Genomic DNA, 55,954 nt, shown 5'->3' with positions numbered 1-55,954 from the left:
GGCCCGGAACGCGTCGACGACTTCCTGCCGACGCAGACGCGCCTGCTTGGGCATGTTCCAGCCGAGAACACCGGTGACCCGGCCTTCGCTGCGGTACCGGGCGACGAAGCGACGGGCCGCCAAGTCGCCCTCGACGACGTCCACTTCGGCGTCGGCAGGCAGGAAGCCGTGGACCTGGAGCTTGGCGTCGTACTGGTCGGTCCAGAAGTACGGAACGGGCGCGTACGGCCGGTCCTCCCCGAGGATCGCCCCGGCGACCGCCATGGCCTGCTCCGTGGCGTTGGTCCGGTTCTCCAGGCGGATCAGCCGGCCGAGAACCTCGTGCTGCCAGCGGGCGACGTCACCGACGGCGTAGATCCCGTCGGCGGCCCGGCACCGGGAGTCGCACACCACGCCGTTGCCGAGGCCGAGGCCGCTGTCCTCCAGCCACTCCGTCGCCGGGACGGCGCCGATCGCGACGACCACGACATCGGCCGGCAGTACCTCGCCGGTGGCCAGCCGCACCCCGGCGACCCGACCGCCCTCGCCGGTGAGCCCGACGACACCCTCACCGAGCCGCAGCCGCACCCCGCGCTCGGTGTGCAGCTCCGCCAGGACGCCCGACACCAAGGGACCCACCTGCATCGCCATCGGCGCCGCCAACGGCCCCGCCAGCGTCACATCGAGCCCCAGGGTGCGCGCGGTGGCCGCGGTCTCCGACCCCAGCACGCCCTCCCCGACGACCACCAGCCGAGAACCGGCCAGCAGGTCCTTCCGCAACGCCAGCGAGTCGTCGAGGGTGCGCAGCACATGCACACCGCTCAGCCCGTCCTGCCCGGGCAGGCGCCGGGCGCGCACGCCCGTGGCGATCACGATCGCGTCGGCGGACAGTTCCCGCCCGGACTCCGTACGGACCGTCCGTGATGCCGGGTCGAGACCGACCGCCGGATCACCCAGCACGAACTCGGCGTCCAGCCCCGACAGCACGTCCCGCGTGCGCAGCGCGGCCCGTTCCGGCTCCCATGCGCCGGACAGCACCTGCTTCGACAGCGGCGGCCGGTCGTACGGAGCGTGCGCCTCGTCACCGAGCACGGTGATCCCACCGGCGTACCCCTTGCGCCGAAGCGCCTCCACCGTGGACAGGCCGGACGCGGAGGCGCCCACCACCAGGACACGGGCCGTCATGCGGTCACCCCAGGGGTGCCGTTCCTGACGCGGTCGTCGTTCCTCATGCGTGCTCCGTTGCAGCTGCGGGCCGATGCCTTTATATAAATTATACCGTGCGGTCGGTACAAACAATGCCCGAAACGAGGGCCCCGTGGAGGAGTCTCCCGGGGGCACCGCTCAGGCCAGGTAGCGGCCACCGTTCGTACTGAGCGTCTGACCGGTCACGTAGCTCGCCTCTTCGGAGGCCAGATAGGCCACCGCGTAGGCGACGTCCTCCGGGGTGCCGGCCCGCTTCATCGGCATCATGGCGGCGACCTGGTCCACGTCGACGGGACCCTGACGCACCAGCGGGGTGTCGATGAACCCGGGCGGGACGTGGTTGACGGTGATCCCCTTGTCGATGTATTCGACCGCCAGCGCCCTGGTGAGGCCGATGACACCGCCCTTGGACGAGGCGTAGTGCGCCATGGAGGGCGCGCCCGTCTGCGCGGACGACGAGGAGATGTTGACGATCCGGCCCCAGCCCGCCGCCAGCATGTCGGGCACCAGTTCCTTGGTGACCAGGAACGGGCCCTTGAGGTTGATCCCGATCATCCGGTCCCAGGCGGCCTCGCTGATGCTGGTGAAGGGCTCGTAGGCGGTCGTTCCGGCGTTGTTGACCAGGATCGTGACCGGCCCGAGCTCGTCCCGGGTGCGGGCGGCCGAGGCCGCCACACCGGCGGCGTCAGCCGCGTCACCGCCCACCGCGATCGCCGTACCGCCCTCCTTGACGATCATGGCGACAGTTTCCTCGGCGCCCTCGATGTTCAGATCCCAGACCGCGACCGCGGCCCCCCGGGCCGCGAGTACGGTCGCGATCCCGCGGCCGATGCCACGGGCGCCGCCGGTGACGACCGCGACCTTTCCCTGAAGTGTCATGCGTGCTCCTCGTGTGATGTGGGGTGCCGGCGGTTCACGCCCGGCCGGCGGCGGACTGGGGGACTTCTGATGGATCTCCACGGAGGAAGGAGCGGCGTCTGGTGCGTGCGATCGCAAGGCGCCCGGCGCCGCGGAGATCCATCAGAAGCCCCCTCGGGGCCTGTCAGCCCTCAAGGGCCGCGCGGGCCGCGGTACGGGCGGCGACGGCCCGGGGGAAGCCGGTGTAGCCGCTGGAGTGGTAGATGACCTCGGCGATCTCGTCCTCGGTCAGTCCGTTCGTCAGGGCGATACGGACATGGGTCTTCAGCTCGGTCTCGGCACCGAGGGCGATGAGGATCCCCAGCGTCACCAGGCTGCGGTCGCGCGGAGCCAGGCCCTCACGGCCCCACAGTCCACCCCAGACGCTGACGAGACCGATGTCCACGAGATCCTCGCCGAGGCGGCCGTCCTTCAGATCGATGTCGCCCTCGGGGAACACACCCGGCAGGGCGGCACGCATGGCCTTCCAGCCCGCGGCCCGCAGATCGGCGGTCTCTTCGACACCCTTGTCGCTCATGCCTGACTCCTGTGGTGCGGTTTCACGTCCTTGAGCGAAAGTTAGATCAGACGGTCGGTACAATCAATGACCCGAACGAGATTCACCTCCATTGCCCGGACCCGCCCCCTCATCTACTCTCACTCAATATTCGACCGAGCGGTCGACAAATGAATCAGCTCACGCGGGAGAGCACATGAGCGACACGACGAAGACGAGCCCGGACCAGGTCGCCACGGTCGGCGAGAGCAGCCCGGTCGATGTGCTGGTGATCGGCGCCGGCGTCACCGGCATCTACCAGCTGCACCGGGCCCGGGAGGCCGGGTTCACGGCCAGGCTGCTGGAGGCGGGCACCGGAGTCGGCGGCACCTGGTACTGGAACCGCTACCCCGAGGCCCGCTTCGACTCCGAGAGCTACACCTACGGCTACCTCTTCTCCAAGGAGCTGTGGGAGGAGTGGGAGTGGTCGGAGAAGTTCGCCGGCCAGCCGGAGATCGAGCGGTACTTCAACTACGTCGTCGACCGCTTCGACCTGCGGCGCGACATCCGGCTCGGCGTCAAGGTGACCGCGGCCGTCTTCGACGAGCCGTCCGGGACGTGGACCGTGCGGGGCAGTGACGGCACCGAGGTCCGGGCCCGCTTCGTCGTCGCGGCGACCGGCAACCTCTCGGTGCCGTTCATCCCCGCCGTCCCGGGGCGCGAGGACTTCCGCGGCGAGCAGCACCACACGAGCCGCTGGCCGAAGACCCCGATCGACTTCACCGGCAAGCGGGTGGCCCAGATCGGCACCGGCTCCAGCGGGGTGCAGATCATCTCCGCGATCGCGGACGACGTGGCGCAGTTGACGGTCTTCCAGAAGGACGCCGACTGGCTCACGCCGCTCAACAACGGGCCGATCACGCCCGAGGAGCAGGCGGAGCTCAAGGCGAACTTCGAGTCCATCCGCGACACGCTGAACACCTCACCGAGCGGCTTCCTCCACCAGATCGTGATGCGTTCCGGCCTCGACGACAGCCCGGAGCAACGGCAGGCGTTCTACGAGGAGCGGTGGAACGGCCCCGGCTTCACCAAGCTCACCGAGCACTACATGGACATGCTCTCGAACGAGACCGTGAACGCGGAGTGGTGCGCGTTCATGGCCGACAAGATCCGCGGCATCGTCAAGGATCCGGCGACGGCGGAGAAGCTGATCCCCAAGGCCCATGGCTACGGCGGCCGGCGGCCCCCGTTCGGGACCGGCTACTACGAGACGTACAACAAGCCGAACGTCACCCTCGTCGACATCAACGAGACGCCGATCACCCGCATCACCGAGGACGGGATCGAGACCGCCGCCGGTGCCGAGGAGTTCGACATCATCATCTGGGCGACCGGATACGACTTCGGCACCGGCGCCCTCAACCGGCTCGGCGTGCGGGGCCGTCAGGGCCTCCCGCTGAAGGAGTACTGGTCGGACGGCCCGCGCACCTACCTCGGGATCGCCACCGCCGGCTTCCCGAACTTCTTCTTCCCCGGCGGTCCGCACGGCGCGACGGGCAACAACCCGCGGTACGCGGGCGACCAGGTGGAGATCGTCACCGACGCGATCATCCACGCGCGCGACTACGGCCACGACGTCATCGAGGTGACCGAGGCAGCCGAGGAGGAGTGGACGGACAGCGTGAACAACAGCACGCAGTCCTCCTTCCTGGAGAGCAGCTACTTCTACGGGGGCAACATCCCCGGCAAGCCGGTCAAGCAGCTGCTGAACCCGTCCGGACGCTGGATGCTCCAGGAGCTGATCCGCGAGTCGGTCGCGAACGACTTCCCGGCCTTCGTCTTCTCCAAGGCGACCGAGGAGCCTCAGAGCAAGGCCTGAGCACGCAAAATGCCGACGCTCGTGCCGCCCGATCCGCCGGGTGGCACGAGCGTCGGCATTGCGTGGCCTGCTACGGCAGGAAGGTGGTGACCCTCCGCTGGAACCTCCACGCGCCGTCGTGGTGGCGCAGCGTGTCGTCGTAGCGGCCGACCATCTGCACCGCCCAGCCCGACTCGCCGCGCTGGAAGAACGCCAGGTTGCTGACCGCCGTGGCCTCCTCGCCGGTGGACGACGTGACCACCGTGTTGGCCACCAGGTGGAGTTGCGGCTGGGTCGGCGCGAAGGCCGCGAAGCCCTCGCGGATGGCGTCCCGGCCTTCGAAGGTGGCGATGCCGGCGATCTCGGCGACACCGTCGGGCACGAAGAGCTCGGCGACGTCGTCGTTGCGGCCCGCGTCCAGCGCCTGCGCGTAGGCGGCGATGGCGGCCTGTACGCCGGCTGCGACCGACGCCTCGGCGTCGGCGGAAGTTGTGCTCATGTCTCTCCAGGATTTAAGGGGTCGAGGGATCAAGGGGCGACGGGGTGCAGCGCTGTCAGATCTGGTACGTCGTCTTTCTGTGCCCGAACAGCCAGGTGCCGTCGATCCGGCGCAGCGTGTCCTCGTAGTGGCCGACGACCTGGACCGCCCAGCCCGACTCGCCGCGCTGGAGGAAGACCACGTCGCTCGATGCTTTCGCCTCGTCGTCGGTGGAGGAGGTGACGACCGTGTTGGTCACCAGGTGCAGTTGCGGAAGCTCCGGGGCCCAGCCCTTGAAGGCCTCGCGGAGCGCGTCGTGCCCCTGGAGGGGGTCCGTGCCCGGCAGTTCGAGTACCCCGTCGGGTGTGTACAGCGCGACGATCTCGTCGGTGCGGCCGGCGTCCTGGGCCTGGGTGTGCGCTCCGATCACGGCACGCACGCCCGCCGCGACCCACGCCTGTGTGGATTCGCTCATCATCTCCCCAACAGTCGATGTTTCGACCACTGAGTCTATTGCTCAAAGCAAGGCAATATAAAGACCTGAACCCAAACAGTTCGGTTTGTTGACCGATCGGTATAATCTAAATAGCATGACGGCGACCGCCGACGAGGACGGTCGCACGAGGAGGCTTTTGTCATGACGAAGCGTTGGAAGCAGCGTCCGCCGGGTTCGACGTGGGGCGACTGGGGCGAGGACGACGAGCTGGGCCGAATCAACCTGCTCACCAAGGAGAAGGTCCTCCAGGGTGTGCGGGAGGTCGAGCACGGCATCGCCTTCAGCCTCAGCCTGCCGCTCGACTATCCGGGCGGTTCGGCCATGAACCAGCGCCGTTACCCGCCGATCCTGCGGCCCACCGAGGACCTCGCGCACAACCAGGACGTCTTCTACAACATCAAGGCCAGCGAGCACTTCTCGCCCGACCTGATCGACGTCTGGTCCGACGACGTGGTCACCCTCTGGCTCCAGTACTCGACGCAGTGGGACGCCCTCGCCCACCAGGGCGCCGAGTTCGACGCGGACTCCGACGGGGTCGCCGAGGCCGTCTACTACAACGGCTACCGCGCGGGCACCGACCTGGTCGGACCGCAGGAGGACGCCAAGGGTGACGGCAGCGGAAGTCTCGGCTTCGCGCGCCACCTCGGTCTGGAGCACATGGCGGAGCACGGCGTCCAGGGCCGGGGTGTCCTCATCGACATCGCCCACCACCTCGGCACCGGCTACCAGGCCGTCAACTACCGCCAGCTGCGGGAGATCATGGACGCCGACAACGTCGTCGTGGAGCCCGGCGACATCGTCCTGCTGCACACCGGCTTCGCCACCCAGATCCTGTCCTGGGCGAAGAACCCGGACCCGGTGGCGATCCACCAGACGGCCGCCTACCTCGACGCCCACGACCCGGAGATCCTCCAGTGGATCACCGAGTCACAGCTCGCGGGCCTGGTGGCGGACAACTACGCGGTCGAGGGGGTGGGCGTCGGCAACGAGACGGGCCCGCACTCGCTCCTGCCGATCCACCACCTGTGCCTGTTCAAGCTGGGCGTTCCGCTCGGCGAGCTGTGGAACCTCGGCCCTCTCGCCGCCTGGCTGCGGGAGCACAACCGCAGCCGCTTCCTGCTCACCGCTCCCCCGCTGAACCTCCCGGGCACGCAGGGCAGCCCCCTGACACCGGTGGCCACCGTCTGACAACGGACTCCCCGAGGGAGAGGCCCCAGGACCTGACTGACTGGTCCTGGGGCCTCTCCCTTGTGCCTTGTTCTGATATTACGATGCGCCGGTCAGACCGCCGCGATCCGCCGTACCGTCTCCGCGATCGTGTCCCGCGACGGCAGCCACACCCGCTCCAGCGAGGGCGCGTACGGCGCCGGCACATGCGGCGGGGCCACGCGTGTCACCGGAGCGTCCAGGTGCCAGAACCCCTCGTCGACGGCGAGGGCCGACAGTTCGGCGCCGACGCCGAAGTCCCGTACCGCCTCATGGGCGATGACCAGGCGGTTGGTCTTGGCGAGGGAGGCCAGGACGGTCTCCCGGTCCAGCGGGGCGATGGTGCGCAGGTCGATCACCTCCACGCTCACCCCCTCGGCGGCCAGCAGCTCGGCGGCGGCGAGGCAGTCCTGGACCATCCGCGACCAGGAGACCAGGGTGATGTCGGTGCCCTCACGGACCACCTTGGCCTTGCCCAGCGGGATCAGGTGGTCGGCCGGCGGGCGCGGGCCCTTGAAGCCGTACTGGAGCCGGTTCTCCACGAAGACCACCGGGTTCGGGTCCTGGATGGCGGCGCGCAGGAGGCCGTACGTGTCGGCCGGGTTGGACGGCATCACCACGGTCAGGCCCGGGATGTGGGCGAGCAGCGCCTCCAGGCTCTGCGAGTGCTGGCTGCCCGAGGAGCGGCCCGCGCCGAACTGGGTGCGGACGACGAGGGGCATCGAGGCCCGGCCGCCGGTCATGAAACGCAGCTTGGCGGCCTGGTTGAGCAGCATGTCGAGGCAGACGCCGATGAAGTCCATGTACATGACCTCGACCACCGGCTTCATACCGGCCATGGCCGCCCCGACCGCCGCACCGAGGATGGCGCTCTCACTGATCGGCGTGTCGCGGACCCGGCCCGGGAATGCCTCCGCCAGCCCCCGGGTGAGACCGAAGACGTTGCCGCCCGCCCCGACGTCGATGCCGGCGAGGAACACGGCGGGATCCGCGGTGAGTTCGTGCTCCAGCGCGAGGCGTACGGCGTCCATGGTGCGGAAGATCTCGCCCTGCGCGGGGGCCGGTTCGGGTACGGCGGCCCGGGGAGCGGAGACGAAGTCGTGCAGCGTCTCGGGGGCCGGCTCGGGCAGGCTCCTGGCCCACTCCACCGCCGCCTCGATCTCCTTGTCGATCTCCTCGTCGACCGCGTCGGCCAGCACGGCCGGGACGCCGGCCGCCGCCAGGTGCTTGCGGGCCACCAGCAGGGGATCGCGCTTCTTGGCGGCGGCGACCTCCTCGGCGGGGCGGTAGCGCTCGGGGTCACCCTCGTAGTGGCCGTGCCAGCGGTAGGTCTCGGCCTCCAGGAGGACGGGCCCGCCGCCGGCCCGCAGCCGTTCCACCACGTCGTTCATCAGGCCTGCCACCGCGAGGACGTCGTTGCCGTCGACGTGCGCGTAGTCGATGCCGTATCCCGCGGCGCGGGCGGAGAGCGGGGCGCGGTGCTGGTCGGCCTCGGGCGAGAACTCGGAGTAGTGGTTGTTCTCGCACAGGAAGACGACGGGCAGGTCCCATACGGCGGCCAGGTTGACGGCCTCGTGGAACATGCCCTGGGCGACCGCGCCGTCCCCGAAGAACGCCACGACCACGTCACCGGCGGCGCGCAGCTTGGCCGCGGTCGCCACACCGGCGGCGATCGGCAGGCCGGCGCCGACGATGCCGTTGGCGCCGTAGATGCCCAGGCCCGGGTCGGCGATGTGCATCGAGCCGCCGCGACCGTGGCAGGTGCCGGCCTCCTTGCCCATCAGTTCGGCCATCATGGACGCCGTGTCCAGGCCCTTGGCCAGGACGTGGCCGTGGCCCCGGTGGGTGGAGGTGATCCCGTCGCGGGGGCCCAGCGGCCAGCAGGCACCCACGGCACTGGCCTCCTGGCCTATCGACAGGTGCAGGAAGCCAGGGATCTCCGTCGCCTTGTACAGCTCGGAGGCCCGCTCCTCGAAGCGCCGGATGCGTCGCATTCGGCGGTACATTTCCAGGAGTTGTTCCGCGTGCGCGGAACCGCCGGAACCGGTCGTCGTCTGCTGGGGTGCCTCGGTCGTCATGCGCGTCCTCGCAATGCTCGCGCGGGCGGTACAAGGCCGCTCCGCCGGGGTCCATCTTTTAATGTACCGTCTGGTCTAGCAAACTGGTCAAGCACAATAGAACGAGGTCCCGGACCCGCTTCCCCCCGGATGCGCCCCAGGCCGTCCGGATGCGGACCGAGGCCATGTCTCATCAGCGCGTCGAATTTGTCGACACATCAGGCGGGGAGAACCACATGCCACGACCACCGGGCCACGGGCCGGACTACGAGGTCCGACGTCAGAAGATCATCGACACCGCGGCCACCCTGTTCGCCCGTCACGGCTACGCGGCGACGTCCATCAACGAACTGGGCCGTGCGGTCGGGCTCGCCAAGGGCGCCCTGTACTACTACATCGGGTCCAAGGAGAACCTGCTGATCGAGATCCAGTCGCGGGTGATGGACCCGCTGCTGTCCCGCGCCCAGCAGATCGCCGGCCTCGACGCGGATCCCCTGGTGCGGCTGCGCCTGCTGTCGGAGTCGCTGCTGACGATCATCTTCCGCCGGCTCGACCACATCTGGGTCTACGAGCACGACTACCGCAGCCTCACCGGCGACTACCTCAAGACGCTGCTCGGCCAGCGCGCGGAGTTCGAGCAACTGGTCCGGGGACTGCTCACGGAGGCCATCGAGCAGGGCACCTTCCGTGCGGTCGAACCGCACCTGGCCACCCTGCAGTTCCTGAATCTGCACAACCACACCTACCAGTGGGTGAAGCCGGACGGCAGCTGGGACGCCTCGTACCTGTCCGGCGAGTACTGCGACACCCTGCTGCGGGGATTCGGCGCGCCCGGCGCCACCCTGCCGGACGTGGAGACGGCGGCCGCGGCGTTCAAGCGTGACCGGCCCGACCTGCCGCTCGACCCCGAGGCCGTGTGGCAGCCCGCCGCCCTGGCGAGCTGACCCGGCCGGCGCAGGGGCCCGCGGCACGCGCCGCGGGCCTCTTCGCGTCCCACGCCCGCTTGCTCGTGTCACGCCTGCTTCAGCAACGCCCGTGCGATGACGTCACGTTGGATCTCGTTCGTACCCTCGCCGATCTCCAGGATCTTGGCGTCGGCGTAGAACCGCGAGATCTCCGACTCCCGCACGTAGCCGTATCCGCCGTGGATCTGCAAGGCCTGGGAGGCGGCGCGGTTGGCCACCTCGGAGGCGTACAACTTGGCCATGGCGGCCTCCGTGCCGTACGGCCGGCCCTGGTCGGCGAGCCAGGCGGCCCGGTAGACCATCCAGCGGGCGGCCTGCAACTCCGTACCGATGTCGGCGATCTTGTGGGCGACCGCCTGGAAGGCCGACAGCGGGCGGCCGAACTGGTGCCGTTCCGTGGCGTGTTTGACGGCGAGCGCGAGCGCCGCCCTCGCCAGCGACAGGCCCAGCGCGGCGACGCTGATCCGGCCCTTGTCGAGGACGGAGAGGAACTGGCGCAGCCCGTTGCCCTCTTCGCCGATCAGATGATCGTCGGCAATCCAGCAGTCCTCGAAGACCAGTTCGCGGGTGTCCATGGCGTGCCAGCCGAGCTTCTTCAGTTTGGCGCCGCAGCTGTAGCCGGGAGTCCCGGTCGGCACGTAGAACGTGGCGAACCGTTTCCGCCCGTCGTCGTTCCTACCGGTCGTGGCCAGCAGGGTGACGCCCTGGCTGATGTCGGTCCCGGCGTTGGTGATGAACATCTTGGTGCCGCTGATCACCCAACCCCCGTCCGCACGACGGGCCGTGGTGGTGATGCCGGCCGCGTCGGAGCCGGCGCCGGGCTCGGTCAGGCCGAACGCCCCGATGGCCTCGCCCCTGGCCAGCGGGGCCAGCCAGCGCTGCTTCTGCGTCTCGGTGCCGTACGTCAGGAGCGGCAGCGTGGCGATGGTGGAGTGCGCGTTCCAGGAGGAGGCGACGGACTGGTCGGCCGCGCCGAGTTCCTCCATGACCGCCACATAGGAGACGGTGTCGGAGCCGGCGCCGCCGTACTCCTCGGGCACGAGCATGCCCATCAGGCCGAGTTCGCCGAGCTTGGTGAAGATCTTGGTCGGGAACGTCTCGGTCTCGGACCACTCCGCGGCGTACGGGCTGATCTCCCTCGCCGCGAACTCGCGGACCATGTCCTGGAGATCCCGGGTCTCCTCCGGCAGGTCGAAATCCATGTCACAGTCCCTTCGGAGTCAGCAGCACCTTGAGGTGCTTGGCCCGGTCGGCGGCCAGGTCCTCGAAGACCCCGGCTCCTTCCGTGAGCGGGAAACGTCCGGTGACCAGAGCGGAGGCGTCCAGGCGCCCGGTGCTCATCAGGTCGATCACGCGGGGTATGTCGAAGTTGTAGCCGAGTGTGCCGACGACGGAACGCTCGTAGAAGACGAGTTGCCCCATGTCGAACTCGACGCTGCCGTGCCCGACACCGGCCAGCACGACCCGTCCGCCGCGGCGGACCGTGGCGACGGCCTGTCCGGCGAGCGCGGGCACGCCGGTCGCGTCGATGACGACGTCCGGCCCGATGCGTCCGGTGCGCACGAACACCTCACGGCGTACGTCCGTCTCGCGCGGGTCGAACGCCTCGGTGACGCCGAGGCCGAGCAGCAACTCCCGGCGCCCTGCCAGGGGTTCGCTCACATAGAGCCCGGCGGCGCCGGCGATGCGGGCCGCGAGGACCACGGCGACGCCGATGGGGCCGCCACCGACGACCAGGACGTTGTCGCCCGGCCGTACTCCGGCCCGGGTGACGGCGTGCAGGCCCACGGCGAGCGGTTCGGCCACGGCCGCCATCTCGTCGCTGACGTTGTCGGGCAGCTTGGTCAGCCCGGCGAGCGGCACGGTGACGCGGTCGGCGAAGGAGCCGGGTGAGGCGAGGCCCACGGAGCCGCTCTTGGGGCAGATGTGGTACTCGCCGCGGGCGCACCAGAAGCAGACGCCGCAGCGCCAGACGGGGTCGGCGGTGACGCGGTCGCCGACGGTGATGCCGGATATCTCCGTGCCCAACGCGAGGACGGTGCCGCTGAGTTCGTGGCCCAGGGCGAGGGGTGGGGCTTTGCCGGTGAGGGGGTGGGGGCTGTCCCGGATCATGTGGGGGCCCTCCAGGAACTCGTGCAGGTCGGTGCCGCAGATTCCGGACCAGGTCACCTCCACGACGGCCTCGTGGGGTGCCGGGTCGGGCGGGTCCGGGACCTCTTCCAGGCGTAGGTCGCGGGCGCCGTGCCAGCGCAGTGCTTTCATGCTCTGCCGTCCTCGCGGGTTGTTGGTGACCGACTTGTGCGTGGTGCCCTGGGGTGGCGCTTCGTTGGGGGTTCGTTGTGAGGCTGCGGGTCCGGTGGGGGCTGGTCGCGCAGTTCCCCGCGCCCCTGGGCAAGGCGGCCCCTACGGGGCGCCTTGCCCAGGGGTGTCGAAGCGGGCCTTGCCCGGGCCCTCGGTCAGGAAGGACTGGAGGCCTGTGGCTGCGTCCTTTGTGCCGAACACGCCTGTGAAGAGGGAGCGTTCGAGGGCCAGGCCGGTGGAGAGGCTGGTGTCGGTGCCGTGGTTCACGGCTTCCTTGATGGCCTCCAGGGCTGCCGCCGGGCCCTCGGCGAGGCGGCGGGCGTAGTGGAGGGCGGCGGTGTGTACCTCGGTGGCGGGGACGACCTCGTCCACGAGTCCGAGGCGCAGGGCCTCGGCGGCGTCCACCCGGCGGCCGGTCATCAACAGGTTCTTGGCGCGGGACGGGCCGATCAGGCGGGTCAGGCGTTGGGTGCCGCCCGAGCCCGGGATGATCCCGAGCTGTATCTCCGGCTGGCCCAGGAGCGCGTCGTCGGCCGCGATGCGGTAGTCGGCGGCGAGCGCCAGTTCGAGGCCGCCGCCGAGCGCGTACCCGGTGATCGCCGCGACAACCGGCATGGGCAGCCTGGCCACCTCGTCGAAGGTGCGCTGCAGGGCCCGGTTCCAGCCCCGCACCTCGTCGATGTCCATCGCGGCGAGCGCCGTGACGTCCGCCCCGGCGGCGAACAGCCGCTCGCCCCCGTACAGCACGACGGCGCGCACCTGGCGCGCGTCGGCCAGTTCGCGTACGCGGGCGGCCAGTTCGTCGCGCTGGACGGTGTCGAAGGCGTTCATCGGCGGGTGATCGAGGCGGACCGTGACAACGGGTCCGTCGGTGTCGAGACGGATGCGCGGCACAGGAGCCTCCTCATCGGCGGAAGCGACGCGGACTCACCGGCGCCCAGATGGTTGTCGAGGCGTTCACGTCGTCGTACAGTTCGGCAACAAGTTTTATAGACCAAGAGGTACACTAAATCATGGGAGCGGGCAACCAACCGGCCGGAACCCGCCTTTCCGTATGAGTGGTGGCAAGAAACATTCACCGCCCAGACACAGAGCGAGAGAGACCCGTGCACAATTTCGCGAGCATCCTCGATTACCACCTGACCCAGCGGCCCGAAGCCGTGGCCGTCACCCAGGAGGACCGCCGCCTGACGGTGCGCGGACTCCATGAGCGGGTCAACCGGCTGGCCGCGGGCCTGACGGAACTGGGCATCCGGCGCGGCGACGTCGTCGGGCTGCTGCTCTACAACCGGCCGGAGTTCCTCGAACTGGTCTATGCGACCAATCGCATCGGAGCGGTCTTCCTGCCGTTGAACTACCGCCTGTCCGAGGAGGAATGGGCGTACATCCTGGAGCACTCCCGGGCGAAGGCGATCGTCACCGAGCCGGAGTTCCTGAGGCAGACGGAACGGATCTCCGGGAAGCTGGCCGACCTCGAACACCTGGTCCTGGTGGACGGCGAGCCCGCCCCCGACCGGTGGACCGGATACGAGGACCTGCTCGGCCGGCACGAGGGCGCCCGGGTGGACCCGGTGGACGTCGCGCCCGACGATCTCCAGCGGCTCATGTACACCTCCGGCACCACCTCACGCCCCAAGGGCGTGCGCATCACGTACGGCAACCTGCACGCCAAGAACGTGTCCCAGATCGTCCACTTCGGCCTCACCGCGGCGGACACCACGCTCGTGGCCGGGCCGCTCTACCACGTGGGCGGCCTGGACATGCCCGCCCTCGCGGTGCTGTACGCGGGCGGCGGCGTGGTCCTCCAGCGCAAGTTCGACGCGCCGGGCGTCCTGCGGGCCATCGAGGAGCACAAGGTCACCAACGCGTGGCTGGCACCGGTGATGGTCAACGCCGTCCTGGAGGTCCCGGACCGGGAGTCGTACGACACCACGTCGATGCGGTTCATCGTGGGCGGTGGCGAGAAGACGCCCGAGCCGGTGCTGCGGCGCATCATGACCGCGTTCCCGAACGCCTGGTTCGCCGACGCCTACGGCCTGACCGAGACGGTCTCGGGCGACACCTTCCTCGACCGCGAGCACGCCCTGTCCAAACTGGGCTCGGTCGGACGACCCGTGCCGCACACCCGGATCCGGATCGTCGACGACACCGGCAAGGAGGCCCCGGCGGGCGAGCTCGGCGAGATCACGCTGCGCGGCCCGAAGGTCTTCGCGGGCTACTGGCGCGACGAGAAGGCCACCGCCGCGGCCCTTCAGGACGGCTGGTTCCACACCGGCGACATCGGACACGTCGACGAGGAGGGCTTCCTCTACGTCGACGACCGCAAGAAGGACATGATCGTCTCGGGCGGCGAGAACATCGCCACCCCCGAGGTCGAACGGGTCCTGTACGAACATCCGGCCGTCCTGGAGGCCGCCGTCGTCGGCCTGACCCACCCCCGCTGGGGCGAAGTCCCCCGCGCCTTCGTGGTGTTCCGGCCCGAAGCGAGCGCCGGGGCGGACGAACTGCGGGAGTTCTGCCAGGAGCGCCTGGCGAAGTTCAAGGTGCCCGCCCGCTTCGACATCGTCGACGAACTCCCCCGTACGCCCTCGGGCAAGGTCCTCAAGCGGACACTGCGCGACATCCCCGCGGAGAGCTGAACCATGGCCGATGTGAACACCGACCTGCGGCTCGACGGCAGAACCGCCTGGGTGACAGGAGCCGGGAAGGGCCTCGGCCGTGCCATCGCGGTCGCCCTCGCCCAGGCCGGCGCGAACGTGGCGGTGACCGCCCGTACGGCCGCCGACCTGGACAGCCTCGAAGCCGAACTGGCCGAGTACGGCGGCAAAACGCTGGTACTGCCCGGCTCGGTCGCCGACTCCGCCGCCGTACGGACCATGGTGGAGGGCATCACCGGATGGTCGGGCCGGCTGGACGCGGTCATCAACTGTGCCGGCGTCAGTCCGCACTTCACGCGGAGCGAGTTCGTCACCGACGAGGACTGGCAGCGCGTGCTGGCCATCAACCTCCAGGGCACCTTCTACGTCTGCCGCGAGGCCGGCCGGGTCATGCTGGAGCAGGGCTCCGGCTCGATCGTCAACATCTCCTCGGTGCACGCGAGCACCGGCTTCGAGCGGATCGCCGCGTACGCCGCCAGCAAGGGCGGGGTCGAGGCGCTCACCAAGTCGCTCGCCGTCGAGTGGGCGGACCGGGGCGTACGCGTCAACGCCCTCGCCCCCGGCTACTTCCGCACAGACCTCAGCTCCGGCCTGCTGGACAGCCGCTGGGGCGAACGAATCGTACGGGGCACTCCGTTGGGGCGGGTGGGTGCCGTGGAGGAACTCGGCGGCGCGGCGGTGTTCTTGTCATCGGACGCGTCCAGGTTCGTCACGGGGACGACCATCACGGTGGACGGAGGCTGGACGGCCTGGTGAAGCCGGGTGCGCACCCGCGCCCCGCAAGGGGCGCGGGGAACTGCGCGACAAGCCCCCACCGGGCCCGCAGCCAACAAACCGCTCAGCAGACCAGGTTCGGCATCTCGCGACGCTCCTGCCGCGGCGTGCCGAACAGTTCCTCCGTCACCGACTTCACCGCGCTGACCACCAGCGGAGCGACAAGTTCCAGTGAGGAACGGCCGTCTCCGACCACCGAGATCGCGCCGACCGGGCCTTCGGGGCCGCGCAGGGCGAGGCCGACGCAGCCGAGGTCGGGGAAGCACTCGCCGCGGTCGATCGCCAGGCCGTTGCGGCGGCGTACCGTGCGGAGTTCGCGGTGCAGGTGGTCGAGGCGGCCGATGCTGTGGTCGGTGCGGCGCTCGATCAGCTGCGCGTACCGCGCGTCGATCTCCTCGGGGCTCAGCCAGGCGAGCATCGCCTTGCCGAGCCCCGTACAGTGCGCGACCGCACGGCCCCCGACCTTCGACGGGATCTCCACCGCCGCCCGGCCTCCCACCTTGTCCAGGTAGTAGATCTCCGGCCCGTCGAGCACGGCCAGGTGTACGACCATCCTGGTACGGACGGCCAGGTCGAGCAGGTGGGGCGCGGCGGCGGACCGCAGCGCGCTGTGGCCGATCTCCCGCCCGCCCAGGCCGAGCGCCCGCCGTCCCAGCGTGTACCCGGCGACCGTGTGGCGCAGCCAGTCCAGGCGGACCAGTTGGTCGAGAATCCGGTGGGTCGTCGAGCGCGGAAGGTGGGTCCGGCGCGAGACCGTTTCCAGTGTCAGGTGAGTCTGCGGGCGTTCGAAGAGGTCCATGATCAGGGTTACGCGCTCCATCATCGATGGAGGCAGGCTTTGCTCGTCGGCCTCGGAGGATCGCGAGCTCAGGCGAAGGGCAGACGTCATCGTCCGGGCCTCTCTGCTCAAACTGAAATCAATTCTAGTTCGGCTTCGGCGTCAAGCTATCAACGTCAAGGGCCGCAGAGAAAGAGCCGTGCACCGATTAATTCGGACGGTCGGTCCATTCTTCATGGGACGCAAAAACGTACCGCTCCCCGGAAGGGTTCTTCCGGGGAGCGGTACGTCCGTCGGGGGTCAGCCCCGGGTGAGGTCGAGGGCGATGTCCACGATCATGTCCTCCTGGCCGCCGACCAGCCCGCGCCTGCCGACCTCCTGGAGGATCGTGCGGGCGTCGAGGCCGTACTGCTCCGCCGCGGTCTCGGCATGGCGCAGGAAGCTGGAGTAGGCGCCGGCGTAGCCGAGGGTGAGGGTCTCCCGGTCGACGCGCACCGGTCGGTCCTGGAGGGGACGGACCAGGTCCTCGGCGGCGTCCTGGAGGGCGAACAGGTCGCAGTCGTGCTTCCAGCCCTGGAGGTTGGCCACGGCGACGAACGGCTCGATCGGGCAGTTCCCCGCGCCGGCGCCCTGCCCCGCGAGGGACGCGTCGACCCGGGTCACCCCCTCCTCCACCGCCACCACCGAGTTCGCCACCGAGAGGGAGAGGTTCTCGTGCGCGTGGATGCCGATCTGGGTCCCCGGGTCGAGCACGTCCCGGTAGGCGCGGATGCGGTCGCGGACCCCGTCCATGGTGAGCCGGCCGCCGGAGTCGGTGACGTACACGCAGTGCGCGCCGTAGGACTCCATCAGCTTCGCCTGGCCGGCGAGGGTCTCGGGGGACGCCATGTGGGCCATCATCAGGAAGCCCGAGACGTCCATGCCGAGTTCACGGGCGACGGAGATGTGCTGGGCCGCGACGTCCGCCTCCGTGCAGTGGGTGGCGATGCGCACCGAACGGACCCCGAGGGCGTAGGCCCGCTTGAGTTCGACGATGGTGCCGATGCCGGGCAGGAGGAGCGTGGTGAGGACCGCGCGGTCGATGACGTCCGCCGCCGCCTCGATCCACTCCCAGTCGGTGTTGCTGCCCGGCCCGTAGTTGAGGCTGCCGCCGGCCAGACCGTCACCGTGGGCGACCTCGATCGCGTCCACGCCCGCCCGGTCGAGGGCCTTGGAGATCTTCGCCACGAACTCGGGCGTGATCCGGTGCCGGATGGCGTGCATCCCGTCCCGGAGGGTGACGTCCTGCACGTAGAGCCTGCGGGTCGCGGTCACTTGGTCACCTCGGTGGGGAATCGCTGGGCGATGCGCTCGGCGACGCGCAGGGCGGCCGAGGTCATGATGTCGAGATTGCCGGCGTAGGCGGGCAGGTAGTGGGCGGCGCCCTCGACTTCGAGGAAGACGGAGACCTTGGTGGTCGCCTGGGAGGTGTCGCCGTCGGCCAGCAGCGTGTGCACCGGGTCGCCGGCCGGGACCGGCGTGAACTGGACCTGCTGCTTGAGCCGGTAGCCGGGCACGTACTCGGCGACCGCCGCGACCATCTCCTCGACGGAGGCACGGATCGCGTCGTGGTCCGCCTCCCCGATCAGGCAGTACACCGTGTCCCGCATGATCAGCGGCGGTTCGGCCGGGTTCAGGACGATGATCGCCTTGCCCCGCCGGGCGCCGCCCACCTTCTCGATGGCGCCGGACGTGGTCTCGGTGAACTCGTCGATGTTGGCCCGGGTGCCCGGACCGGCCGACTTCGAGGAGATCGAGGCGACGATCTCGGCGTAGGGCACGGGGGTGACACGGCTGACGGCGTGGACGATCGGGATGGTCGCCTGGCCGCCGCAGGTGACCATGTTGACGTTGTCGACACCGTTGTCGGCGTTCAGGTGCTCGTCCAGGTTCACCGGCGGCACCACGAACGGGCCGATGGCCGCCGGGGTCAGGTCGACGAGGCGTTTGCCGTACGGGGCAAGCTTCTTGGCGTTCTCGACGTGGGCCTTGGCGGATGTGGCGTCGAAGACGATGTCGATCTCGTCGAAGCCGTCCATGGCGATCAGGCCGTCCACACCCTCGTGGGTGGCGGGGACCTTCAGACGGGCGGCGCGCGCCAGGCCGTCCGAGTCCGGGTCGATGCCCACCATCGCGGCCATCTCCAGAGTGTCGGACAGCCGCAGCACCTTGATCATCAGGTCGGTGCCGATGTTGCCGGAGCCGATAACGGCCACCTTGGTCTTCGTCATCCTTGTTCCTTGGGTGAGAAGTGGTGAGAGAAGGTCGCCGTCACCGATCCCAGGCCCGACATCTCGGCCCGTACGGTGATGCCTGGCGGGGTCGGGACGAGCGGGCCCAGGGCGCCCGAGAGCACGACCTGTCCGGCGCGCAGCGGGTCGCCGAACTCCCGGGCGGTGCGCGCCAGCCACAGCAGCGCGGCGAGCGGGTCGCCCAGACAGGCGGCGCCGCTGCCCTCGGAGGCGAGCGCGCCGTCGGCGTACAACCGCATGGTCACGTCCCGGGGTTCGAACTCCTTCAGGTCGACCCGCTCGCGGCCGAGGACGAACAGGCCGCTGGAGGCGTTGTCGGCGACCGTGTCCGTGATCGCGATGTCCCAGTCGGCCACCCGGCTGTCGACGATCTCCAGGGCGGCCACGGCGTGTCCGACCGCCGCCCGGACCCGCTCGATGTCGAGGTCGTCGTCGTCCAGGTCGGCGGCGAGCACGAACGCGATCTCCGCCTCGACCCTGGGTTGCAGCAGCCGGTCGCTGGGGACGGCCGGCAGCCCGGAGACGTCCATGTCGTCCAGCAGGACACCGAAGTCGGGCCGGTCGACGCCTACTTGGCGCTGCACCGCCTCGGACGTGCACCCGATCTTGCGGCCGACGACGCGTGCTCCGGCGGCGATCCGGTCGCCGATGACGCGTTGCTGGACGGCGTACGCGAGGCTGATGTCGGCCCTGCCGAGCAGGTCCCGCACGGGTGCGCATGGCGTGTGGTCCTGGGCTGCGCGGGTGAGTCGTGCGACCGCCTCGGCCACGGCCGCTTCACGGTTCGCGACGGCCGCCGGTTCCCAAACGTCTGTCATTGCCATCCTCAGCTCGTGCCGGCCTCCAGCGTGAGCCGCGGTGCGCGGCGGCACCCCTGAGCGTTCCGCTCAGCGGGACTCGGGGGCCGGGAGGCGAGCGGGTCTCGCTGAGCGAGATGGCTCAAGGGCGGGCCCGCGCTGTCTCGTTACCGTCGCCGGGGCCGCACGGCGATGCTCCCTGTCCCGTCCCCCTTGCACGCGGTCCCCCACTCCCCCCACTCCCCACCAAGAACGTCGGCAGTCATGAGGAGGTTCGGATGAGCATCAACGAGGATGCCTACGACGTGATCGTCGTAGGGTCCGGCGGAGGTCTGATCGGGGCGTACGTGGCCGCGTCCCGCGGCCTGCGCACGCTTGTCATCGAGAAGACCGGTCTGGTGGGCGGCACGACCTCCTACTCCGGTGCGGGTCTCTGGTTCCCGGGCTCCGCGCCCGTCGGCCGGGCGGGCATCGAGGACGCCGAGGACGCCCGGACGTATCTGCGGAGCGTCGTCGACGACAGCTCGCGGGAGCCGCTCCAGGACGCCTATCTGCGGGCCGGCGTCCAGGTGATCGACGAACTCGAGAAGAACCAGTGGTTCCAGTCGTTCGTGTACGGTCCCGTGCCCGAGTACTACCCGTCGGCCCCCGGCGCGTCCGCCGCGGGGCACACCATCTTCCCGCCGCCGGTCGCGGTCGCCGACCTCGGGGAGAACGCCCGGCTGGTCCGCACCTCCATCCCCGCCGAGCGGTGGGGCATCGACGAGGGCCCGGTCCTCAGCGGTGGCCGCGCGCTGATCGGCAGGGCACTGTCGGCGTTCCTGGAGACCGGCAACGGCACGCTCCGCGTCAACACCGCGCTGGAGAGCCTCGTCGTCGAGGACGGCAGGGTCGTCGGCGTGGTGGCGGTGAGCGACGGTGAACGGGTCACGTTCCGCGCCGGGCGCGGCGTGATCCTCGCCGCCGGCGGCTTCGAGAAGAACCCCGAGTTCCGTGAGAAGTACCAGCCGATCCCCCGCAGCAGCGAGTGGTCCCACGGCTCCCCGGGCAACACGGGCGACGCGCTCCAGGCCGGGATCGCGATCGGTGCCGCCACCGACCTGCTCGACGAGGCCTGGTATCTGCCGGGCCTCGTACAGCCGGACGGCCGTCCGACCTTCCACTCGGGCACGCGGGGCGGGATCTGGGTCAACGCCGCCGGCGAACGGTTCGTCAACGAGACACGCCCCTACGACCAGGCCGGGCACGAGATCGTCCGGCTGCACACCACCACGGACGTCTCGCACATCCCCGCCCACTGGGTGTTCGACCAGCGGCAGCTCGACCGGGACAGCTTCGGCGGCCCGGCCGACCAGCCGGTCCGCTCCGAGTGGTTCGAGTCGGGCGCGCTGAAGAAGGCCGACACCCTGGAGGAACTGGCGAAGCTGATCGACGTACCGCTGGAGGCGCTGCGCAGGACCATCGAGGAGTTCAACGGCTACGCGCAGTCCGGGGTCGACGAGAGGTTCCATCGTGGTGAGACACCCTGGGACCAGATGTTCCATCACGTGCTCTTCTTCGCCCATCTGCCCGAGATGAACTTCCCGGCGCCGCCCACGCCCGACTGGCCGAACCCGTTGCTGCTTCCGCTCGACACCCCGCCGTACTACGTCGCGACCATCGTCCCGACCGACCTCGGCACCAAGGGCGGCCTGAAGATCGACGACCACGCGCGGGTGCTGCGCCCGGACGGCCGGCCGATCGAGGGGCTCTACGCGGCCGGGAACACCGCGGCCGCGATGTCGGGGCGCGTCTACCCGGGCGCCGGGACCCCGATCGGTTCCAGTGTCGCGTTCTCGTACCTGGCGGTGCTGGACATGGCCGGTGTGACGGACTGACCTCATGACTGTGCCCGGGACACGACAGGTGTCCCGGGCACAGCGGCGCGCGTTCAGGGGGCGGCGATCAGCCGTACAGCCAGGCGCAGGTTCGCCTCCGCCTGCGCGGTGGTGATCTCCTCGGTCAGCATGGCCACGAACAGACCCCACCAGCCGTAGACGAGCAGCCGCACCCTGCCGCGCTGGCTCTCCGTGTCCCCGCGGCCTCCGAGGAGGCGCAGGAGCCGCTGTGCCAGGGCCCCTTCGGCGATGTCGAAGCGGGTCGGGACGACGCTCGCGTACTCCGTGAACGAGGAGAGCGCCACCGCCGAGGCCAGCAGGGGGCTGTCCAGCAGCTTCCCGCTCAGCGCGATGAGCGTCTCCGCCGCCTCCGCGGCCGGGTCGTTCCCCTCGTCGGCGGAGGTGCCACCGTCCCGGCCCCCGAGGAACTGCTCGATGTGCCATTCGAGGACGGACAGGAACAGACAGGGCTTGGACGGGAAGTAGCGGTACAGGGTGGCGATCGCGACGCCGGCCTCCTTGGCCACCTCGTGCATCTGGACGCCGGCGAGCCCCTCGCGCGCCCCGAGTTCGGAGGCGGCGCGCAGGATACGGACCCGGCGGGCGGCCTGACGGCTCGACATCGGAGCGGCGGGTCGTCGTACCTCCGCGGTTCTCGCCACGTCGTCGTCCCTCATGTCGTCCAGGGGGCTTCTGATGGATCTCCGCGGCGTCGCTCAGGAGGCCTCCGGGCGGGTCAGGAAGGCCAGGACCGTGCTCTCCCAGGCCGCCTTCTGCTCGATCATCGCCCAGTGCCCGCAGTCCGGGAGGACGTGCAGTTCGGCCCTGGGGATGGTGCGCATCGGCAGCAGCGCGTTGTCCAGCGGCGTGACCCTGTCGTCCCGGCCCCAGGTCAGCAGCGTGGGTGCGGTGACCTTGTGGAGCGCGGCCCAGACGGGCTGGTCGGACTGGGCCTGGGCGGCCAGGATCGCGGCCATCGCCTGCCGGCCGTAGATCCGGCGGGACGCCTCCAGGGTCGCCGGGTCGGTGGCGCTCACCCAGCGCTCCTCGATCAGCTCCTCGGTGAGCAGGGCCGGGTCGTGGACCATCGACCTCAGCCACTGCACGAGGTTCTCCCGGGTGGGGTTCTCGGTGAACTCCACCAGCAGGTTGAGGCCTTCGCTGGGTGCCGGGGACAGGATGTTGCGGCCGACCCCGCCGATGGTCACGATCCTGCGGAACAGGTCCTTGTGGGCGGTCGCGAGCCCCACGGCGACGAATCCGCCCATGGAGTTCCCGACCACGTCGACCTGGTCGAGGCCGAGGCCTTCCAGGAAGCGCAGTACGGCCCTGGGGGCCGCCGCCATCGGGTTCTCGTCGGTCGGGTCGCTCACGCCGAAGCCGGGGAACTCCAGAGCAAGGGTGCGGAAGTGCTGCGCGAACACGGGCAGGTTGCCCCGGTAGTTGCGCCAGCCGGTCACACCGGGCCCCGACCCGTGCAGCAGAAGCAGCGGCGGTCCGTCGCCCGCCTCGTGGTAGCGCAACACGCCCTCGTCCGTGGGGAGTTCGCGCAGGGTGTCCTCGTACGTCAGGGAGGTGAGTGTCATGGCAGCACCGTGCCACCGGGCGGGCGGCGCTCGTCGGGGGTCTCCCGATCAGTGGGACGGTCCCGGCGGGGGGCGCCGCGGGCTGTCTAGCGTCGGGGACGTAACCGTGCCGGGAGCCCTCGGGCCGCCCGGACCTGACCGATGCGAAGCAATGTGAGGGGAGGACCTGATGGGTGTTCGCTCACTCGGGTACCTGCGTCTTGAGTCCAACGACCTCGACAAGTGGAAGGCGTTCGGAGGTGACTTCCTCGGTCTGATGCCCGTCGAGGGCGCTGATCCCGAGTCGCTCCACTTCCGGATGGACGACTATCCGGCCCGCATCGTGGTCTCCCCGGGCGCCCAGCCCGGGATGACGGCGCTGGGCTTCGAGGTTCTCGACGAGCGCGAGCTGGCGAAGCTCGTCGCGGACGTCGAGAAGGCGGGGATCAAGGTGACCGCCGGCACCGAGGCCGACGCCGCCCAACGGCGCGTCACGGGCTTCGTCAAGTTCAACGACCCGGGCGGGAACCCGGTCGAGCTGTTCTACGGCACGACCCTCGACCATGTGCCGGTGCAGACCCCGCTGGTGTCGAGGTTCGTCACCGACGACATGGGCTTCGGGCACGCCATCATCTCCGCCGAGGACGCGCGGACGACGTTCGAGTTCTATGTCGACGTCCTGGGCTTCATCGAGCGGAACACGATGCGCTCGCCGGGCGGCACGACCTGGTTCATGGGCTGCAACGACCGGCACCACACCCTCGGGGTGACGCCGATGCCGGGTCCGGGGCGCCTGCTGCACTTCATGGTGGAGGGGGCGGCGCTGGACGACGTGGGGCGCGCACTCGACCGGGCCGCGAAGTTCGAGGTCCCGATGATGCACTCGCTCGGCAAGCACACCAACGACCACATGGTGTCGTTCTACGTCTGGTCGCCGGAGAACTACGCCGTCGAGTTCGGCTGGAACGGCCTGAAGGTGCCCTCGCCGGTGCCCGTCTACGAGATCACCGACGGCGCGTTCTGGGGCCACCACTTCACTCCGCCGCCGATGCCGGCCGGCTGAGCGAGCGATACGGAAGAGCCCCACGGCGTGCGGCCGTGGGGCTCTTTTGTCGTCCGGGTTCTCACTCGACGGTGATCGCCCGTTCCGGGCAGGCCCGTTCACCGTCGCGGGCCGCCTCCTCGAGGCCTTCCGGGACCTCTCCGTCGAAGGGCAGCGCGTAACCGTCGTCGTCGAGGCGGAACAGTCCGGGTGCCGCCACCGCGCACCGGGCGTGGCCGGAGCACGACGACTTGTCGATGGTGATCTTCACTGAACGGCTCCGATCTGTGAACTGCGGTCTGCGTACTACGAATTGCGGGGTGCGTATGCGGGCTGCGTTTCTACGGCTTGTTGGTCGATCCGGCGTCGACGGTGAACTGGAGGCCGGTGACGTATCTCGCCTCGTCCGACGCGAGGAACAGGACCGCGTTCGACACGTCCCGCGGCTCGACGTACGGGGCATGGGTGTTCATCGCGGCGAGGGCGAACATCGGTTCCCGCTCGGCGAGTTCGTCGAGCGGTACGCCGACGGTGATGCCCGTGTCGCTGACGCCGGTGGGGTGGACGGTGTTCACCCGGATGTGGTGCGTGCCGAGTTCGTTGGAGAGGGCCTTCATCAGGCCGACCACGCCGTGTTTGGCGGCCACGTAGTGGGCGTACGGCACATGACCGCGGATTCCGGCGGCCGAGCTGATCATGATGATCGAGCCGCCCGCGCCGGCCTCGATCATCCTCGGGAGCGCCGCCCGTGCCGTGTTCCAGGCGCCCTTGAGGTTGACGTCGACGACGACGTCCCACGCCTCCTCGGTCAGCTGCCAGGCGGAACCCGAACTCATGACACCCGCGTTGGCGACGACCACGTCGAGCCGGCCGAACTCCTCGTGGGCCGCGTCGACGGCGGCCCGCATCTCGGTGATCGAGCGGACGTCGGCCTGTACGGGGACGCACCGCCGGCCGGTCGCCCGTACCAACTCGGCGGTCTCCTCCAGCTGTTCCTTCGCCGCGAGCGAGTAGGGCAGCGCGTCGCTGATGTCCCGGCAGACGTCGGTGACGACGATGTCCGCGCCCTCCTCGGCCAGCCGCACGGCATGGGAGCGTCCCTGACCGCGCGCCGCTCCGGTGATGAGAGCGACCTTGTTCTCCACTCGCCCCATGGCAACCTCAGCTCTTCGTGTGGTCGGTCAGGTCGGTCAGATCCTCGGCGGCCTCACGCAACGCGCGCAGCCGCCTCTGGAGGAGTTCACGCTCGGCGTCGTCGGCGGGGCCGGCCCCGAGTCCGGCGAGGCGTACGTCCGTGTCGGCGATCTCCGTCAGGAGCCTGCCGTGGGCCTCCTCGATGGTGAGCAGGTCCAGGTCGGTCCAGTCGGAGCGCTCGGACTCCGGTCGCCGGCTCATGCGGGGAGGTTGTAGAGGCGGCGGGCGTTCAGTTCCACCATCTTGTGCACCTCGTCGTCCGGTACGTCGGCGAGGACCTCGGCGGCGTAGGCACGGCTCTTGGGCCAGTACGAGTCGGAGTGCGGGTAGTCGCACTCCCAGGTGATCTTGTCGACGCCCACGTGGTGCCGTACCTCCACGCCGAACCGGTCGTCGATGAAGCAGCCGTGGAAGTGCTGGTGGAACAGCTCCGAGGGCCGCACGCGCTGGTCGACGTTCTGGTAGAAGCGGTGCCGTTCCCAGGTGCCGTCGATCCGCTCCAGGAGGTACGGGATCCAGCCGATCCCGCCCTCGGACAGACCGATCTTCAGCTTGGGGTGCTTGTGGAGCACCGGGGAGAACAGGATGTCGGCGGTGGCGAACATGGCGTTGCAGCCGAACAGGGCGATCGTCACGGCGAACGGGGCGTCCTCCGCCGTCTTCGGCGGCTTGCCCGAGGTGCCGAAGTGCAGGCACAGGGGCAGTCCGGTCTCCTCGGCCGCCGAGAACACGGGGTCCCAGTGGTCGGTGTGGAAGGAGGGCAGGCCCCGGGGGGCCGGGTTCTCCGGGAAGGAGATCGCCTTGGCCCCCTTGGCCGCGGTCCGGTGGATCTCGGCGACGCAGGCCTGGACGTCCCACAGCGGCAGGACGACCAGGGGGATGAGCCGGCCGGGCGCGGCGGCGCACCACTCGTCCAGCACGAAGTCGTTCCACGCCTGGATGCACAGCAGGGCCAGCTCACGGTCCTTGCCGTCCAGGAAGACGGTGCCCGCGAACCCCGGGAAGGAGGGGAAGCACAGGGCGCCCCACACTCCGTCGAGGTCCATGTCGCGCAGTCGGGCCTTCGGGTCGTAGCAGCCCGGGATCATCTCGTCGTAGCGCGTCGGTTCGAGGCCGAACTCCTCCGGGTTCTTTCCCGCGACCGCGTTGAGGCCGATGTAGGGGTAGATCCGGTCCTCGTAGACCCACACCTCGGCGGGCGCCTGGCCCTCCCCTCGCGGCTGCTCGACGATCCGCGGTCCCGCGTTCCGGTACCTCGCCGGCAGACGGTCGGACCACAGTCGTGGGGGCTCGATCAGATGATCGTCGGTCGACAGCAACTTCATCCATGGCTGCAGCGGCATCCTTGCGCTCCCTCGGTCTCGGAGACTCAACAGCATCAGCACATTGCGTGCACTGATCGGGTCCCACTCAGTGGAAGAACATCCTTAAACCCGTTACTTCTCACAGATCATGGGAAGTGAGCCAGATCCATCCATCGGGATTCAGGCTACTCTTTTATCCGACGGAAGGAGACCCCATGGGTCGAGTGCAGGACAAGGTCGTCTTCATCACCGGGGCGGCGCGCGGCCAGGGCCGGGCTCAGGCGATCCGGCTCGCCGCGGAGGGTGCCGACATCATCGCCGTGGACCTCTGCGAGGACGTCGCCACCAACGGCTACCCGCTGGCCACCGAGGCCGACCTGGACGAGACGGTGCGTCAGGTCGAGAAGCTCGGCCGGCGCATCGTCGCCCGCAAGGCCGACGTACGCGATCCGGCGGCGCTCAAGGCGGCCGTGGCCGAGGGGGTCGCCGAACTCGGGCGGCTCGACGCGGTCGTCGCCCAGGCCGGGATCTGCCCGCTGGGCCCCGGGCAGAGCGCCCAGGCCTTCCTGGACGCCATCACCGTCGACTTCAACGGGGTGGTCCACGCCGTCGACGCGGCACTGCCCCATCTGCCCGACGGCGCCTCGATCGTGGCGACAGGGTCCATCGCCGGGCTGATCCCGGCGACCACCGACAACCCGGCCAACGGACCGGGCGGCCTCGGCTACTCCTTCGCCAAGCGCCAAGTGGCCGCGTTCGTGCACGACTTGGCGACAGTGCTGGCGGCCCGGCAGATCCGGGTCAACGCGCTGCACCCGACGAACGTCAACACGGACATGCTCAACAGCGACCTCATGTACCGCTCGTTCCGGCCCGACCTGGAGAACCCGACCCGCGAGGACGCGCTGCCCGGCTTCCCCGCGACGACCGGCTTCGGCATCCCCTACGTCGAGCCGGAGGACATCGCCGACATGGTGCTCTTCCTCATCTCCGAGGAGTCCCGCTACGTCACCGGTATGCAGATGCGCGTCGACGCGGGCGGGTACGTCAAGCGGCGCCCCCAACTGCCGACCTTCTGACCGGCGTTCAGGCCCCGCCCGTCATGTCGATGACCACCTTCCCGGTGGTCCGGCGCTCCGCCACGTCGGTCAGGGCGGTCGCCACGTCGGCGAGGGGGTGGACGCGGGAGACGAGCGGGCGCATGCCGTCGCGGACCATCCGGGCGAGCGCCCGGTCGCCGGCGGCCACCGCGTCGGGGGCGTACTGGCGCAGCATGCGGATCTCGAAGCCCCGTACGACCGCGTCCTTGAGCAGGACGAGGTTCAGCGGGATCCGCGGGATCTTCCCGTCGGCGTAGCCCACCGTGACGAACCGGCCGCCCCGCCGCAGTGCGCGCAGGGCGGCCTCCGCGTGGTCGCCGCCGACCGGGTCGACCACCAAGTGGACGCCACCGTCGGTCAGTTCACGCAGCCGCGTCTTCAGGTCCTCGCCGACATAGTCGACGCCGGCCGTCGCCCCGAGTTTGCGGGCGACCGTCAGCCGCTCCTGGCTCGACGCGGCCGCGACCACGCGCATCCCGAGCCGGGTCGCGACGTCGACAGCCGCCGAGCCGACGCCTCCTGCCGCACCGAGCACCGCCACCCACTCCCCCGCCGCGCCCTGCCCGACGGTGGCCAGGGCGTGGTAGGCGGTCGCGTAGGTCACGTGGAACGCGGCGGCGTGCACCATGTCGAGCCCGTCGGGGACGGGACGCAGCCCGGACACGGGCACCACGACCTGCTCGGCGAAGGCCCCGGTCATGACCGCCCCGGCGACGGGTGAGCCCACCGGCGGGCCGGACACCCCGGGTCCGAGCGCGGTCACGACCCCGGCGAACTCGCTGCCCGGCGTGAACGGCAGGGGCGCGGGGACCTGGTAGCGGTCCGCCACGAGCAGCACGTCGGGGAAGTTGACCGCGGCGGCGTGGACCCGGACCAGGACCTCCCCCGGGCCGGGTTCGAGGTCGCCGAGTTCGACGACCGAGAGTCCCCCGGGCGGCCCGTACTCCGTACAGCGTGCGGCTCTCATCGCGTCCTCCCGGTCGTGGGCATCGCCGGGTCACGGGGCAGGCCCAGTACCTGCTCGGCGATGGTGTTGCGCTGGATCTCGGCGGTGCCCGCCCCGATCGAGGAGGCCCGGGTGCGCAGGAAACCCCACACCCAGCGCCCGCGCTGGACGGCGTGCGGATCGCGCCGGCCGAGGATGCCGTAGGCGCCCAGCAACTCCACGGCGAACTCGTGCAGTTCCTGTTCGAAGGTCACGATGAAGAGCCTCGACGTCGAGGAGGCCGGCCCGGGTTCGCCCTTCGCCATGATGTCGGCGATGGTCCGCATCCCGGTGAGCCGCATGATCCGCACCCGGATCTCGAAGTCCGCGAGCCGGTCGCGCACGAGGGGGTCCGCCGTCGCGCCGCGCTCCCGCGCCAGTTCGATCAGCTCGTCGAGCACGCGCCGGTACCGCGCCGCCTGGTTCATCGCGCCGGCCGCGCGTTCATGGCCGAGGCTGGTCCGCACCAGCGGCCAACCGCCGTTCTCCGCACCGATCCTGTCGGCCACCGGCACCTGTACGTCGTCGAAGAAGATCTCGCAGAAGTGCGCGTCCCCGGTCAGGTCCCGCAGCGGGCGCACGCTCACTCCCGGGGCGTGCGCGTCGATCAGCAGGTAACTGATGCCCTCCTGGCGGGAGTCGGGCGGTCCGGTGCGCACCAGGGTGAAGAGGATGTCGGCGATGTCGGCCGAACTGTTCCACACCTTCTGCCCGTTGACGACGTACCGGGCTCCGGGGTCGTCGGGTCCGCCGCCCTCCCGCCGCGCGGTCGTGCGCAGCGCGGGCAGGTCCGAGCCGGCCTCCGGCTCGGAGTAGCCCTGCGCCCACACGGCGTCGCCGCGCAGCATGGGGCGCAGGAAGCGCTCCTTCTGTTCGGGGGTGCCGTATTTGATGAGGGTCGGCGCCGCAATACCGAGCCCGGTGCCGAGCGGTCCCGGCACCCTGGCTCGCGCGTACTCCTCCTGGTAGATCACCTGGCGGGCGAAGCCCAGTTCCATGCCGCCGTACTCGCGCGGCCAGCTCGGACCGGCGTACCCGGCGTCGAACAGGGTGGCCAGCCAGGCCTTCTGCCAGCGCAGTCGCTCGGCGGGGTCCTTCGGGCCACGGCCCGGGTGACGGTCCGTCAGGAAGGTGCGCAGGCGGGCCCGGAACTCCCCGTCGGTCTCAGTCGGGTCGTCGCGGCGGTCTCGTACGGCCGAAGTCATGTGAGCGCTCCCCCTGTTCAGCGCGGAGCCATGCGGATGGCGCCGTCGAGGCGGACGGTCTGGCCGTTGAGGTAGGGGTTCTCCAGCATCTCGACGGCGAGGCGGGCGTAGTCGTCCGGGGTGCCGAGGCGCTTGGGGTGCGGGACGGACGCGGCGAGTCCGTCGCGGATGTCCTCGCGGAGCCGGCCGAGCATCGGGGTGTCCATGACGCCCGGCGCGATGGTGTTCACCCGGATCTGCCAGCTGGCCAGGTCACGGGCGGCGACCAGGGTGATGCCGTGCACACCGGCCTTGGCGGCGGTGTAGGAGGTCTGGCCGATCTGGCCGTCGAACGCGGCGACGGAGGCGGTCAGGACCACTGCGCCGCGGTCACCGTCGACGAGGTCGTTGCCGGCGAGGCGGGCGGCGGCCAGGCGCAGCACGTTGTAGGTGCCGATCAGGTTGACCCGTACGACCTCGGCGAACGTGTCGAGTTCGCCGGGGGTGCGGTCGCGGTCGATGATCCGGGTGCGGTCGCCGCCGCGGCCCGCGCAGTGCACGACGAAGCGCAGCGGGCCGAGTTCGGCGGCGGTGTCGAGGGCGGTGGTGACCGCGGCCTCGTCGGTGACGTCGGCGCGGACGAAGCGGGCGGCGTCACCGAGGTCGGCGACCGCCTTGACGCCCTGTTCCTCAGAGATGTCGGCGAGGACGACCCGGCCGCCGCGCTCGATGATCCGGCGGGCGGTGGCCAGGCCGAGGCCGGAGGCGCCACCGGTGACGAGCGCCGATGAACCGTCGATGTTCACATCAAACTCCTTACAGGCCCAAGGACTTGCTGATAATGGTCTTCAGGACCTCGCTGGTGCCGCCATAGATACGGGTCACCCTGGCGTCCGTGTACAGCCGGGCGATCGGCGATTCGAGGATGTAGCCGTAACCGCCGTGCAGTTGGAGGCACCGGTCGACCACGCGGCCCTGTGTCTCGGTGCAGAACAGCTTGGTCCTGGCCGCGTCGGCGGGACTCAGTTCGCCGGCCACGAGTTCACTGATCGCCGCGTCCAGGAGGGTCTGGGCGGCCGTCAACTCGGTGTCCAGGGCGGCGAGTTCGAACTTCGTGTTCTGGAAGTGGGCGACCGGTTTCCCGAAGACGGTCCGGTCGCGTACGTAGGTGACGGTCAGGTCGATCGCGGCGCGGGCCTGGGCGACGGCGCCGACCGCGATGGCCAGCCGCTCCTGGGCCAGGTTGCGGCCGAGGAGGGAGAAGGCGGCGCCCTCCTCGCCGAGCACGTTGGCGGCGGGGACACGGACGCCGGCGAAGGACAGCTCCACGGTGTCCTGGACGGCGAGGCCGATCTTCTCCAGCTTGCGTCCGACGGTGAACCCGGGCATGCCCTTCTCGACCACGAGGAGGGACAGGCCCGAACGCCGGTTGTCCGGATCGGTGCTCGTGCGGGCCACGACGATCACCAGGTCGGCGTGGTGGCCGCCGGTGATGAAGGTCTTCGCTCCGTCAAGGACGTAGTGATCGCCGTCACGGACCGCCCTCGTCGTGACCCCGGCCAGGTCCGAGCCCGTACCGGGTTCGCTCATCGCGACCGCGGTGTACAGCTCGCCCGAGGCCAGCCCCGGGAACCAGCGGGCCCGCTGCTCGGGGTTCGCCAGTCCGGTGAAGTACGGGACGACGACGTCGAGATGGGTGCGCAGGCCGCCCAGCGTGACGCCCGCGCGGGCGCACTCCTCCTGGATGACGACGTTGAAGCGGTAGTCGTCCTGGCCGCCCCCGCCGTACTCCTCGGGTATCGCCGTACCGATGATGCCGAGCTTCCCCAGCGAGGTGAACAGTTCGCGGGGGACGAGTGCGGCGCGCCGCCAGTCCTCGTACACCGGGAGCACTTCGCGGGCGATGAAGTCACGGACCAGGAGACGGAAGTCCTCATGATCCCGTTCGAACAGGGTCCGGCGCATCGGATCTCCTTTGAATCGACCCTATTCAGTATACCTAATTAACCTCTACCGGCACAGCAGAACGCCCCACGAGGCCGAACACCTCGTGGGGCGTGGTCAATCAGTGTCAGTAAATCAGGGCCGCAAGGCCCTGCCGCAGATCAGTGCCACCAGGGCATGAGGGCGTCCAGGTGGCGGCCCATCCGGTGGCGGGCGACGCCGGCGTCGCCCTGCACGATCGCGTCGAGGATGCGCTGGTGCACATGCTGGACCTCGTCGGCCGCCGTGTCACCGGGCAGCGGCCGGTCGTGGCCGGACGCGTGGCGGCGGAACAGTTCGGTGATGATGGCGAGGAAGAGCGACAGCACCGGATTGTCGGCCAGGGCCGCCAGTTCGGAGTGGAACAGGTCGGCCTTGCGAAGGTCCTCGGCCGGGCCCTCGGTGGCCCACCGGACGGCCTTCGTGAGGCGTTCGACGACCTCGGTGTCGCCTGCGGCATGCCGGGCGGTCACCCTGGCGATGATGCCGAGTTCGATGGCGTTGCGGACGATCCGCAGGTCGTCGGCCGTGACGCCCTGGTATTCGAGGAAGAGGGCCATCGTGTCGATGCTGGCCTGCGGTTCCGGCTCGGTGACGACCAGTCCGCCGCCGGGGCCGCGGCGCATCCGGGCGACCTGGTGGTACTCCAGGAGGCGGACGGCCTCCCGCAGGACAGCCCGGCTGATGCCGTAGCGGGCCAGCAGATCGGCCTCCGAGCCGAGCACCATGCCGACCTGCCAGCCCCGCGCGGCGATGTCGTCATGGATCCGGGCGGACACCACCTCGGCGAGCTTCGCCCGCGCCCCCTCGACCAGTTCGGGCTCGATCACGTTCCCCGAGATCCGCTGCCCGCGCCGCACCCGGTGCTTCTCGATCCAGGCGGCGACCGACTCCAGATGGGCGGTGAGTTCCGTCTGCGCGCGGGCGCCGTCGTCGGCGATCACGGCGTCCACGACCGCGCGGTGCGCCTGGTGCGAGGTCTCCTTCGCCGCGTGCATCTCCGCCTTGGAGATACGGCGGGAGGTGTGCGCGTACCGGGCGGTGAGGCGGGTGAGCACGTCGATGAACAGGTGCAGCACCGGGTTTCCCGACAGCCGGCCGAGCACCGGGTGCAGCGGGTCCTGCGAGTGGACCGACGGGTCGTCCCAGTGGGCGAGTTCGGCGTCGAGCGCGGCGCGGAGGGTGGCGATGCCCTCCTCGGTGATCCGGTCCGCGGCGAGTCCCGCCGCGATCGGTTCGAGGAGCTGGCGGGCCTGGAGCAGGTCCGTGACGCTCGTGCCGACGTACTCCAGGTAGATCACCATGGCCCGGGTCGCCGGTCCCGCGTCGGGGGCGCAGACGATCAGACCGCCGTTCGGGCCGCGTCGCATCCGGGCCACCTGGTGGTGCTCGACCAGCCGTACCGCCTCGCGCAGCACCGCGCGGCTCACCCCCAGGCGCTCCCGCAGGTCCACCTCGGAGCCCAGGGACTCGCCGACGGGCCAGCCCTGGCGGATCACGGTCGCCTCGATGCGCTGCGCGGTCTGTGCGGCCAGCTTGCCGACCGGGGTGGCTGCCTCGCCGTCGGCGGGCTCGTGGTCGACGGCGGCAGTCGCCATGGGCCAACTCCTCTGAGGGATATTGCGGATCCCCAGTCTATTCGCCACCAGGGCAGGAGACGTGCGGGCCGGGCACCTGACACCGAGATCGGGTCACTGTTTCCCGCTCCCGATCTCTGGCGAGAGCCATCCGACCCAGTTAGAGTACCCTCATTTCGAGATCGTGCGCATGATGACGACTGCGCATGACGACGACGAGGAGCCCGCAGCGATGCGCCTTACGCCCAAGCCCGAACTCGAAGCGTTCCGGATGAAGGTGCGCGCCTTCGTCGCGGAACACGCGCCCGGCGTCAAGACGCACTCCGGTGTACGCGCGCCCGGCCCCGCGCTGATGCCGGCGATCCGGGAGTGGACCGCGAAGCTGTACGAGGCGGGGTTCCTCGGCATCGACTGGCCCGCCGAGTACGGCGGCCGGCCCGACGCCCATCCCCTCGAACCGTCAGTCGTCGCCGAGGAGATCGCCCGCGCCCGCACCTGGCCGCCCGTCGGCGCGGCCTCGCTGGCCTCGGGCGCCCTGCTCGACTTCGGCACCGACGAGCAGCGGGCGCACTTCCTGCCCCGCATCCGTGCCTGCGAGGACGTGTGGTGCCAGCTGTTCAGCGAGCCGGGCGCGGGCAGTGACCTGGCGGCGCTGCGGACGCGGGCGCGCCGTGAGGGCGAGGCCGGGAGCGACGACGAGGTGTTCGTCGTGGACGGCCAGAAGGTGTGGACGACCAACGGCCAGCACGCGGACATGGGTTACCTGCTGGCGCGCACCGACAGTGAGGCCCCCAAGCACAAGGGGATCACGGCGTTCGCGCTGGACATGCGCAGCCCGGGGGTCGGCATCCGTCCGTTGCGGGAGATCACCGGGACCACCGACTTCAACGAGGTCTTCCTCGACGGGGTCCGGATCCCCGCGGCGAACGTGATCGGCAAGGTGAACGACGGCTGGCGGGTGGCGATGAGCAGCCTCGGCCGCGAGCGTTCCGGTGTGGCCGCGCGGGGGGCCGAACTGCTCGCCGTACTGGACGACTTGGTGCGGCTGGCAGAGGCGACGCCGGTGGGTGGCCGGCCCGCGCTGGACGACTCCGCCACCCGGCAGACGATCGGTGAGCTTGCCGCGCGGGTGCAGGTGAACGCCGCGATGATCTCGCTCGCCCAGTCGCGGATGCTGCACGGCACGGAGGAGGCCTCCGCCGGTCTCCTGGGCAAGATCTTCTTCAGCGAACTCAACCACGACCTGACGGACTTCGGGCTGCGGCTTCAGGGGACGGACGGGATGTTGATCGAGGGTGATGCGGGGGCTGTGGCGGGCGGGTGGTGGCAGGACGCGCATCTGTATGCGCGGGCGTACACGATTGCTGGGGGTGCGAACGAGGTGTTGCGGACGCAGGTTGCTGAGCGGGGGCTTGGGTTGCCTCGGTAGGCGCTGCGTGGGGAGGGGCGCGGGGGGGGTGGTTTTCGGGTGCTGCGCCGTTGTGGCTTGTCGCGCAGTTCCCCGCGCCCCTAAAAGCAGCCCCTTACAGGGTGCCCCCGGCTGGATCAGATCAGCTCGATGATCGTCGCGTTTGCCGTGCCGCCGCCCTCGCACATTGTTTGGAGGCCGTACCGCAGGTTCTGTTGCCGCATGTGCGCCAGCATCCGTGTCATCAGGATGGCGCCCGAGCCGCCCAGGGGGTGGCCTACGCCGATTGCGCCGCCCAAGGGGTTGAGGCGCTCGGGGTCCGCGCCGGTCTCGGCCAGCCAGGCCAGGGGGACCGGGGCGAACGCCTCGTTGACCTCGTACACGCCGATGTCGTCGATGGACAGGCCGGAGCGGTGCAGGACCTTCTCGGTCGCGGGGATCGGGCCGAGCAGCATCGTGATCGGGTCCGCGCCGCTCACCGCGCCGTGGTGGTAGCGGGCGATCGGGGTGAGGCCGAGGTCGCGGGCGCGCTCCGGGGTGGTGATGAGCAGGGCGGCGGCGCCGTCGGAGATCTGGGAGGCGTTCCCGGCGTGGATCACGCCGTCTTCCCTGAACGACGGTTTGAGGCGGGCCAGGGTCTCGGGGGTCGTCTCGCGGCGCAGCCCCTCGTCCACGGTGAACTTGGTGCCGTCGACCTCGATCGGCACGATGTGGTCGTCGAAGACGCCCGCGTCGATCGCCGTGGCGGCCTTGGCGTGCGAGGCGGAGGCGAACTCGTCGAGCTGTCGGCGGCTCAACTTCCAGCGCTCGGCGATGAGTTCGGCTCCGACGCCCTGGCTGAACTCGAATCCGTCGTAGCGGGCGATGGCAGCGGGTCCGTACGGCTGGCCGGTGGTCCGGTGCGAGCCGAGCGGCACCCGGCTCATGGTCTCGACGCCGCCCGCCACGACCATGTCGTACTGCCCCGCCATGACGGCGTGCGCGGCCTGGTCGACCGCCTGCTGGCTGGAACCGCAGGCCCGGTTGACCGTGACGGCCGGGACGTGTTCGGGCCAGCCCGCGGCGAGCACGGCGAACCGGCCGACGTTGCTGGACTGGTCGCCGATCTGGGTCACACAGCCCCAGACCACGTCGTCCACCGTGCCGGGGTCGATGCCGGTGCGCTCGGCGAGGGCCTTGAGCACCTCGGCGGACAGGTCCGCCGCGTGCACCGATGCCAGCGAGCCGTTGCGCTTGCCGATCGGGGTGCGTACGGCGTCGACGATGACAGCGTCTCGCATGGAAGGGTCTCCCTCTCGTTCAGTAGGTCTCGTTCAGTAGGTCTCGTTGGGCCGGTCTCGTTCAGTCGGTGAGTTGCACGGCGGTGCCGGTGTCGAGCAGTTCGTCGATGCCGTCGACCTGCCAGTCCCGGAACACTGCGCGGGTGTCCGCGCCGACCTCGGGTGCGGTGGTACCGGCGCCCGCCGGGGTGTCCGAGAAGCGCGGTGCCGCGGCCGGCTGGACGACGCCGCCCGGTGCGGTCAGCGTGCCGCGCGCTGCCAGATGCGGGTGGGCGGCGGCCTCGGTGAGGCTCAGGACGGGGGCCACGCAGGCGTCGGTCCCCTCGAACAGTGCCGCCCACTCGTCCCGGGTGCGCTCCGCGAACCGCTTCTCCAGCAGCTGTCTCAGCTGCGGCCAGGTCGACCTGTCGTGCTGCTGTTCCGGGTCGACGCCCAGGTCGAGCAACTCGACCAGGCGTCGGTAGAACTTGCGCTCCAGTGCGCCGACGGCCACATGGCGGTCGTCCTTGGTGCCGTACACGGCGTAGAAGGGCCAGCCGCCGTCGAACCGGTTGATGCCCCGCTCGTCGCTCCACTCGTCGCGCCCGAGCTTGCCGAAGGTGCTGGCCAGGAGGGAGGCGGTGCCGTCGACGATGGCCGCGTCGACGACCTGGCCGCGGCCGGTGCGCGCGGCGGCGTGCAGGGCGGCCAGGACGCCGATGACGAGGTAGCAGCCGCCGCCCCCGAAGTCGCCGACGAGGTTGAGCGGGATCCTCGGGGGTCCGCCCGCCTCGCCGATGGCGCCGAGGGCGCCCGTCAGCGCGATGTAGGTGATGTCGTGCCCGGCCGCGGCGGCCAGCGGTCCGTCCTGGCCCCAGCCGGTCATCCGGCCGTAGACCAGCCGGGGGTTGCGGGCCAGGCAGTCGTGCGGTCCGATGCCCAGCCGTTCGGTGACGCCGGGACGGAACCCTTCGATCAACACGTCGGCGCGCTCCACGAGTTGGAGGAGCGCGGCGGCTCCGGCCGGTTGCTTCAGGTCGAGTACGACCGACCGCTTCCCCCGGTTGAGGACGTCCGCCGGTCCGCCCGCGTCCGGTTCGTCCGCCCGGCCGGGCCGGTCCACCCGGACGACCTCAGCCCCGAGGTCGGCCAGCAGCATCCCGGCGAACGGGCCGGGACCGATGCCGCCGAGTTCCACGACCCGGCAGCCGACGAGAGGTCCCGTCGTCATGGTCACCCTCCCAGCATGCTCACATTACGGACACTTAATTGCGTACGTTGTCGGTACGTTGTCGTCAGCGGCCCTTCCAGACCGGTGCTCGCTTCTCGGCGAACGCGGCGGCCCCTTCCCTGGCGTCCTCCGACACGAACACCGGCGCGGCGATGTCGAACTGCCTCGCCCACCCCTCCTCCAGCGTCCAGTCCGTGGTCCGGCTCGCGATCTCCTTGGTGGCCGCGACGGCGAGCGGACCGTTGGCCGCGATCGTCTCGGCGAGTTCCAGGGCTCCGTCGAGCGCGCCGCCCTCGTCCGTGAGCCGGTTGACCAGGCCGACCTCCGCCGCCCGTACGGCGCTGACCGGTTCGCCGGTCAGCAGGAGTTCCAGCGCGATGGCGTACGGGATGCGGCGCGGGAGGTGGAGGGCCGCGCCGGCGCGGGCGACCAGGGACCGCTTCACCTCGGGCACGCCGAGCCGTGCCGTACGGGCGGCGACCACCAGGTCGCAGGCCAGCAGCAGTTCGAAGCCGCCGGCCAGGGCCCAGCCCTCGACCGCGGCGATCACCGGCTTGCGCGGCGGCGTCAGGGTGATCCCGCACAGCCCGCGGTTCTCGATCGCGGGCGACTCGCCGCGCAGCCACGCCTTGAGGTCCATCCCCGCCGAGAACGTGCCGCCCGCGCCCGTGAGCACGCCGACGCGCAGCTCGTCCGACTCGTCGAGCTCGTCCACCGCTGCCGCCACCCCGGCGGCCACCCCGGCGTCCAGCGCGTTCTTCACCGCCGGGCGGTTGATCGTGATGACCTGGACCGCGCCACGGCGCTCCACCAGCACCTCGTCCGACACGCTGCCTCCTCTAAGTCATAGTGGTCGTAGTTGGTGATACCTAATTGCCCGTTACCGCGAACCGGGCCAGTTCGTGGGCGACCATGCCGTCCAGGTCCTCGGCCGGCGGGGACGGGAGCTCGACCGCGCTGTCGCGGGTCGGCAGCAGGACGACGGCCGTACCGGGCGTGGTGACCTCGCCGCGCTGGTTCTCGCACCGCACCTCGATGTGCACCTCGTTGCGCCCGTCCACCTGCCGTTTGTCGACGACCGTGCCGCGCACCCAGGTGGTGTCGCCGTGATAGTTGAACTTGCGGTGCTCGCAACGGAGTTTCCAGAGCCAGCCGTCGTCGCCGATCCAGTCGGTGAGCAGATGGCACAGCCAGGTCTCGCGCATCCCTCCGTAGTCGTACGGGTTCGGCAGCCCGAGTTCCTTCGCCCGCTCCGGTTCCCAGTGCAGGCGTTGCACGGTGTCCGGGATGTTCAACGGGTTCGGCGGGTACAGCCCCGGGGCCTTGCGCCGGACGCGCGCGGCGATCCCGAAGGCCCCGGGCGGCGTGAGCTGCATACCCCACCCCAGATGCCAGACGACCACGTCCGTGGTGGTCAGCGGCCCCTTCACCCGGGGCTGGAGTTCGTCGCCGATCTCGACGTCCTCCCAGTAGCGGGGTTCGGCGCCGCGCCGGCTCTCGGCCGCGTACGCCGCGTCGATCTCGGCGAGTTGCTCGGGGGTGTAGGGCTGCTGGGCGAGGTGTTCCTTGGCCCGCTTCTTCGACGTGTGCCGTTCGGCGTTGATCCACGTGCCCCGGCGCAGGGCGTGCATCTCGCCCTGCCCGTTGGCGTAGAGGTAGTCGCGGACCACGTGTGCCGTGCGCCCGCCGAAGCTGCTGCGCTTGAGGTGGACGCCCACCTGGGCCTGCAACACCCGGCACCGGTCGCCCAGTCGGAGCGGTCGCCACCACTCGAACTCCATCACCGCCTGGTAGGAACCGAGCCCGGCGAAGGGGTCGCCCTTCAGCAGTGCCTTGGTCTCCGGGTCCGGCTTCGGGGCGGCGTCCTCCCCCATCGTGTACAGGAAGGTGGGCGGGGCGACGAGCGAGCCCCAGCGGGTGGTGGCCGCGTGGTCGGGGTCGCAGTACAGGGGGTTGTCGTCGCCGTAGCCGTACGCGAAGTGGCGTACGCCGTCCCAGGTGACCTCGTAGTTGTGCGGGGGGTTGTGCTGGGCCTGGGGGACGCCGAGGCGTCGGCGGGAGCGCTCGATCGCCTCGTCGGTCAGCACACCGAACCGCTCGGCGGCCTTGGCCGTGCCCTTCCCCGGCTCCGTGCCCTTCCCCGGCTGTGTCTCCGGCTGCGTCTCCGTCGTGCCCGTCATCGCTGCTCCTCCTTGATGCGCCGGCCGCGCTCCTGTTGTGCGAGCCGGGCCCGGACCAGGTCCAGCAGTTCCACGCGGCTGACCTTGCTCGACGGGGTCCGGGGCAGGGCGTCGACGACGACGATGTGCGCCGGCACTTCGTAGGGGGTGAGCCGGGCGCGGCAGAGGGCGACGAGTTCGGCGGTGTCCGGGACGGGCAGGCCCGGTTCGACCTCGACCGCCGCGACCGGCACCTCGCCGAGCCTCGGGTCCGGCAGCCCGGCCACGGCCGCCTCGCGGACGGCGGGGTGGGTCTCCAGGGCGCGTTGGACCGTCTCCGGCTGCACCTTGAAGCCGCCGCGGATGATGGCGTCGTCCGCGCGGCCCTCGATCCAGACGAACCGGTCGGCGTCGATCCGGGCGAGGTCGCTGGTCCGGGTCCAGTCCCGGCCGCCGAGGGTGCTCTGCTCGGTGCGGACCTCCAGACGGCCGCTTCTGCCGACAGGCAGTTCGGCGCCGTCCTCCCCGGTCACCCGCAGTTCGACGCCGGCGAAGGCGCGTCCGGCGCTGCCCGCCTTCCGTTCCCACCACCGCTCGTGCAGCGGCAGTGTCCAGCCGACCACCGCCCCGGCGAACTCCGTGGCCCCGTAGGTCATGAGCACGGGCAGGCCGTACGCACGGAAGAACGCGTCGGCGAGTTCCGCCGGGCAGGGCGCGGTACCGGAGGTGACGACCTGGAGGCTCGTCAGCCGTTCCTTCGGGACGCCCGCGTCGAGCACGGCGCGGATGGCCGCCGGTACGAGGCTCGCGGCCCGGAGTCCGTGGCGCTCCACGGCGCCCACCCACGGTTCGACGGCGAACCTGGGCATGAGGACCATGCGGCGCCCGGTGGCGAGACAGGCGAGCGCCCGCCACAGACCGCCGATGTGCACGAGCGGGGTGGCCACGAGCGACGCCGACCGCGACAGCAGCCTCGCCTTCTTCGCGGTCTGCCCGCCGGAGACGAGCGCCTGGTCCAGCTGCGCGACCCGCAGGTGGACGCGTTTCGGGGGGCCGGTGGTGCCCGAGGTGAGCATCTCCACGACGACGTCCGCGCCGGCGGCGGGCGCCCCGGGGGACACCGTGCCGCCCGGGTGCCGGACGGTGCCGTCGGTGCCTACCTCCAGGGCCGCGCCGTGGGCGGTCACCGTGCTCAGGACGCCCGCTCGGGCCAGGACCTCGGCACCGGCGACGACGACGGGTGGCGCGCAGCGGTCGATGTCTGCCGCGAGCCGCGCCGCGGGCTGCAACGGGCTCAGCATCACCAGGCACCGCCCGGAGGCGATCACCGCGGCGACGACGGCCACGTGCTCGGGCCGGTTCTCCAGGACGACGCCGACACGGCCGCCGGCAGGCAGCCCGACCGCGTCGAGCGCCTTGACGACACCGCGCGCGGTCTCCTGGATCTGTCCCCAGGTCCACCATTCGCCCTCGTACTCGATCGCCTCGGCATCGGCGGGGGCCTCGGTCAGCAGCCGGGACAGGCGGTCGCGAATTCCCACGGGAGCAGCCTTTCGTCACCAGGCCTATAAAGTACACTGAATTAATGGTCACCGGCCGCCGAGTCCCTGGTTTCAGGCATCAAGTGACAAGAACCACGTGATTAAGTGACCTGAAATAGCGGCTGCGCTCAGATCCCGACCAGGTCGGCCAGTCGGGCCCGATGCGTCGCCGGGCTGCCGAAGAGCTGCTCGGACGACTTCGCGCGCTTCAGATACAGATGCGCGTCGTGCTCCCACGTGTAGCCGATGCCCCCGTGGATCTGGATGTTCTCCTTCGCCGCGTGGGTGAAGGCGTCCGAGCAGTACGCCGCGGCGAGCGCGGCGGACACCGGCAGTTCGTCCGGTTCCCCGGCCGCCACGGACATCGCGCGGTAGACCGCCGACCGGGCGGCCTCGACCTGGAGCAGCATGTCGGCGCACTTGTGCTTGACCGCCTGGAACGACCCGATGGGTCGGCCGAACTGGACCCGGACCTTGGCATACTCCACCGCGGCGTCCAGACACGCCTGCGCCCCGCCGACCTGTTCGGCGGCCAGCGCCACCACCACGAGGTCGACGACGGTACGCAGATACGCCGTGGCGTCGCCCTCCGGACCGACCCGTAGCGCCGACGCGCCGTCGAGGTCGATCCGTGCCAGCCGCCGTGTCGGGTCCAGCGTCTCCAGCCGGGTGCGGGTCACCCCGGCCGCCGCGCCGTCCACGGCGAACAGCCCGGGGCAGGTGTCCGTGCGCGCCGCGACGAGGAGCAGGTCTGCGCTGTGGCCGTCGATGACGAACATCTTCGTGCCCGTCACCTGCCAGCCCTCGTCGCCGTGCGTCGCCGTGGCCGCCACGTCCTCGACACGCCACGACCCGCCCTCCTCTGCCAGCGCCAGGGTGGCGGTCAGCGAACCGTCGGCGATCGAGGGCAGCCAGCGCGCCTTCGCCGCCTCGTCGCCGGACGCGGCCAGGGCCTGGCCGGCGAGGGCCACGCTGGCGAAGTACGGGGAGGGCAGCAGGACCCGCCCCAGCTCCTCCAGAACGATCCCCAACTCGACCGGCCCGCCGCCGAAACCGCCGTACTCCTCCGGCAACGCGAGTCCGTGCAGGCCGAGTTGGGCTGCCATCTGCTGCCAGAGCACCGGATCATGGCCCTCCGCCGACTCCATCGAGCGGCGCACCGCCTCGCTCGGCGCCTTGTCCGCGAGGAAGCGGCGCAGCGTCGAACGGAGGGCTTCGTGCTCCTCGGTGAAGGTCGGTGCCACGAGCGTCGTGCCCTCTTCCTCGTTCCCTGTCACTGGCTCTGTCACCGGGGTGTCTTCGACCGCAGGTAGGCGGCGAAGTCCGGCATCCGGGTGCGGTCCACGATCTCGATGCGCAGGCCGGACGGGGCCAGGTGGTACGCGAAGATCGTGGGCTCCCCGTCGGCCACCGCGCACGCCTCCAGCGCGAAGCCCGCGTCCTCCAGCCGTCTGGACGTCTTCGGGAGGTCGTCGCAGAAGTAGCCGAGGTGGTGCGTCGCCATGTGCCCGGTCGCCGTCCAGGGTGTGCCGGGGATCTCCTGGGTGAGTTCGATGTGCGGGGCGTCGAGCGAGTACGTCCAGCACAGGGGGAGCACTCGCACCCCGTCCGCCGTGCGCACCGGGAGTTCGGCGGTCATCGTCTCGGTCCACCGGTAGCCCGCGACCTCGGTCAGCCGGGCCTTCCACTCGTCGACGTCCCTGACCACGATGCCCGTGTGGTAGAGGTCGGCCGCGCTGATCGGAGGGGTCATCGCGCCGCTCACCAGGTGAGCCGGAGCTGCTTGATGCCGTACATGTTGCCGTGCGCCTCGATGTCCTGGCCGGGGGCGATCTCGTAGTCGGGGATGCGCCGGTGCCACTCCTCGATCGCCACGTTGAGTTCGAGGCGGGCGAGGTGCGAGCCGAGACAGCGGTGGGGGCCCGAGCCGAAGGCGATGTGGTTGGTGGCCGTCCGGTGCAGGTCCACCTCCAGCGGGTTGTCGTACCGTTCGGGATCGCGGTTGGTGACCGCGACCGGGAGCATCACCATGTCGCCGGCCTTCACCGGGCAGCCGCCGATCTCGACGTCCCGCGTCGCCTTGCGGGCCGGGACGACGGGCGAGTAGACCCGCAGGATCTCCTCCACGGCCGTGCCGATCAGCGAGGGGTCGTCGACGATCGCCCTGCGCTGCTCCGGGTGCGTGGCGAAGTGGTAGAACGCCCAGCCGACCGAGATCGGCACGGTGTCGAAGCCCGCCTGGAAGAACAGGACGCAGAACGCGTGCATGTCCCGGTCGTTGATCTTCTCGCCGTCGATCGTCCAGGTCATCGCACGCGAGAGCAGGTCGTCGCGCGGGGCCTCGCGGCGCAGGGCGATCTGCTCGTCGAAGTAGTCCGACACGGCGGTCATGGCCGCCAACTGCCGCTGCCCCTGGGGGTCTTCGGTGTAGGTCAGATGCAGCAGATCGTGTGTCCAGGCGAGGAACCGGTCGAGATCCTCCGCGGGCAGTCCCATCAGGTCCATGAAGATCCGGGTCGGGAACTGGCGGGCGAAGGCGTCGAGGACATCGACGCTTCCGGCGTCCTTCAGACCGTCGATCAGCTCGCCGGCGATCCGCCGGATCTTCGGCTCGTCGGCGGCGGCGGCCTTCGGCGAGAAGTTCTTGCCCAGCAGCCGTCGCCACTCGGTGTGGTGGGGCGGGTCCAGCATCTCCGGGATCCACAGGAACCGCGGGTTCGGATTGAGCACCGTCACCGACTCGCTGGAGAACGTCCGCCAGTCCTGGAGCGCCCGCTGGATCGCCTCGCTCTCGGTCACGACCCAGTACCCCTGCGCGATGGTGCTGCGGAACCCGGAGTGGGTACCGGCGAGTTCGTCCCAGCGCTGCTGGTGGCTGAGGACCGGCCCGCTGAGCCGGTTGTCGAAGTGGTAGGCGGGCACTCCGTCATGGGTTCCGTCGGGTTCGAGCGTCGTACTCATCACGGCTCCTCTCGTCGTACGTTCGTCACGTCGCCGCGCCCTCGATCTTGAGCGCGATGAGCTCCTCCTCGCCGATGCCGAGCGAGCGCAGGACGTCGTCGGTGTGTTCCGCGAACTGGGGGGCCCGGGTCAGCACGGCCGGCGTCTCGTCGAACTGGACCGGATTGGCGACCAGTTCACGGTCGATCCCGTCGGCGTCCACGACGGGGGCGATCAGACCGTTGGCGCGCAGGGACGGATCCTGACCGACCTCCCAGGCGCTCTGCACGGCCGACCACTGGCCCTCGCCCCGGGAGAGGATCTCGACCCACTCCTCGTACGGGCGGGAAGCGATGAGCCCGGCGACGATCTCGGCGGCCGCGGCGGCGTTCGCCATCAACTTCTCGGTGCTGTCGAAGCGTTCGTCGCGGGCGAGTTCCTCGCGGCCGGACAGCTTGCAGAACTCGGTCCAGTACCGGCCGGGTTGCAGCATCGACAGCTCGATCCAGCGGCCGTCCGAGGTGCGGTAGGCCCCGATGAGGGGGTTGGTGACCGAGCCGTACCGGGGCTGGGTGTTCACCGGGAGCGGGCCGCCGTTCATCAGCGCCATGTTGACCGTGAACTGCGTCGCCCAGGCGCCCACACCGAGCAACGACACGTCCACGACGGACGGTTCGCCGGTCGTGGCGCGGGAGTAGAGGGCGGCGGCGATGCCTCCGGCGATGGTCATACCGCCGATCGCGTCACCGTAGGCACCGGCGGGCATCCGGATCATCCGTTCCGCGCCGGGCGGGGTGACGCCTGCGGCGCTGCCGCCGCGCGCCCAGAAGGCGGTGCTGTCGTAGCCGCCCTTGCGCGCCTCCTCCCCGCGGGCGCCGAAGCCGCTGCCCCGGACGTAGATGATGTCCGGGTTGACCGCCCGGATGTCCTCGACGTCGATGCGCAGCTTCGCCCGCGCGTCGGGCAGGAAGTTCGTGAGGAACACATCGCTGGTGCGGATCAGTTCGTCCAGCACACGGCGCGCGGACGGCTTCTCCAGGGCGAGGCCGACGCTGCGTTTTCCTCGGTTGGGTCCTTCCACGATGGGGAAGAACGAGGACTCCTTGCTGACGGCGTCGTACCCGAGCACCCGGACCAGCCCCCGCTGGCCGTCGCCCCGTTCGGCGTGCTCGATCTTGATGACGTCGGCGCCCCAGTCCGCGAGCACGGCGCCCGCCGCCGGGACGAAGGTGAACTGGGCGACTTCGAGAACGCGCACGCCCTCCATCGGCCTCTGCATCGGACCAACTCCTCCGAGCCTGATCGCTATTGCGCATACCCAATCGACCAACTGCGCGCTCCAGTATGGACCGGAGGCTCTAAAAAGTATACTGTTTTAGTCATGCTGGATTTCTCGATCGAACCCGATTTCCAGGCCAAGCTGGACTGGGCGACCACCTTCGTACGCGAGGAGGTCGAGCCTCTCGACCTCCTCTTCCCGCATGGCGGGGACCCGTACGACACCCGCAACGAGAAGGCCCGCGCGGTCCTGCGGCCACTCCAGGAGCAGGTACGGGCCCAGGGCCTGTGGGCCTGCCACCTCGGACCCGAACTGGGCGGCCCCGGCTACGGGCAGGTGAAGCTCGCGTATCTCAACGAGATCCTCGGCCGTTCCTACTGGGCCCCGACGGTCTTCGGCACCGCCGCCCCGGACACCGGGAACGCCGAGATCCTCGCCATGTTCGGCACCGACGAACAGAAGGCCCGCTATCTGCGGCCGCTGCTCGACGGGGACATCGTCTCCACCTTCTCGATGACCGAGCCGCAGGCGGGCGCCGACCCCAAGGAGTTCGTCTGCCACGCCCGGCAGGATGGCCACGAGTGGGTGATCGACGGAGAGAAGTGGTTCTCCTCCAACGCCCGGTATGCGGCCTTCCTCATCGTCATGGCCGTCACCGATCCGGAGGCCCCGCCGCACGCCCGGATGTCGATGTTCATCGTGCCGTCCGAGACACCGGGCATCGAGATCAAGCGCAACGTCGGCACCATGGACGAACGCGACAACCTCGACGAGGGCATCCACGCCTACATCCGCTACGACCAGGTCCGGGTCCCGCTCGACGCCATGCTCGGCGGCCCCGGCGAGGGCTTCGAGGTCGCCCAGGCCCGCCTCGGTGGGGGCCGTGTGCACCACGCCATGCGTACGGTCGGCAAGTGCACGCGCGCCTTCGACATGATGTGCGAACGCGCGCTGTCCCGCCGTACGCAGGGCACCCTGCTCGCGGAGAAGCAGGCGGCGCAGCAGTTCATCGCGGACTCCTGGGTGGAGTTGCAGCAGTTCCGGCTGCTCGTCCTGCACACGGCCTGGATCATCGACACCCAGCCGCACGGCGCCGCCCGGACCCAGATCGCGATGTGCAAGGTGCAGACGGCCAAGGTGCTGCACGACGTCATCCAGCGGGCCCTGCATCTGCACGGCTCGCTCGGCACCACCAACGAACTGCCGCTCGCGAAGTGGTGGATGGCCGCACCGAACCTCGCGCTCGCCGACGGCCCGACCGAGGTGCACCGCACCACGATCGCCAAGCGGCTGCTGAAGAACTACCGGCCGGCGGACGGGCTGTTCCCCAGCGAGCACATCCCGCCGAAGCGGGAGGCGGCCCGCAAGCGGTACGCGCACATCATCGACGACGACAGTCTCTCCGGCCGGGTGGACATATGAGCGGCGGCCGCGGGGCACGCGGGCGTGACGCCAAGTCCATCGCTCCGGCCGACCTGTTCGACCTGTCCGGCAAGGTCGCCCTCGTCACCGGCGGCAGCCGGGGCCTGGGGCTGGAGATGGTGCGCGCCTTCGCCACCGCCGGCGCCGATGTGGTGATCGCCAGCCGCAAGGCCGACGCGTGCGAGCAGGTCGCCGCGGAGGTACGGGAGCTGGGCCGGCGTGCCCTGCCCGTCGCCGCACACGTGGGGCACTGGGACGACCTCGGCCGGCTCGCCGACACGGCGTACGAGGAGTTCGGGAAGGTCGACATCCTCGTCAACAACGCCGGGATGTCGCCCCTGGCGCCCTCGTCGGCGGGGACGAGCGAGGAACTCTTCGACAAGGTGATCGGGGTCAACTTCAAGGGCCCGTTCCGGCTCGCCTCACTGATCGGGGAGCGGATGGCGGCGGGGGACGGCGGCTCGATCATCAACGTGTCGTCGTCCGGTGCGCTGTTTCCCCAGCCGCGGTTCGGTCCGTACGCCGGAGCGAAGGCCGCGTTGAACGCGCTGACCACTGTCTTCGCGTTGGAGTACGGGCCGACGGTGCGCGTCAACACGATCTCGGCGGGGCCTTTTCTGACCGACATCTCCAAGGCGTGGGCGGAGGAGAAACGGGCTGTGTCGCGCAGTGCGGTGGGGCGCCCCGGGCGGCCGGAGGAGATCATCAGTACGGCGCTTTATCTGGCGAGTGATGCGTCCAGTTATACGACGGGGGCGCTTATTCGGGTGGACGGCGGGTTGTATTAGGCAGGTGGTTGGCTGCGGGCCGGTGGGGGCTGGTCGCGCAGTTCCCCGCGCCCCTGAGGGGGCGCGGGTCTGCGGTCGGCTTTCCCAAGATCGTTCAGACAGTTCGACCAAGCAATTGCATCGCCTCGGACAGCAGTACCGGCAAGGCCGGCAGCATGCGGTGGTGCATGTCTGTCAGATGGTCTGCCTTCCTGCCGCGTTTGATCAGCAAGGCTGTGGCAGCCGACTCCTTGTACTTGGTCAGTGCCTCGAACCAGCGCAGGTCCCGCAGGGGTTCGCCGCGTGTTTCCTGGTAGGCGTCGATGAGTTCGGCCTTGGTCGGCATGCCGGTCGGATCCGGGGACGGGGATGCCGGGTGGTGGGCCTCGTCGGTGAAGAAGGTCAGCCAGGTGATGTCGACCCGGGGGTCCCCGAGCGACCAGATCTCCCAGTCGATGACCGCGTTGACCGAGTCCGCGTCGCACAGGGTGTTGCCGAGGCGGTAGTCGCCGTGGGTGAACACCGGCATCATCGCGGCGGGCAGGGCGGCGCGCAGCCGTTCCGCGACCGCCTCGTAGCCGGTGCGCAGGTCCTCGGGGACCGTCGTGAACGCCCGGGTCCAGCGGTCGATCTCGGCGCCGGGCGTGACGACGGGCTCCCCGGCGAGGGCCGTTCGTTTGGGGTCCACGCGGTGCAGGTGGGCGAGCATCCGGGCCGCGTCGAGGGCACGGGACCGTACCTGTCCGGCGGACAGCGTCCCGCGCGGTGCGAGCACCGGTTCCACGCAGTCCCCGGGCACCAACTCCATGGCCACGAACGGCTGGTGGGCCGGCGGTGCGCCCTTGTCCGAGAACAGCACCTTCGGCACCCGTACGCCGGGTACGCCTGCCAGGACCTGCATGAGCCGCGCCTGGCGCAGCACGTCCCGGTTGCGGACCGGCTCCAGGCCGGGCGGGGCCACCTTGAGGACGACGCGCTCGTGGCCGGCGGGAACGCCCGACAGCGTCGCGACGTAGGTGAGGCTCGATGTGCCGCCGGCGAGCGGCTCGACGGACTGCACCGTGCCCTCGGGAGCCCAGCCGCGCAGTGCGGCAGCCGTGCGCCGTGTCAACTCCGGTATCAGATCAGTGCTGTTGGTGACGACGCTCATGAACCGGTCTCTCATCCCTGTCGGCCGACGGCCTCATGGCGTTCGGCGGTCAGCGCCGCGACGATGTCGCGGCGCACGAGCTTGCCGGTCGGGGTGCGAGGCAGTTCGGGCCAGCGGGTGATGCGCTCCGGTGTCTTCGAGCCGCGCAGTGTGCCGCGCACCTGCGCACGCAGGCCCCCGGCATCGATCTCCGCACCGTCGCGGACCACGACCACGGCCTCGATCCGCTGGCCCCACTCCTCGTCCGGGACCCCGACGACGACCGCGTCGAGCACGTCCGGGTGGAGCAGCAGGACGTCCTCGATCTCGGCGGGCGCGATGTTCTCGGCGCCCCTGATGATCGTGTCGTCGGCCCTGCCCTCGATGTGGAGGTAGCCGTCGGCGTCGAGGTGGCCCTGGTCGCGGGTGTGGAAGAAGCCGCGCTCGTCGACCGCGGAGCCCTGTCCCGCGTACTCCCCCGAGACCTGCTCGCCGCGCACCCAGATCTGTCCGGTCTCCCCCGGGCCGGCGACCGCGCCGGACGCGTCCCGGACCTCCAGCTCGACCCCCGGCACCGGCAGACCGGCCGAACCGAGCCGGGCCCGTACCGCGGGATCGTCGCTGGCGACGGCGGTCCGGTGTTCCTGCGGGCCCAGGACCGTGATCGTGGACGAGGTCTCCGTCAGCCCGTAGGCGTTCACGAAGTCGATGTCCGGCCAGGTGCGCAGCGCGGTCTCGATCACCCGCACGGGCATCCTGGCCCCGCCATAGGCGAGCGCGCGCAGCGAGGGCACCGACCGGTCGAGGCCGGTCGTGTCCATGAGGCGGGCGAGCATCGTCGGCACCACCATCGCGTTGGTGACACGCTGCCGCCGTACGAGGTCGAGCCAGCCCTCCGGCGTGAACTGTTCGAGGCTCAGGGCGCGGCGCCCCGCGTACAGGTTGGTCAGTACGTTCGACACGGCGGCGATGTGGTACGGCGGCACGCTCGCCAGGGCCGCCTCGTCCGGGCCGGCACCGGCGAACTCCACCGTGCCCAGCACGTACGACACCAGGTTGTGGTGGCGCAGGACGACGCCCTTCGGCGCCGAGGTCGTGCCGCTCGTGTAGATGAGGACGGCCGGGGAGTCGGTCGGCGCCGGATCGTCGTCGCCGGCAGGGTCAGTGGCCCGCGCTGCCTCCTTCAGCCACGCGTCCGGGCTCCGTACCGCCGGCCCGGCGCGGCGCAACGCCTCACCGTGTTCCGGGTCGGCGATGCCCAGGGCCCGGGGGTGGTTCGCCAGCAGCGCGTCGAGTTGTGCGTCGCCCAGGCGGTAGTTGACCGGCACCAGGGGGACTCCGGCGCGGGCCGCGGCGAACAGTGCGACCGGGAGGGCCGGGCCGTTCACCGCCAGGTACACGATCGCGTCGGCCTCGGCCGCGCACACCAATCGGGCCCCACCGATGGCCAGTTCACGCAGTCGCGGGGCGCTCAGCCCCTCGTCCCGGGTCCCGATCACGACCCGGTCGCCGAGACCCTCGGCGGCCATGTCCAACAGCATCGATATGTTCACCGGCCGCCCCGCCCCTCAGTCCGAGGCCGGGAGCGGCTTGGCGCTCTTCATCGGCAGGGGGACGCCGTTCACCGCCAGCGTGCCCTGCCCCTGTTTCGTACACAGCAGTTCCAGACCGAGGTCCTCGTCGGCGTACCGCTTGCCGAGCACCGCACCGCCCATCGACTGGGGGTCGGCCGTGCCGATGGCTGCGTGCCCCGGCCCGTTCGCCTCGGTCATGGGCGCCCCGCCGCAGGTGATCTCCACCTCGGCGTCCTGGCATCGCACGACGATCACCGCCGTCGTATCGACCGTACTGGCGAGCATCTGCCCCACACGTGGCCTCATCGCAGGTTCCTCCGCGGATCTTGTTCCGTTCCGGCGCCCGAAGACCATAAAAAAGTATACTACTTACCTCGATCACGTCGAGATGACGACGCGATGTGCCGTAGCGGGACGACGAACGGAGATGCCGATGGAACTCAAGACCGTCCTGTTCGAGGTGACCGACCACGTGGCCACGATCACCCTGAACCGGCCCGAGGTCATGAACGGCTTCAACCAGGAGATGCTGGAGGAGTTCTCCGCCATCTGGCAGACCGTCAAGACCGACGACGACGTGCACGTCGTCGTGTTGCGCGGGGCCGGTGACCGGGCGTTCTGCACGGGCATGGACGTGAAGGAGGGCATCGACCGCCACCCCAACGTCTGGTCGCAGACCGACCCCGGGGAGTACCTCTCGCCGAAGCTGAACCAGGTGTGGAAACCTCTGGTCTGCGCGGTGCACGGGATGGCCGCCGGCGGCGCCTTCTACTGGCTCAACGAGGCCGACATCATGATCTGCTCGGAGGACGCCACGTTCTTCGACCCGCACGTCAGCTACGGCCTCACCGCGGCCATGGAACCCATCGGGCTCGCCCGGCGCATCCCGCTCGGCGAGGCCCTGCGCATCGCGCTGCTCGGCCTGGACGAGCGCGTGTCGGCCGCGCGCGCCCTCCAGATCGGCCTGGTCAGCGAGGTGCTCCCGCGCGAGCAGCTGTGGGACCGGGCCGACGGCATCGCGCGCATCATCGCCGCCAAACCGCCCGCCGCCGTCCAGGGCACCGTCCGGGCCATCTGGGAGTCGCTCGACTCGACGCGCACCCAGGCGCTGCGCACCGGACTGTCGTACACGCAGATCGGGAACCCCGTCGGGAAGGCCCAGGTCGACCGCTCCGCGGTGCAGCGGGGGCAGTGGACACTGCGCTGACACTCCCCTAGCCTGAATCAAAAGAGTGTACTTTATCAGCGTTCTGAAGGGGAGGCTCCTATGCTGTTCGGCATGCCCTGGCCCGGCCGGGACGTCGCGCGGGAGGCCGAGCAGGCAGGTGTCGGCGCCTTCTGCGCCGGGGAGTTCGCCGACCACGACGCCTACCTCACCGTGGCCGACATCGTGGCGAACACCGAACACGCCCTGGCGGGCCCCGCCATCGCCTACGCGTTCGCCCGCACCCCCTACGCGCACGCCACCGCCCTGCGCCAACTGCACGCCCGGGCGCCGGGCCGGCTGTTCCTCGGCCTGGGCAGCGCCGCGTTCCGGATCAACCGCGACTGGCTGGGCGTGCCCGGCGAGCGTCCCGTGGCCCGGATCGCCGAGACTGTCCGCGCCGTGCGGGCCTGGCTGCACGCCGAGAACGGCGAACAGGTCCGCTACTCCGGCGAGTTCTACTCGCTCGACGCCGACGTCCGGGCCCCGGTGCTCGGCCGACTGGACATCCCCGTGCTGCTCGCCGCGTTCAACACCCGGATGGCCGCCACCGCGGGCCGGGTCGCCGACGGAGTCATCGGGCACGGACTGTTCACCCCTTCCTGGTGGAACGACGTCGTACGCCCCTCGGTGGAGCGCGGCGCGGGCGAGGTGAGCGGCGACGGTGACCGGGCCGACGCACCCGCACGCTCCCTCGAACACGGCTGGATCATCACGGCGGTCGACGACGCCGCGCCCGAACGCGCCGTCGCCGACGCCCGCCGGATGATCGCGTTCTACCTCACGGTGAAGACGTACGACCCCTATGTGGCCCACCACGGCTGGGAGGAACCGGTGGCACGGCTCCGGGCCGCGTTCCGGGCGGGCGACACCGATGCGATGGCACAGGCGGTCACCGACGAGATGGTCACCGAGATCGCCGTCTGCGGGACGACCGCCGAGGCCAAGGACACGCTCGCCCGCCGCGCCGGTTCGCTCCCCCGCGATGTCGGCTACTTCGCACCGCCGAGCTTCCTGGTGAGCCCGCGCCGCCGGGCCGCGTACGCCCGCGCCGGCCTCGCCCTGATCGGCGCGGTACCGGACGTACCGGAACGCGTCTGACGCGCACAGGCACGGAAACGACCGGCCCCGGAGCGTGAGCGCTCCGGGGCCGGTTTGCGGCTCAGCCGTGGATCAGGCGTGGATCAGGTGTGGTTGGGCCGTGGATCAGGCTTCCTGGGGAAGCGGCGCGAGCTTCTTGCTCTTGTCGAAGTGCACGACGTCGGCGAGCGTGCCGCCGAGGATCGCCGCGCGGTCCTCGTCCCCGACACCCTCGAAGTTCTCCGCGATGCACTCGGCACTGTCGCGGAAGGTGCCCTCGGCGTGCGGGTAGTCGTTGCCCCAGATGACCGTGGACAGGCCGGTGATGTGACGGGCCTTGACGGCGGTCGGGTCGTCCGCGAACTGGACGTGGATCTGGCGCCGGACGTAGTCCGTGGGCTTGAGCGGGTAGGGCCACTTGTCGTTGATGGCGAACAGCCGTCCCATGGAGGGCTGTTCCGTGGCAGGACGGTTGTCGTCCCAGAAGCCGAGCCACCAGTCGGGGTCCTGGCCGGTGCCGGTCTTCCACGCCTTGTCCATGTAGCCCATGAAGGAGACCAGCCAGCCGGCCGTGTACTCGATCAGGTTGAAGTGCAGGTCGGGGAAGCGCTCGCACACACCGCCGCCGACAAGGCTGGCGATGATGCCCTGCGGACCGGCCACGGCCGCCCCGACCGCGGTGCCCATGGTCCGGCCGGCCACCATGTCGTCGGTCAGGTTGCCCTTGCCCATATTCATGGCGTTCATCAGGCCCCGGACGGTCACCGCCGTCTCGGACACCTCTTCCTTGACCTTCACGCCACCGGTCGCCACGTGGATGAACACCGGCAGACCGTGCGCCTGGGCCGCCGCCCAGATCGGGTCGTACTCCCGCGCGTAGTAGGGCAGCGGCGGGATCTCCGGGAGGAGGATCGCCTGGAGGCCCAGCCGCGCGATCCGCTCGATCTCCGCGACGGCCTCGGGGACGTTCGTCAGCGGGATCGCCGCGGTCGGGCGCAGCCGCTCCTTGTAGGGCAGGTACCGCTCGACGAGGTAGTCGTTCCACACGCGGGCGTGGGCCATCGAGAGCTCGTGGTCGTCCGTGAACAGGACGAACAGCGAGAGGTTGGGGAACATCACCGAGGCGTCGACGCCGTCGATGTTCATGTCCCGCAGGATGTGCTCGGGATCGCCGTCCGGGGTCTCGCCGCCGGTCTGGCGGTACTTGGAGATGGTCCAGCCGTCGAACCCGATGGTGTGCAGTTTTTTGAACTCCGTGTGCCCGCCCGGCACGATCGGCTCGTCGAGCGTGAACTCCTCTTCCCAGAGGGCCCGTTCACGCAAATTCTTGGGGAGCCGGGTCTTGAAGAGATCGACCGGCTCGATGATGTGCGAATCACCGGAGACGACAAATTCCTTGAACACAGGCGGTACCTCTTTCGAACCTCGTCGTTCGCGCAGAATCCACCCCGCGGATGAGGCCGAAGTTACCTGTACCGATCGGTCTAGTCAATGATTCAGCACACGGATTGAGGGGCCACCCTCCCGCCGCAAAACCTGACAAACGACTGACACAGGGCCGATCAACCTACGCCCCTTCCCTCGATCCCTCAATTAAGTACACTCAACTCAATAGATGCCCTCAAGGTTGCCCATGGTGTCCCAGTCGATCAGGAGACCGCACATGACGACGGCTTACTCGTTCTCTTCGCAGCTCTACATCGACGGGCGCCGCACGGACGGCGATTCGGACGCCTCTCTCGTCGTGCGCAATCCGGCGACGGAACAGCCGATCGCCGAGGTCCCCCAGTCCTCCCGCGCCGATGTCCGCCGGGCCGTCGAGGCCGCGCGCCGGGCGTTCGACGAGGGGCCGTGGCCCCGGCTGAAGCCCGCCGAGCGGGCCGCGGTGCTGCTGCGCATGGCCGAGGAGATGGAGCGCCGGCTCCCGGACCTCGTCGCCGTCAACATCGCCGAGGCGGGCTCGGTCCGTCCGCTCGCGGAGAGCCTCCAGACCCGGGTCCCGGTGACGCATCTGCGTGACATGGCCGAGCGGGTCATGCCGGCCTTCGTCTGGGAACGCCCGATGGCTCCCACCGTCGCGCCTGGCATCGGAATCTCCCAAGGGGTGCTGCGCCGCGAGGCGTTCGGCGTGTGCGCCCTGATCTCCGCCTACAACTTCCCGTTCTTCCTCAGCATGATGAAGGTGATCCCGGCCCTCGCGGCGGGCTGCACCGCCGTACTCAAACCGGCGCCCGTGACTCCCCTGGAGTCCCTGCTGATCGGCGACTTCGCCGACGCGGCCGGGCTGCCCCCGGGCGTGCTGAACATCGTGACCGGCGATGTCGAGGCCGGTCACGAGCTGACCACCCACCCCATGGTGGACCTCGTGAGCTTCACCGGGTCGGACACCGTCGGGCGCGCGGTCTACGCCCAGGCCGCGGCCTCCCTGAAGAAGGTCGTCCTCGAACTCGGGGGCAAGTCGGCCAGCATCGTCCGCGCCGACGGCGACCTCGACGGCGCCGTACGGTCCGCGCTCACGGGCATCATCACCCATGCCGGACAGGGCTGTTCACTGCTGACCCGCACACTCGTGCACGAGTCCGTCCACGACGAACTGGTCGCCCGGCTGAGCGCGGCCCTCGCCACGGTCAGGGTCGGCGACCCCGCGGACCCGGCCACCACCATGGGCCCGCTGATCACCGAGGCACAGCGGGACAAGGTCGAGAAACTGATCCGGGTCGGCGAGGAGGAGGGGGCGCGGATCGTCCACGGCGGCAAACGCCCGGCCGGCCTCGACCGGGGCCACTTCCTGGAACCCACCCTCTTCACCGGCGTCGACAACTCGATGACCATCGCGCGTACGGAGTTCTTCGGACCGGTCGGCGTCGTCATCCCGTTCGCCACCGACGAGGAGGCGGTACGGATCGCGAACGACAGCCCGTACGGCCTCGCCGGCGCCGTCTGGAGCGCGGACACCGTGGCCGCGCACGAGATGGCGTCCCGTATCCGGGCCGGCGGTGTGGCGATCAACGGTGGCAGCGCCGGGGTGAATCCGCGGGCCGCGTTCGGCGGGTACAAGCAGAGCGGACTCGGCCGGGAGTGGGGCGAGTTCGGGCTGGACGAGTATCTCCAGACGAAGACGGTGAGTTGGGCCGCACGGTAGCGCTCCGCTGGGTGCGGCGTTGGAAGGGACGTGATGAGTCTGCGGGCCGGTGGGGGCTGGTCGCGCAGTTCCCCGCGCCCCTGGACAAAGAGGCTGGCTGCGCCGCCTCTTTGTCCAGGGTGGGGGCGCCCCGAAAGGGGCGCGGGGACTGCGCGACCAGCCACAACGAACCCGCACCCGCCCACGACGACAACCCCCCACCCCCTCACGCGCCCCCATCCCCCCTCGCAGCAAACCGCCGAGCAACCTCCCCCACATCCCGCCGCCGCCCCAACTTCGCCTGCGCCTCCAACGCAAGAGCATGCGCAAGACTCGTACCCTCCCCCGCCGAAAGCAGAGCCAGCGTCTCCGCGACCGCACCGGCATGCGCGGCACGCACCTGCGCCGCGATCCCGTGCGCACGGTCGATCAACTGATCGTGCGGAACAACCTCCGTCACCAGCCCCGCCACCAGCGCCTGTTCCGCGTCGATCGCCTCGCCCGTCAGCATCATCCGGCGGGCGAGGCGCACGCCGACCGCCCGGGGCAGCAGCGCGCTCATCCCCCAGCCCGCCGTGAGGCCGATCGCCGCATGGGTGTCGGCGAACCGAGCCCGGTCGGAGGCGATGAGGAACGAGCACGACAGGGCCAGCTCCAACGCCCCCGTGCAGCAAACACCGTTGATGACGCCGAGCACCGGCGTACGGGCGGCCCGCACCACCTCCGCGGGGTCCGTGCGCGCCCCACGCGGGGAGCCCGAGCCGTTGCCCAGCGCCTCCTTGAGGTCGATGCC

Annotated in this window: 52 protein-coding genes (2 of these 52 running past the window's edge); 14 read left to right on the top strand and 38 right to left on the bottom strand. The window is 70.3% G+C overall.

Annotated features, from left to right (window positions below):
* The 3 genes from ACH4TV_RS30695 to ACH4TV_RS30685 all read right to left on the bottom strand — a co-directional run.
* Positions 1-1,164: the 5' portion of an NAD(P)/FAD-dependent oxidoreductase gene (locus ACH4TV_RS30695; RefSeq protein ID WP_398403780.1), read on the bottom strand. Its footprint begins 27 nt before the window's first position; only the first 1,164 of its 1,191 coding nucleotides appear in the window; it begins with the start codon at positions 1,162-1,164; its stop codon lies beyond the left edge, outside the window.
* A gap of 159 nt (positions 1,165-1,323) precedes the next feature.
* Positions 1,324-2,064: an SDR family NAD(P)-dependent oxidoreductase gene (locus tag ACH4TV_RS30690; protein WP_398403778.1), complete on the bottom strand. Its 741-nt coding sequence runs from the start codon at positions 2,062-2,064 to the stop codon at positions 1,324-1,326.
* A gap of 163 nt (positions 2,065-2,227) precedes the next feature.
* On the bottom strand, positions 2,228-2,620 hold the full coding sequence (locus ACH4TV_RS30685; protein ID WP_398403776.1) for a carboxymuconolactone decarboxylase family protein: 393 nt from the start codon (positions 2,618-2,620) through the stop codon (positions 2,228-2,230).
* 175 nt (positions 2,621-2,795) lie between these two features.
* Between ACH4TV_RS30685 and ACH4TV_RS30680 the strand changes: the two genes are divergently transcribed.
* The gene (locus ACH4TV_RS30680; protein ID WP_398403774.1) at positions 2,796-4,457 is read left to right on the top strand and encodes a flavin-containing monooxygenase; all 1,662 of its coding nucleotides are present in this window, start codon (positions 2,796-2,798) and stop codon (positions 4,455-4,457) included.
* 70 nt (positions 4,458-4,527) lie between these two features.
* Here the strand turns inward: ACH4TV_RS30680 and ACH4TV_RS30675 are convergent, their stop codons facing one another.
* Both ACH4TV_RS30675 and ACH4TV_RS30670 read right to left on the bottom strand, forming a co-directional pair.
* Complete coding sequence (locus tag ACH4TV_RS30675; RefSeq protein WP_398403772.1) at positions 4,528-4,935, bottom strand: nuclear transport factor 2 family protein; 408 nt, start codon at positions 4,933-4,935, stop codon at positions 4,528-4,530.
* Between the two features lie 55 nt (positions 4,936-4,990).
* Positions 4,991-5,392: a nuclear transport factor 2 family protein gene (locus ACH4TV_RS30670; RefSeq protein ID WP_398403770.1), complete on the bottom strand. Its 402-nt coding sequence runs from the start codon at positions 5,390-5,392 to the stop codon at positions 4,991-4,993.
* A gap of 159 nt (positions 5,393-5,551) precedes the next feature.
* Between ACH4TV_RS30670 and ACH4TV_RS30665 the strand changes: the two genes are divergently transcribed.
* The gene (locus ACH4TV_RS30665; RefSeq protein WP_398403768.1) at positions 5,552-6,598 is read left to right on the top strand and encodes a cyclase family protein; all 1,047 of its coding nucleotides are present in this window, start codon (positions 5,552-5,554) and stop codon (positions 6,596-6,598) included.
* Between the two features lie 92 nt (positions 6,599-6,690).
* On the opposite strand, the gene ACH4TV_RS30660 is transcribed toward ACH4TV_RS30665, so the two are convergent.
* Complete coding sequence (locus ACH4TV_RS30660; protein ID WP_398403766.1) at positions 6,691-8,694, bottom strand: pyruvate dehydrogenase complex E1 component subunit beta; 2,004 nt, start codon at positions 8,692-8,694, stop codon at positions 6,691-6,693.
* A 215-nt stretch (positions 8,695-8,909) separates the two neighbouring features.
* Between ACH4TV_RS30660 and ACH4TV_RS30655 the strand changes: the two genes are divergently transcribed.
* A complete protein-coding gene (locus ACH4TV_RS30655; protein WP_398403764.1) occupies positions 8,910-9,617 on the top strand; it encodes a TetR/AcrR family transcriptional regulator in 708 nt (235 codons plus the stop codon).
* A 68-nt stretch (positions 9,618-9,685) separates the two neighbouring features.
* On the opposite strand, the gene ACH4TV_RS30650 is transcribed toward ACH4TV_RS30655, so the two are convergent.
* The 3 genes from ACH4TV_RS30650 to ACH4TV_RS30640 form a co-directional block, all read right to left on the bottom strand.
* Positions 9,686-10,840, bottom strand: coding sequence for an acyl-CoA dehydrogenase family protein (locus ACH4TV_RS30650; RefSeq protein ID WP_398403762.1), 1,155 nt, complete (start codon positions 10,838-10,840; stop codon positions 9,686-9,688).
* Between the two features lies 1 nt (position 10,841).
* Entirely contained in the window at positions 10,842-11,900 is a 1,059-nt protein-coding gene (locus ACH4TV_RS30645; RefSeq protein WP_398403760.1) for a 2,3-butanediol dehydrogenase, read from the bottom strand.
* Between the two features lie 141 nt (positions 11,901-12,041).
* Positions 12,042-12,770, bottom strand: a complete 729-nt coding sequence (locus ACH4TV_RS30640) for an enoyl-CoA hydratase/isomerase family protein (protein WP_398404059.1) — start codon at positions 12,768-12,770, stop codon at positions 12,042-12,044.
* A gap of 275 nt (positions 12,771-13,045) precedes the next feature.
* Here ACH4TV_RS30640 and ACH4TV_RS30635 point away from each other — a divergent pair, with 275 nt between their 5' ends.
* Positions 13,046-14,578, top strand: a complete 1,533-nt coding sequence (locus tag ACH4TV_RS30635; protein WP_398403758.1) for a long-chain fatty acid--CoA ligase — start codon at positions 13,046-13,048, stop codon at positions 14,576-14,578.
* Positions 14,579-14,581: 3 nt separating this feature from the next.
* Entirely contained in the window at positions 14,582-15,352 is a 771-nt protein-coding gene (locus ACH4TV_RS30630) for an SDR family NAD(P)-dependent oxidoreductase (protein ID WP_398403756.1), read from the top strand.
* Positions 15,353-15,434: 82 nt separating this feature from the next.
* Here ACH4TV_RS30630 and ACH4TV_RS30625 read toward each other — a convergent pair whose 3' ends face one another.
* The 4 genes from ACH4TV_RS30625 to ACH4TV_RS30610 form a co-directional block, all read right to left on the bottom strand.
* Positions 15,435-16,193, bottom strand: a complete 759-nt coding sequence (locus tag ACH4TV_RS30625; protein WP_398403754.1) for an IclR family transcriptional regulator — start codon at positions 16,191-16,193, stop codon at positions 15,435-15,437.
* Positions 16,194-16,448: 255 nt separating this feature from the next.
* Entirely contained in the window at positions 16,449-17,462 is a 1,014-nt protein-coding gene (gene dmpG / locus ACH4TV_RS30620; protein WP_398403752.1) for a 4-hydroxy-2-oxovalerate aldolase, read from the bottom strand.
* Complete coding sequence (locus ACH4TV_RS30615; RefSeq protein ID WP_398403750.1) at positions 17,459-18,418, bottom strand: acetaldehyde dehydrogenase (acetylating); 960 nt, start codon at positions 18,416-18,418, stop codon at positions 17,459-17,461. The genes dmpG and ACH4TV_RS30615 overlap by 4 nt, the downstream gene beginning before the upstream one ends.
* Positions 18,415-19,257, bottom strand: a complete 843-nt coding sequence (locus ACH4TV_RS30610; RefSeq protein ID WP_398403748.1) for a 2-keto-4-pentenoate hydratase — start codon at positions 19,255-19,257, stop codon at positions 18,415-18,417. Before ACH4TV_RS30610 ends, ACH4TV_RS30615 begins: the two co-directional genes overlap by 4 nt.
* Positions 19,258-19,514: 257 nt before the next feature.
* On the opposite strand from ACH4TV_RS30610, the gene ACH4TV_RS30605 reads away from it, so the two are divergent.
* Positions 19,515-21,113: an FAD-binding protein gene (locus ACH4TV_RS30605; protein ID WP_398403746.1), complete on the top strand. Its 1,599-nt coding sequence runs from the start codon at positions 19,515-19,517 to the stop codon at positions 21,111-21,113.
* A 53-nt stretch (positions 21,114-21,166) separates the two neighbouring features.
* Here ACH4TV_RS30605 and ACH4TV_RS30600 read toward each other — a convergent pair whose 3' ends face one another.
* Both ACH4TV_RS30600 and ACH4TV_RS30595 read right to left on the bottom strand, forming a co-directional pair.
* The gene (locus ACH4TV_RS30600) at positions 21,167-21,790 is read right to left on the bottom strand and encodes a TetR family transcriptional regulator (protein WP_398403744.1); all 624 of its coding nucleotides are present in this window, start codon (positions 21,788-21,790) and stop codon (positions 21,167-21,169) included.
* 39 nt (positions 21,791-21,829) lie between these two features.
* Positions 21,830-22,699, bottom strand: coding sequence for an alpha/beta fold hydrolase (locus tag ACH4TV_RS30595; RefSeq protein WP_398403742.1), 870 nt, complete (start codon positions 22,697-22,699; stop codon positions 21,830-21,832).
* Between the two features lie 169 nt (positions 22,700-22,868).
* Here ACH4TV_RS30595 and ACH4TV_RS30590 point away from each other — a divergent pair, with 169 nt between their 5' ends.
* Positions 22,869-23,741: a VOC family protein gene (locus ACH4TV_RS30590; protein ID WP_398403740.1), complete on the top strand. Its 873-nt coding sequence runs from the start codon at positions 22,869-22,871 to the stop codon at positions 23,739-23,741.
* Between the two features lie 61 nt (positions 23,742-23,802).
* Here the strand turns inward: ACH4TV_RS30590 and ACH4TV_RS30585 are convergent, their stop codons facing one another.
* From ACH4TV_RS30585 to ACH4TV_RS30570, 4 genes are all read right to left on the bottom strand, one after another.
* A complete protein-coding gene (locus ACH4TV_RS30585; protein ID WP_398403738.1) occupies positions 23,803-23,991 on the bottom strand; it encodes a ferredoxin in 189 nt (62 codons plus the stop codon).
* A gap of 70 nt (positions 23,992-24,061) precedes the next feature.
* Complete coding sequence (locus tag ACH4TV_RS30580) at positions 24,062-24,874, bottom strand: mycofactocin-coupled SDR family oxidoreductase (protein ID WP_398403736.1); 813 nt, start codon at positions 24,872-24,874, stop codon at positions 24,062-24,064.
* Positions 24,875-24,881: 7 nt separating this feature from the next.
* Positions 24,882-25,115, bottom strand: a complete 234-nt coding sequence (locus tag ACH4TV_RS30575; RefSeq protein WP_398403734.1) for a hypothetical protein — start codon at positions 25,113-25,115, stop codon at positions 24,882-24,884.
* Positions 25,112-26,257, bottom strand: a complete 1,146-nt coding sequence (locus tag ACH4TV_RS30570; protein WP_398403732.1) for an amidohydrolase family protein — start codon at positions 26,255-26,257, stop codon at positions 25,112-25,114. Before ACH4TV_RS30570 ends, ACH4TV_RS30575 begins: the two co-directional genes overlap by 4 nt.
* A 176-nt stretch (positions 26,258-26,433) precedes the next feature.
* On the opposite strand from ACH4TV_RS30570, the gene ACH4TV_RS30565 reads away from it, so the two are divergent.
* Entirely contained in the window at positions 26,434-27,297 is an 864-nt protein-coding gene (locus ACH4TV_RS30565) for a mycofactocin-coupled SDR family oxidoreductase (RefSeq protein ID WP_398403730.1), read from the top strand.
* A 7-nt stretch (positions 27,298-27,304) separates the two neighbouring features.
* On the opposite strand, the gene ACH4TV_RS30560 is transcribed toward ACH4TV_RS30565, so the two are convergent.
* The 5 genes from ACH4TV_RS30560 to ACH4TV_RS30540 form a co-directional block, all read right to left on the bottom strand.
* Positions 27,305-28,285, bottom strand: coding sequence for an NADPH:quinone oxidoreductase family protein (locus tag ACH4TV_RS30560; protein WP_398403728.1), 981 nt, complete (start codon positions 28,283-28,285; stop codon positions 27,305-27,307).
* On the bottom strand, positions 28,282-29,508 hold the full coding sequence (locus tag ACH4TV_RS30555) for an acyl-CoA dehydrogenase family protein (protein WP_398403726.1): 1,227 nt from the start codon (positions 29,506-29,508) through the stop codon (positions 28,282-28,284). Before ACH4TV_RS30555 ends, ACH4TV_RS30560 begins: the two co-directional genes overlap by 4 nt.
* 17 nt (positions 29,509-29,525) lie before the next feature.
* A complete protein-coding gene (locus ACH4TV_RS30550; protein WP_398403724.1) occupies positions 29,526-30,293 on the bottom strand; it encodes an SDR family NAD(P)-dependent oxidoreductase in 768 nt (255 codons plus the stop codon).
* Between the two features lie 10 nt (positions 30,294-30,303).
* Complete coding sequence (locus ACH4TV_RS30545) at positions 30,304-31,452, bottom strand: acyl-CoA dehydrogenase family protein (protein WP_398403721.1); 1,149 nt, start codon at positions 31,450-31,452, stop codon at positions 30,304-30,306.
* Positions 31,453-31,592: 140 nt separating this feature from the next.
* Positions 31,593-33,068, bottom strand: coding sequence for a FadR/GntR family transcriptional regulator (locus ACH4TV_RS30540; RefSeq protein ID WP_398403719.1), 1,476 nt, complete (start codon positions 33,066-33,068; stop codon positions 31,593-31,595).
* Between the two features lie 172 nt (positions 33,069-33,240).
* Between ACH4TV_RS30540 and ACH4TV_RS30535 the strand changes: the two genes are divergently transcribed.
* The gene (locus ACH4TV_RS30535) at positions 33,241-34,476 is read left to right on the top strand and encodes an acyl-CoA dehydrogenase family protein (RefSeq protein WP_398403717.1); all 1,236 of its coding nucleotides are present in this window, start codon (positions 33,241-33,243) and stop codon (positions 34,474-34,476) included.
* A gap of 116 nt (positions 34,477-34,592) precedes the next feature.
* Here the strand turns inward: ACH4TV_RS30535 and ACH4TV_RS30530 are convergent, their stop codons facing one another.
* From ACH4TV_RS30530 to ACH4TV_RS30490, 9 genes are all read right to left on the bottom strand, one after another.
* Positions 34,593-35,735, bottom strand: coding sequence for a thiolase family protein (locus tag ACH4TV_RS30530; RefSeq protein ID WP_398403715.1), 1,143 nt, complete (start codon positions 35,733-35,735; stop codon positions 34,593-34,595).
* A 61-nt stretch (positions 35,736-35,796) separates the two neighbouring features.
* The gene (locus tag ACH4TV_RS30525) at positions 35,797-36,945 is read right to left on the bottom strand and encodes a CaiB/BaiF CoA transferase family protein (RefSeq protein ID WP_398403713.1); all 1,149 of its coding nucleotides are present in this window, start codon (positions 36,943-36,945) and stop codon (positions 35,797-35,799) included.
* Between the two features lie 64 nt (positions 36,946-37,009).
* A complete protein-coding gene (locus ACH4TV_RS30520; RefSeq protein ID WP_398403711.1) occupies positions 37,010-37,774 on the bottom strand; it encodes a crotonase/enoyl-CoA hydratase family protein in 765 nt (254 codons plus the stop codon).
* A gap of 40 nt (positions 37,775-37,814) precedes the next feature.
* Positions 37,815-39,125, bottom strand: coding sequence for a MaoC family dehydratase N-terminal domain-containing protein (locus ACH4TV_RS30515; protein ID WP_398403709.1), 1,311 nt, complete (start codon positions 39,123-39,125; stop codon positions 37,815-37,817).
* Positions 39,122-40,645, bottom strand: a complete 1,524-nt coding sequence (locus ACH4TV_RS30510) for a class I adenylate-forming enzyme family protein (protein ID WP_398403707.1) — start codon at positions 40,643-40,645, stop codon at positions 39,122-39,124. The genes ACH4TV_RS30515 and ACH4TV_RS30510 overlap by 4 nt, the downstream gene beginning before the upstream one ends.
* Before the next feature lie 128 nt (positions 40,646-40,773).
* On the bottom strand, positions 40,774-41,889 hold the full coding sequence (locus ACH4TV_RS30505) for an acyl-CoA dehydrogenase family protein (RefSeq protein WP_398404057.1): 1,116 nt from the start codon (positions 41,887-41,889) through the stop codon (positions 40,774-40,776).
* 41 nt (positions 41,890-41,930) lie between these two features.
* Positions 41,931-42,398, bottom strand: coding sequence for a VOC family protein (locus tag ACH4TV_RS30500; protein WP_398403705.1), 468 nt, complete (start codon positions 42,396-42,398; stop codon positions 41,931-41,933).
* Positions 42,399-42,406: 8 nt separating this feature from the next.
* Positions 42,407-43,606: a cytochrome P450 gene (locus ACH4TV_RS30495; RefSeq protein ID WP_398403703.1), complete on the bottom strand. Its 1,200-nt coding sequence runs from the start codon at positions 43,604-43,606 to the stop codon at positions 42,407-42,409.
* A gap of 25 nt (positions 43,607-43,631) precedes the next feature.
* Positions 43,632-44,864 (bottom strand): CaiB/BaiF CoA transferase family protein, encoded by a 1,233-nt coding sequence (locus tag ACH4TV_RS30490; protein WP_398403701.1) that lies wholly within the window; start codon positions 44,862-44,864, stop codon positions 43,632-43,634.
* Between the two features lie 102 nt (positions 44,865-44,966).
* On the opposite strand from ACH4TV_RS30490, the gene ACH4TV_RS30485 reads away from it, so the two are divergent.
* Both ACH4TV_RS30485 and ACH4TV_RS30480 read left to right on the top strand, forming a co-directional pair.
* Complete coding sequence (locus ACH4TV_RS30485; protein WP_398403699.1) at positions 44,967-46,286, top strand: acyl-CoA dehydrogenase family protein; 1,320 nt, start codon at positions 44,967-44,969, stop codon at positions 46,284-46,286.
* Positions 46,283-47,074, top strand: coding sequence for an SDR family NAD(P)-dependent oxidoreductase (locus ACH4TV_RS30480; protein WP_398403697.1), 792 nt, complete (start codon positions 46,283-46,285; stop codon positions 47,072-47,074). The genes ACH4TV_RS30485 and ACH4TV_RS30480 overlap by 4 nt, the downstream gene beginning before the upstream one ends.
* Positions 47,075-47,168: 94 nt before the next feature.
* On the opposite strand, the gene ACH4TV_RS30475 is transcribed toward ACH4TV_RS30480, so the two are convergent.
* From ACH4TV_RS30475 to ACH4TV_RS30465, 3 genes are read right to left on the bottom strand one after another with little or no spacing between them, the layout of a single operon-like run.
* A complete protein-coding gene (locus ACH4TV_RS30475) occupies positions 47,169-48,203 on the bottom strand; it encodes a phosphotransferase family protein (RefSeq protein ID WP_398403695.1) in 1,035 nt (344 codons plus the stop codon).
* 11 nt (positions 48,204-48,214) lie between these two features.
* A complete protein-coding gene (locus ACH4TV_RS30470; protein ID WP_398403694.1) occupies positions 48,215-49,735 on the bottom strand; it encodes a class I adenylate-forming enzyme family protein in 1,521 nt (506 codons plus the stop codon).
* 15 nt (positions 49,736-49,750) lie between these two features.
* Positions 49,751-50,062 carry a hypothetical protein gene (locus ACH4TV_RS30465; RefSeq protein ID WP_398403693.1) on the bottom strand — a complete coding sequence of 104 codons (312 nt, stop codon included), beginning with the start codon at positions 50,060-50,062 and terminating at the stop codon, positions 49,751-49,753.
* A 127-nt stretch (positions 50,063-50,189) separates the two neighbouring features.
* Here ACH4TV_RS30465 and ACH4TV_RS30460 point away from each other — a divergent pair, with 127 nt between their 5' ends.
* Positions 50,190-50,963, top strand: a complete 774-nt coding sequence (locus ACH4TV_RS30460; RefSeq protein ID WP_398403691.1) for an enoyl-CoA hydratase/isomerase family protein — start codon at positions 50,190-50,192, stop codon at positions 50,961-50,963.
* Between the two features lie 72 nt (positions 50,964-51,035).
* Positions 51,036-52,061, top strand: a complete 1,026-nt coding sequence (locus ACH4TV_RS30455; RefSeq protein WP_398403689.1) for an LLM class flavin-dependent oxidoreductase — start codon at positions 51,036-51,038, stop codon at positions 52,059-52,061.
* A gap of 105 nt (positions 52,062-52,166) precedes the next feature.
* Here ACH4TV_RS30455 and ACH4TV_RS30450 read toward each other — a convergent pair whose 3' ends face one another.
* Positions 52,167-53,444, bottom strand: coding sequence for an amidohydrolase family protein (locus ACH4TV_RS30450; RefSeq protein WP_398403687.1), 1,278 nt, complete (start codon positions 53,442-53,444; stop codon positions 52,167-52,169).
* Between the two features lie 259 nt (positions 53,445-53,703).
* Here ACH4TV_RS30450 and ACH4TV_RS30445 point away from each other — a divergent pair, with 259 nt between their 5' ends.
* Positions 53,704-55,182, top strand: a complete 1,479-nt coding sequence (locus ACH4TV_RS30445; RefSeq protein WP_398403685.1) for an aldehyde dehydrogenase family protein — start codon at positions 53,704-53,706, stop codon at positions 55,180-55,182.
* 205 nt (positions 55,183-55,387) lie between these two features.
* Here the strand turns inward: ACH4TV_RS30445 and ACH4TV_RS30440 are convergent, their stop codons facing one another.
* Positions 55,388-55,954 carry the 3' portion of an enoyl-CoA hydratase-related protein gene (locus ACH4TV_RS30440; RefSeq protein WP_398403683.1) on the bottom strand. Its footprint extends 198 nt past the window's final position, so the window shows 567 of its 765 coding nt (coding positions 199-765); its start codon lies beyond the right edge, outside the window; it ends in the stop codon at positions 55,388-55,390.

It is taken from the genome of Streptomyces sp. NPDC020898, from assembly GCF_044333925.1.
GTDB lineage: Bacteria > Actinomycetota > Actinomycetes > Streptomycetales > Streptomycetaceae > Streptomyces.
The sequence above is the reverse complement of the archived record's forward strand: the minus strand, read 5'-3'. Positions and strand labels throughout refer to the sequence as shown.

Excerpts from the sequence above, each read along its gene's own strand:
- ACH4TV_RS30655 (WP_398403764.1), top strand. The coding sequence starts at position 8,910 with ATGCCACGACCACCGGGCCACGGGCCGGACTACGAGGTCCGACGTCAG.
- ACH4TV_RS30625 (WP_398403754.1), bottom strand. The coding sequence starts at position 16,193 with ATGATGGAGCGCGTAACCCTGATCATGGACCTCTTCGAACGCCCGCAG.
- ACH4TV_RS30480 (WP_398403697.1), top strand. The coding sequence starts at position 46,283 with ATGAGCGGCGGCCGCGGGGCACGCGGGCGTGACGCCAAGTCCATCGCT.
- ACH4TV_RS30565 (WP_398403730.1), top strand. The coding sequence starts at position 26,434 with ATGGGTCGAGTGCAGGACAAGGTCGTCTTCATCACCGGGGCGGCGCGC.
- ACH4TV_RS30575 (WP_398403734.1), bottom strand. The coding sequence starts at position 25,115 with ATGAGCCGGCGACCGGAGTCCGAGCGCTCCGACTGGACCGACCTGGAC.
- ACH4TV_RS30665 (WP_398403768.1), top strand. The coding sequence starts at position 5,552 with ATGACGAAGCGTTGGAAGCAGCGTCCGCCGGGTTCGACGTGGGGCGAC.
- ACH4TV_RS30525 (WP_398403713.1), bottom strand. The coding sequence starts at position 36,945 with ATGACGACGGGACCTCTCGTCGGCTGCCGGGTCGTGGAACTCGGCGGC.
- ACH4TV_RS30540 (WP_398403719.1), bottom strand. The coding sequence starts at position 33,068 with ATGGCGACTGCCGCCGTCGACCACGAGCCCGCCGACGGCGAGGCAGCC.
- ACH4TV_RS30600 (WP_398403744.1), bottom strand. The coding sequence starts at position 21,790 with ATGAGGGACGACGACGTGGCGAGAACCGCGGAGGTACGACGACCCGCC.
- ACH4TV_RS30615 (WP_398403750.1), bottom strand. The coding sequence starts at position 18,418 with ATGACGAAGACCAAGGTGGCCGTTATCGGCTCCGGCAACATCGGCACC.
- ACH4TV_RS30640 (WP_398404059.1), bottom strand. The coding sequence starts at position 12,770 with ATGAACGCCTTCGACACCGTCCAGCGCGACGAACTGGCCGCCCGCGTA.
- ACH4TV_RS30555 (WP_398403726.1), bottom strand. The coding sequence starts at position 29,508 with ATGACTTCGGCCGTACGAGACCGCCGCGACGACCCGACTGAGACCGAC.
- ACH4TV_RS30680 (WP_398403774.1), top strand. The coding sequence starts at position 2,796 with ATGAGCGACACGACGAAGACGAGCCCGGACCAGGTCGCCACGGTCGGC.
- ACH4TV_RS30545 (WP_398403721.1), bottom strand. The coding sequence starts at position 31,452 with ATGCGCCGGACCCTGTTCGAACGGGATCATGAGGACTTCCGTCTCCTG.
- ACH4TV_RS30445 (WP_398403685.1), top strand. The coding sequence starts at position 53,704 with ATGACGACGGCTTACTCGTTCTCTTCGCAGCTCTACATCGACGGGCGC.
- ACH4TV_RS30660 (WP_398403766.1), bottom strand. The coding sequence starts at position 8,694 with ATGACGACCGAGGCACCCCAGCAGACGACGACCGGTTCCGGCGGTTCC.
- ACH4TV_RS30685 (WP_398403776.1), bottom strand. The coding sequence starts at position 2,620 with ATGAGCGACAAGGGTGTCGAAGAGACCGCCGATCTGCGGGCCGCGGGC.
- ACH4TV_RS30645 (WP_398403760.1), bottom strand. The coding sequence starts at position 11,900 with ATGAAAGCACTGCGCTGGCACGGCGCCCGCGACCTACGCCTGGAAGAG.
- ACH4TV_RS30490 (WP_398403701.1), bottom strand. The coding sequence starts at position 44,864 with ATGCAGAGGCCGATGGAGGGCGTGCGCGTTCTCGAAGTCGCCCAGTTC.
- ACH4TV_RS30605 (WP_398403746.1), top strand. The coding sequence starts at position 19,515 with ATGAGCATCAACGAGGATGCCTACGACGTGATCGTCGTAGGGTCCGGC.
- ACH4TV_RS30530 (WP_398403715.1), bottom strand. The coding sequence starts at position 35,735 with ATGCGAGACGCTGTCATCGTCGACGCCGTACGCACCCCGATCGGCAAG.
- ACH4TV_RS30515 (WP_398403709.1), bottom strand. The coding sequence starts at position 39,125 with ATGACGGGCACGACGGAGACGCAGCCGGAGACACAGCCGGGGAAGGGC.
- ACH4TV_RS30670 (WP_398403770.1), bottom strand. The coding sequence starts at position 5,392 with ATGATGAGCGAATCCACACAGGCGTGGGTCGCGGCGGGCGTGCGTGCC.
- ACH4TV_RS30455 (WP_398403689.1), top strand. The coding sequence starts at position 51,036 with ATGCCCTGGCCCGGCCGGGACGTCGCGCGGGAGGCCGAGCAGGCAGGT.
- ACH4TV_RS30580 (WP_398403736.1), bottom strand. The coding sequence starts at position 24,874 with ATGGGGCGAGTGGAGAACAAGGTCGCTCTCATCACCGGAGCGGCGCGC.
- ACH4TV_RS30610 (WP_398403748.1), bottom strand. The coding sequence starts at position 19,257 with ATGACAGACGTTTGGGAACCGGCGGCCGTCGCGAACCGTGAAGCGGCC.
- ACH4TV_RS30495 (WP_398403703.1), bottom strand. The coding sequence starts at position 43,606 with ATGAGTACGACGCTCGAACCCGACGGAACCCATGACGGAGTGCCCGCC.
- ACH4TV_RS30650 (WP_398403762.1), bottom strand. The coding sequence starts at position 10,840 with ATGGATTTCGACCTGCCGGAGGAGACCCGGGATCTCCAGGACATGGTC.
- ACH4TV_RS30560 (WP_398403728.1), bottom strand. The coding sequence starts at position 28,285 with ATGAGAGCCGCACGCTGTACGGAGTACGGGCCGCCCGGGGGACTCTCG.
- ACH4TV_RS30465 (WP_398403693.1), bottom strand. The coding sequence starts at position 50,062 with ATGAGGCCACGTGTGGGGCAGATGCTCGCCAGTACGGTCGATACGACG.
- ACH4TV_RS30630 (WP_398403756.1), top strand. The coding sequence starts at position 14,582 with ATGGCCGATGTGAACACCGACCTGCGGCTCGACGGCAGAACCGCCTGG.
- ACH4TV_RS30485 (WP_398403699.1), top strand. The coding sequence starts at position 44,967 with ATGCTGGATTTCTCGATCGAACCCGATTTCCAGGCCAAGCTGGACTGG.
- ACH4TV_RS30475 (WP_398403695.1), bottom strand. The coding sequence starts at position 48,203 with ATGAGCGTCGTCACCAACAGCACTGATCTGATACCGGAGTTGACACGG.
- ACH4TV_RS30690 (WP_398403778.1), bottom strand. The coding sequence starts at position 2,064 with ATGACACTTCAGGGAAAGGTCGCGGTCGTCACCGGCGGCGCCCGTGGC.
- ACH4TV_RS30595 (WP_398403742.1), bottom strand. The coding sequence starts at position 22,699 with ATGACACTCACCTCCCTGACGTACGAGGACACCCTGCGCGAACTCCCC.
- ACH4TV_RS30570 (WP_398403732.1), bottom strand. The coding sequence starts at position 26,257 with ATGCCGCTGCAGCCATGGATGAAGTTGCTGTCGACCGACGATCATCTG.
- ACH4TV_RS30675 (WP_398403772.1), bottom strand. The coding sequence starts at position 4,935 with ATGAGCACAACTTCCGCCGACGCCGAGGCGTCGGTCGCAGCCGGCGTA.
- ACH4TV_RS30590 (WP_398403740.1), top strand. The coding sequence starts at position 22,869 with ATGGGTGTTCGCTCACTCGGGTACCTGCGTCTTGAGTCCAACGACCTC.
- ACH4TV_RS30500 (WP_398403705.1), bottom strand. The coding sequence starts at position 42,398 with ATGACCCCTCCGATCAGCGCGGCCGACCTCTACCACACGGGCATCGTG.
- ACH4TV_RS30535 (WP_398403717.1), top strand. The coding sequence starts at position 33,241 with ATGACGACTGCGCATGACGACGACGAGGAGCCCGCAGCGATGCGCCTT.
- ACH4TV_RS30460 (WP_398403691.1), top strand. The coding sequence starts at position 50,190 with ATGGAACTCAAGACCGTCCTGTTCGAGGTGACCGACCACGTGGCCACG.